Here is a 57,671-nt window from a genome sequence, read left to right as displayed (position 1 = left end):
CTGCCGGACAGGACGCGCGGCAACCGGCGCATCACGAATACGCAGACGGGGAAAGGCGTCGTTTTCACCACGCGGGTGAGAAAGCGCCCCACCGCCTCACGGCGCAGGAGGGCAAGCGCGGCAGACCCGCATTTCCCGGCAAACCGCGAAGCCGTGCCCCGCGAACGCAGCCCCAGGGAAGCGCCGATGCGCTCGCGCACCTCCGGCGGCAGGAGCGAGACCTTGCCCAGCAGGGGAAAGACCAGGCTGAATATATCCACCCCCAAACCCAGCAGGTCCCTCTGCGAGGTCAAGACCGCCTTGGGATATCCCGTGGTGCCTCCCGTGAAGAGCATCCAGCCCACGTCATCGCTGCCCAGTTCCTTCCACGCGAGCCCCGGCTTCGTGGCCGGGCGTCCCTCGAGAAGACTTTCGTAGGAGAGGAATCCGTCCGCACCGTCCGTAACCCCTGTGCCCGCAACGATGAGGTTCCTGAAGGTAGCTTCTCCGCGCAGGGCACGGAAACGCTCCACCAGGTCTTCATCCAGGATCACCGTGTCGATGTCGCCCTTGCGCACCACGTGCAGGATCTCCTTCTCCGTGTAGCGATAGGAGATGTTCGCGGGGACGGCCGCGATCTTCCACGCCGCGTACATGCCCTCCACGAAATGGTTGCCGTTGTACAGGGCCAGCCCTACCTTCCCCTCCCTTCTCACCCCGAGATCCAGTAGGGCATGTGCCAGGCGGTTGATCCTCGCATCGAGTTCCCGGTAGGTAAGGCGCACGTCCCCGCAGGTGAGAGCCGGCGCGTCCGGAAACCTGCGCACGCAGTTCTCGAACAGGTCCACCATGGTCACGGGATCATCTCCCTCCCTTCGACCGGCGACATCGTGACCGGCATGGCCTCCTTTCGCTGCCGCGACGGTCGTGTCCCCGTCACGGGCATGGGCGGAAAGGCCTCCTTGCCCTGCGACACTTTCAAGTAATACATGCTCCGCATCATCACGTGGATATGGTAAGAACGGGGCCCCCGACGCGTCAAATCCCCGTGACGTCGACCCCGGCGGCAGGCCTGTCGCCCGCGTGGCAGTCCCGCGCCTCCCGGGAAGGAAGCGGCCCGTGCGGCGCCGACCGCGCGCCGGGCTATGTCGGGATGACTGCCGGCAGTTCCGGGGACCAGGTGCGCGGCGAGGCCATCAGGTGGCAGTAGGCAGGATGCCCCTTGGTTCTGCGGACGTGGCTTCCCTCGCCCTAATCCATTTCTCCAGCAGGTAGGGCTTGAGCCACTCGAACTCCTCCGCCTGCCTCTGCACCAGGTACTCCGCCTCCATGGTGGTCATGTTCCTGGTGCGGAGGGCGAAATCCGCCGTGCGCGCGCAGTAGAGGGGCACCAGCGCCTCGACGATCTCCCTCCTGGAAAAGCGGCACTCGAAGTTGTAGGCCACCGCGAAATCGTACACCAGCTTCGCCCACAGGCTCTCCGGAAAGGTAAAATCTTCCTCTTTCCTCGCCCGGGCCGCAAAGGAAACCTCCAGCCGGTTGGAGGGCTCCATGACCACCTCCCAGATCTCCCCGTAACGCTCGCAGCCTGTGATGAAGTGGTCGATGAGGTTTTCCACGTTGATCCCCATGCTCGCCGGCTCCTCGTAGCGCACGTTCCCGAAGATGCGCGTGGCGGTGGAACCCCGCACCCGCATCCATTTCACCTCGTGCTCGCCCATGAGGTAGAAGATGGTTGAGGCCACCTGGACGAACATGGAGCCCAGGTCGCTTCCCGGGTCCTTGACGTTGTGTATCTTCACCCCCATGGCCGACTGGCAGATGCGGAACCCCTCGGTGATGGCGGTGGTGGTCATCCAGATGTCGATGCCGAACTTCGCGATGTCGGATCTCCAGACGTCCATGTGCGAGTAGATGAGGGCGAGCGAACCCGTGAAACCGAAATCCCCGCCTATGGGCTGCCTGATGCGCCTGCCGTAAAGCGCCTGCGTGAGGGGAAAAGCGAGGTTGTTGGTGATGGTCCCGTCGTACTTGTGACGGATGTAGTAAGGGGCGACGAAGCCGTAGCTGTTCTTCCACACCGGCTCGCCCAACAGGCGTATCCACTCCGGGGTGATGCTGCGCAGGTCCGAGTCCACCACGATGCAGATGCGCGCCCGCAACCTGGTGGCCACCTCGAAGATGGCGTGGAAGGCGGAGCCCTTGCCGGGCAAGCCGCGGTAGGGGGTCACGATCTTCTCCACCTGCGGGGGCACGGGCGTCTGCAGCACCACCTCCACCGTGTCGTCCGTGGAGCCCCCGTCGGAATTGACCAGCACCGGCTTCAGGTCGGGAAAGTACCTGACCATGCCCTCGGCGGCGGTGCGCACCACGTGGGCTATGGTGTCCGCGTTGCGGAAGCTGGGGATGCCCACGAGGATATCCGCCCGCCCTATCTCGCGGCAGCGCCTCACGACCGACGGGTCGAGCACGGTTCCGCCCTGCGCCATCGCCATCACCGCGTCCGCTCGAAGAGGTCCTGCACGTAACGCTGCAGCCCTTCCTCCCGCGCGAGGAGGCGCATGAGTTCCTCCCAGCGACGCCGCCAGGCCATGTACTCGCGGAAGGGGTTGCGGAAAAGCGAGGGCAGTGCGCGGGCGCGGGCGATGTTGGCCATGCACTCCTCGAAACCCTCCCTCTCGCCGCGGGAGAGATAATGCAGGCCCATGAGCACGCAGGTGCGGAAGATCATCTCCTCCAGGTCGTCGCGCAGGAACCTCCCCGGGTAGGGGTCGAGCTCCTCCACCCTCACGTGGCGCAGCCCTTCCGCCGCCTCCTGGGTGCGCAGTTTTTCCCTGCTGTACACGAAGCGGTCCAGGTCCTCGCGAAAACGCCTCCACAGGGGGGCCGTCTTGGGGGGCGGTAGGTGGCGTATCCAGAGGGTGTTGTCCAGGAAGAAGTCATATCCCATGAACCTCGCGTTGACCAGGTAGTCTATGTCCTCCCCACGCGTCACGCAGGGGTCGAAGGCGACCTTTCTGAACAGCTCGCGGTGTATGCACATGTTGCCCCCGAAAACCCAGGGCGTCGGCTTCAGCCTATCTCCCACCCCGATGATGGTAAAGGCCCGGTTCATGCACTCCACCGCGGGCCATTCCGCGAACACCCAGTCATCCTGGCGCGGCAACAGGTATCCCCCGTCGGCATTGACGTAGTATCCGGCCAGGCCGCCGACGAAGCGGCCCCGCCATTCCCGCCCGAGGACCTCGGCCACCTTATCCAGGTAATGCGGGTCCTCGTAGACCTCGTCGTCGTCGAAGAGCACCGCGCCCTCCGCCCCGTCCAGGCAGGCCGCCACCAGGCAGAAATTGCGGATGTTCGCGTAGCCGCGCAGGGATAGCATGTCGGCGTATGCGCCGTTTCCGCCGCGCTGCAGGATGTCCTTCATCTCCCTCTCGTGGGAATGGGTGAGCAGGGCCACCGGGAAGTGCTCCCTGAAGGGAGCCACCATCTCCCGCAGGCGCCCTTCCACCTCCTCCTCCAGGTCGGGATGGGTCGCCACCCCCAGTACCAGCACCCGGAAACGCGGGTAACGTAGGATACGGATGCTCTCCAGGGCACGGGTCAGCGTTCCCTCCGCATCCAGCGGCGTGGGATGGTCGTACACCGCGTCCTCGTGATTGAAGGGCTCGCCCCGCCTCCTTCCCCAGTAGGAGGGGATCACCAGCGTGAAGTGCATGTCACCTCCCTGTTGTGCGCCTGCATTCAAGACCTCGCTCAAGCCGGCCTTCCCCGGGAATCCCTATCTCCTTCGCCCGCGCGGGTGCCCGCACCGTACGCGCGACAACGTGCCAGCACCTCGGGGTTGATGACGTTCTGCGCCCTTCCCCGGTAGAAGGAAACGACGTTCTCCACGGCGATGGCCGTCATGCGGTCCTTCGCCTCCCGCGTGTTGAAGGCGATATGCGGCGTCATCACCACGTTTTCCAGCCCCACGAGCTCGCTGAGGTCGGGGTGGGGTTCATTGGGATAATTATCCAGGCCGGCTCCCCACAGCCTTCCCTCCCGCAGGGCCTTCGCCAGGGCCTTCAGGTCAAGGACCTCGCCGCGGCTGGTGTTCACCAGTATGGCTCCGGGCCGCAGCAGGGAAAGCTCCCTCTCCCCGATGAGGTTGTGCGTCTCGGGGGTATAGGCCACGTGCAGGCTGACGACGTCGCACTGCGAGAGGAGCGCGTCCAGCCCGCGATAAGCGGCCACGTCCTCCATCTCCGGCTGCCTCCTCGTATCGTAGTAAAGGACTTCCATGCCCAGTGATCGGCAGAGGCGGGCCATCTCCTTACCGACCGCGCCCAGCCCCACCAGCCCGATGCGCCGCCCCGCCAGCTGAACGCCCTCGCGCTGCGCAGAGGTCCAGCTCCCCCTGCGCAGATCGCGGTCGCCGCGCACGATGTGGCGGGCGACCGCCAGCATCAACCCCAGGGCGTGTTCGGCCACGGAACGGTTTCCGTAATCGGGGGTGTTGGTGACCACGATCCCCAGCGCGCTGGCGGCGGCGATGTCCACGAAGTTGGCGGCCCCCACCCCGATATAGGAAACTATTTCCAGGCGGGGACAGGACGAGAGCACCGCGGCGTTCAGGTTGGACCAGTCCAGGAACACGGCATGGGCGTCGCCTATGCGCTCGAGGAGAAGATGGCTTTCCTCCAGGCGGTTCTTGTAATAACGGTAGGAACCGAACTCGCGCAGCGGCTCCAGCACCTCGCGGTAGGCGCTCTCTCCCTGGATGAATTCCAGCCCGTCGAGAAAGACGAAGACCCTCGCGGCCCCCGGGCCCCTTCCCGCTTCCTCTCCCAGCAGCGGCATGGGTCGCAATCACCCTTTCCCCGCTATGTCGCGGAGGGCGGCCTCCAGCCTGTCGTTCTGGGCCTCGTCCCCGATGGTGATGCGCACGTGGCCGGGAACCCCCAGGGCCTCACCCGCCCGCACGATCACGCCGCGGCGCAGGAGCTCCCCGAAGAGGTCGCCGCGGTCTCCCTCCTTCACCAGGATGAAGTTGGCCTGGGTGGGAACGTAGGCGAAACCGGTCTCCGCGAGCACCCCGTAAAGGCGGCGCTTCCCGAGCTCGTTCAGCTCGCGCGAGCGCCGCAGGTGCTCCTCGTCCTCCAGGGCTGCCAGGGCTGCCGCCTGCCCCAGGCGGTTCACGTTGAAGGGCAGTTTCACTTTCTCCAGCGCCTCCCTCACCGCGGGGTGGCAGATGGCGTAGCCCACGCGCAGGCCGGCCAGCCCGTAGATCTTTGAGAAGGTGCGGGTGATGACCATGCCCGCGCGGCGCTCGAACCAGCGCAGGGAGTCCGGGTGCCCGGGATCGGTGACGTACTCCAGGTAGGCCTCGTCCAGCACCAGGAGGACGTTCCCGGGCAGGCCCTCGACCATCTCATCCAGCTCCTCCCCCGTCACCGTGGTCCCCGTGGGATTGAGGGGAGAACAGAGGACCACCAGCTTGCTACGCCTCCCCACCGCCGCGAGCATGGCCGGTATGTCCTGGCGGTAATCCTTCAGGGGGACCCTTTTGACCTCCGCGCCCATGGTGCGCGCGGCGAGCTCGTAGGAGGAGAACGTCGGGTCCCCCACCACCACCTCGTCCCCCTTCTCCAGGAAGGCGTAGGCCAGCAGGTCGAAGGCCTCGTCCGCCCCGTGGGTAACCAGCAGGCATTCCCCGGGCACCCCCAGGCGTTGCGACAGCGCTTCCCGCAAGCGGTGACAGTCCGGGTCGGGATAAAGATGCGCGGTAGGGAGCGCCTCCGCCATGGCCCGCAGCGCCAGGGGCGAGGGGCCCAGGGGGTTCTCGTTGGAGGCCATCTTCACGCAGTCCGCGATGCCCATCTCCCGGGCCACTTCCTCCGGCGACTTTCCCGGGCTGTACACCGGGAGGTCCCTGACCTCCTCCCTCAGCAGCTTCTCGACGTCGAATTCCATGGGTGCAGGTGTACGTATCCCTCCCTCTTGTAATAGGCGACGTTTATCACCGTCGTGTCGCCCAGGCGCAACTCGCGCTGGGCCGGCTGGTGCACGTGCCCGTGGTAGTGAAAGGCGGGGCGGTTCTCCTCCAGGTAGTGCAGCAGCGTTTCGCTCCCCTCCACCGGCCTCCCCGCCACCACGTCGAAGACCGCCTCGTCCACGCGGGGCGGGATGTGGGTGCAGAGAACGTCGACCCTCCCCAGCGCGCGCAGCCTTTCCCCGAACGACGCGTCGTCCATCTCCGCCGGCATCCTGAACGGCGAGTACACTGCGCCGCAGACGAAACCGAAGAGCTGCCCGTCGATATCCCTCTTCCCCTCGGCAAGCTCCACGTTGCCCAGGTCCCGTATCGCCTCCGCGAGCAGGAAAGGGATATCCCCGTTCCCGTAAATAACGTAGACCTTCGCCTCCATCCCCTTCAGGGCCGCCGCGAAGTCACCGTACTGCTCGCCGGAGCGCGACAGCAGCTCCTGGTAATACTTTCCTTGTGGCGAAATGAGCTCGTCTCTCAGTGCCACCGCCGCCGGGGGCCCCGACTTGGCCGCCGCGAGCAGTTTCTCGATCAGCCTCTCCCGCCCCACCACGTCCGGGAGGATGCCGCTGATGTCCGCCCAGTCGATGAGGTCCAGGATGTCACCCAGCACGATGAGCACGTCCCCGGGCTCAACGGCCTCCGCCAGGTCCGAGAAACGGCCGTGCAGGTCCGAGACCAGCCTCACCGCCAACTCAGTCCCCTCCCTGGGGCCGGGATCCCCTGTAAACGGCTATCTCCCCGCGGGGAAGGGAACGGGAAGCGCGCATCGCCTCCACGGCGCAGGGATAGAGCTTTTCCGGCTGGCTCACCTCGTCGGGGAAGGAGGCCAGTCCCCAGGAAAGCTCCGGGTGCAGGTCCCCGGCGAAGAGGGCGTCGAGCTCGCGCTGGAAATAGCGGCTCAGGCGTTCCGCCATGACCTTGCCTCCCCTCCAGCCGGTTTCCGGCAGGAGGGCGGCGAAACTCCCCTCGCCAAGCCTGGCTACCACGTCGCAATCCCTGGTCATGCGGGAAAGGCAGTGCCCGATATACTTCAGCGCCCTTTCGATCGTCTCCCTGCCCTCTTTTTCCAACAAATGGTAATAGTTCCCGAGTTCCAAGAGAACCAGCGTGATGTCGCGCTTGTAGCGCACGGAGCGGCGAAGCTCCTCTATCATGCGGCCCTGGAAATAGCTCTGGTTGTACAGTCCGGTGAGCGGGTCCCGCAGCGGGTTCTCCATTATCTCCTTGGAGCTCTGGTAATGGTAAGCGGAGGCGGCCGCCTGCAGCAGGAGGTCGCAGGAGTTGTTCACCCTCTTCTCGAGGTGAAAATCGACGACGCGCTTCATCTCCACCGACTCGTGGAAGAGGTTCCAGAACTCGTTGCGCATGATCACGTGTTCCTGGACCAGTAGCTCCATGGAGAAACCCTGCTGCCTCCGCAGGCGTCCCAGCTCCTCCGCCTCGCGGTAGGCATCGCCGCCCGGCTGAAAGCGGGACGACGCCTCGGCATCCTCCGCCACCTCGAGGAGTGCCGAAGCCAGCCGGCGCAGGCGCTCGCCCGGCTCGCCGTCCACCAGCTGCACGTGGGCGGGCACCGGCAGGCGCTGGATCTCCTCCCGCCACCTGTCGAGCAGCTCGGCCACCTTGTCCTGCAGTGCCGCCATCGCCTCTCCCCTTCGCTTCCCCTTGCCGGTCCCCTTGTCAGATTATCTTGCTTATGGGCAGCTCGATTATGTCCTCCGCACCCCTCTTCACCAGCTCGGGGATGAGGAGGTTTATACCCCTTTTTTCCACCACGCTCTCCACCGCGTAATAGTCCTGGCCGAAGAGGCGAGAGAGGGTGGGAGCCTTCAGCGAGGGAAGCACCTCCACCACGGCATCGAGGTTCTTCTCGCTTACGTTGAACTTGATGAGCACCTTGCCGCGGGCGTTGAGGGCTCCCAGGATGAGCAGCCTTATCTCCTCCATGAGGCGCCTCTTCTCCCCGTCGGCGTAGCTCTCCCCATTCGCGATGAGGCGCGTGGTCGACTCGAGGACCGTGTCTATGATGCGCAATCCGTGCTTGCGCAGGGTCCCGCCCGTCTCGGTGAGCTCCACCACCGCGTCCGCCATCTCGGGCACCTTGGCCTCCGTCGCCCCGTAGGAGAGGTAGATCACGGCCTCCTTGCCCAGGCGGCGGAAATATTCCTCCACCAGGTTGGGATACTCCGTGGACACCCTCACCCCGTCGGGGAGGTCCTGCGGGCTCCGGTAGGGGGAGTCGCCGGCCACCGCCAGCACCACCCTCACCACGGTGCCCACCGCCGTCTTCGTGTAGGGCAGGTCCGCGAGCTCCACCACCTTGGCCCCCGACTCGCGTATCCAGTCGTACCCGGTTATCCCCAGGTCGAAGAAGCCATCCTCGACGTACTTGGGTATCTCCTGCGGGCGCAGGATGCGCACCTGTTCGATGCGGGGATCATCGATGCTAGCATGGTACTCCCGGTCCCCGCTGCGTCGCACGGCGAGGTCGGCATCCTTGAGGATATCCAGGGTGGTCGCCTCCAGGCTGCCCTTGGGTATGACCAACTTGAGCATGTCCTCACTCTCCTCCGCGAAGCCTCAGAGCTCCGTCTCCTCCTTCTCCACCAGTTCCCTCCCGTAAAGGTCGGTGATGCGATAGGTGTCGTCCTCGCTGGTGAAGCCGATGTCGATCTCCAGTACCCTTCCCCTCTTCCCCAGGGAACGTATCTTGTGCCTCTTCTCGGCCGGGATCATGAATTCCTCCCCCTCGCGGGGGAAGAAGGTCTCCCCTTCTATGGTGACCTCGAGCCCGTCGTCCAGGATTATCCACATGTCATCGCGCAGCTTGTGGTAATGAAGACTGGTCTCCTGGTCCGGCTCCACGGTGATGATCTTCACCGTGCAGGGCTGGTTCAAGGCGAATGCCTTGATGTTCCCCCAGGGTTTCTCCAGAAACACCTCCATCACCTCCAGGCCCTCGCGACACGCCGTCCCTTTCGCCTTCCCCGCGGCCTCGCTTTCCGGCGGAGGGACGCTTCCCCGACGGACGCTCGCGCCTGCCGAAGCGCCTCGCACGGGTACATCACCAATATTACCAGCGAATCCCGCGTCAAGGCCAATGCCGCGCCGAACTCGTGCCGCGTGCTCGCCGCGTGCTTCTCATGCGCGTCTCCCCGGCACATGACGGGCTCTGTTGCCTGATTTTTCCACAAGCCATCCTACCAGTCGGGGCTCCCACCCCGTCAGCTCCGCGTGTCCCGCTCCGGCTATCTCCCAGAACTCGACCTTGTTTCCCAGCCTGTTCAGCATCACCTCGAGGTCCGAGCGGGAGTAGAAGACCTCCCTTTCCCCGTGCACGACGAGCAGCGGCAGGGGCGGGAAATCCTCCGCCACGTCTAGCGGCAAGAGCCCTCCCTCGGGCACGGGCGCGAAGCGCGCCCCCAGAAGGCGCAGGAAGAGAGACCAAGCCGGCAGGAGGCGACGGTAAGGGGAGATGTCCGGCAAGGCGGGAGGGGCGCCCACCGCCGCCACCGCATCCAGGCCGGGACGGAGGGCCGCGTGGACGATGGACACCATGCCTCCCAGGGAGAAGCCCACCGCCCCCAACCACGCATAACCCCGCCCGCGCACGTGTTCCACCACGGCCTCCATGTCCTGGAGGGGCCCTGCCAACCCCAGGCGCAGGCGGCCGCCGCTCTCGCCGTGTCCGCGGAAATCGAAGGTATAGACGTCGAAGTGCGCCGCGAGCATCTCCGCCAGGTCCACGAGCGGGGCGTAACGCTGCCCCGTCACCGCTGCGTGGGCGACGATGAGCGCCCCGGCTTTCCCCCCTCCTATCCTGCGCACGGCGAGCTCGGTACCGTCGCGCGCGCGGAGGTTGAAACGCTCCCAGGGAAGCGAGGGATCGCGCCGCGGCATCACCCTCTCCCTCCAGGCGCGAAAGCGTGCCCAGGCGGCAACCAGCAGTCCGCCGGTTAGGAGAGTAACCGTGAGACTAACCACCTTCGTCGTCCCCTTTTTCCCCTTCATGCTCACTTTGTCTCTTCTTGTCTTTTCTTCCTCCATGCGTTTCTTATCTCTTTCCGCCGTGCCTCCCGTCATGTCGTACTTTTCTCCCGTCGCCAAGAACCCTTGCTTAAACGGTTTGTTTTGCTCGATACGTGTCATGTATTTCTTCCTGATACGTATCATGGAGTATACATGTCCTTCATCCGTTTTCACCATGTAGGTATGCACATCAGATTGTTCCCCGCCTGAACCACCCACCAAGGCCGGGACCGGGGGTAAGGCGAGCGACATCGCAAGCGCCCTCCGGATTTCCACCCAACCGAGGCCGGGAACGACCGGGTCGGTCGCAGCGAGCCTTTACTGAACTACCCACCAGGCCGGGACCGGGGGTAAGGCGAGCGACATCGCAAGCGGCCACCGGACGAGGAAAATAGGTGATAAATCCTTGCATGGATGGAGCCCCTGCATGAAGAGGGCAAACCATCGCGAGGCCGCGCGTCGCGGAGCGAGCCTTATCCCCCGGCCACCCAACTCCTTACCCTGAGGCCCCGGGCCGGAAGAAGGAACTATAATCACCCGACAAGGGCCGGGAACGACCGGGTCGGTCGCAGCGAGCCTGCGAGCGAGACCGTTATCCGGCGGCTCGGCCGCCGGAAGAAGAAACTATAATCGCCCCACCAAGCCGGGACCGGGGGTAAGGCGAGCGACATCGCAAGCGGCCTCTGGAAGAGGAAAGTAGGTGGATAAATCCTTGCATGGATGGAGCCCCTGCATGAAGAGGGTGAACCATCGCGAGGCCGCGCGTCGCGGAGCGAGCCTTATTCCCCGGCCCGGCCTCTCCATACCACACACGAAGAAGCCAGCGAAAGCGTCACCCATGAACTCGAGAATCCGCCAGCTGCGTTATGAAGCCGACGATCTCGTCAAGGTCGCTACCGGGCCCGAAGACGCCGCTGATGCCCATGCTCAGCAACTCGTCGGCCTCGTGGGGCGGCAGTATGCCTCCCACGACCAAGGGTATGTGCTTCGTCGCCTCGTTCTCCTGTAGTGCATGGTAAATCTTGGGAATTATGGTCATGAGCCCGCCGGAGAAGATGCTGATGCCCACCACGTCCACGTCCTCCTGTATGGACATCTCCACCACCTCCTGCGGGGTGATACGCAGGCCTCCGTAAACAACCTCCATGCCGGCATCACGCAAGGCCTTGCCCACGAGCTGTATGCCGCGGTTGTGGCCGTCGAGTCCCGCCTTGGCCAGAAGTACCCTCGTAGGCCGCTTCCTCACCATCGTTCACCTCCGCTCCCTGACCTGGTCCCGCGCCGCCTTCTTCCCTCCGCCGACATCTCCCTCCCCTCACGGCGACGGACGGAAAGCGGCGGGCACTACGATAAAACCGGCCTGCATCGCCTCCGACCCCATCCATGGCGCCGGTGCCGCGCCTCCCCGCCTCCCGATACCTCAACATATGAAAGCGTCTTTACTCTCCTTCCCCGCTCCCACGGCTTCCTTCAAGGCGTTGCCGATCTCCTCTATCGTTGCGTAGGCCTTCGCGACCTCTATGCAGGCGGGGACGACATTGCGGTGGGCCGCCGCATCCTCCTTCAGCCGCTCCAGCGCCGCGCGCAGGGCCCGCTCGTCCCGCCCCTCCTTGACCTCCCTCAGCATCCTCACCTGGTGGGCCTCGTGCGCGGGATCGATACGCAATATCTCAAGGGGCACCTCCTCGTCGCCCTCCTCCGTGAAGGCATTGACGCCCACGACGGTTATCTCGCCCTCCTTCATCTTGCGATGGTACTCGTTGGAGGAACGCACGATCTCCCTCTGTACCCATCCCGCCTCCAGGGCCGCCACCATGCCTCCCATCTCGTCTATCCTGCGCAGGATCTCGTGCGCTTCTTCCTCTATCTCGTCGGTCAGCTTCTCCACGAAGTACGAACCGGCGAGGGGGTCCACGGTGTTCGCCACCCCGCTCTCGTAGGCGATGATCTGCTGCGTGCGCAGCGCGGTGCGGGCAGCGTACTCGGAGGGCAACGCGTAGCATTCGTCCATTGAGTTGGTGTGCAGCGAGTTGGTGCCTCCCAGCACCGCGGCCAGGGCCTGGATGGTGGTGCGGATGACGTTGTTTATGGGCTGCTGGGCGGTGAGGGAACTCCCCGCCGTCTGCACGTGAAAACGCAACAGCCACGAGAGCGGGTTGCGCGCACCGAAGCGTTCCTTCATGATGCGCGCCCAGAGGCGCCTCGCCGCGCGCAGCTTGCATATCTCCTCGAAGAAATCGTTGTGGCAGTTGAACATGAAGGAGAAGCGCGGCGCGAAATCGTCCACGTCCATGCCCCTCCCCACCAGTTCCTCGCCGTATGCGACGGCGCTGCCGATGGCGAAGGCGATCTCCTGCGCCGCGGTGCTTCCCGCTTCCCTTATCTGGTAACCCACGAAGCTTATGGGGTTCCAGCGGGGCACGTGCTTGCGGCAGTACTCCACCACGTCGGAGGAGATGCGGAAGCCGTCGCGCAGGCCCAGCACGGACATGTTCACGGTGTAATACTGGCTGAGGACGTCGTTCTGCAGCGTTCCCCGCAGCGCGTCGAAGGGGACGCCTCTCTTTTCCGCCAGCGCCAGGTACATGGCGAGGATGAAGGGGCCGGAGTGGATGATGGAGGTGGAAACCTGGCGCATGTCGATGCCGTCCATGATGACCTCCACGTCCCGCAGCGTGTCGCAGGGAACCCCGTCCCGCCCCACCTCGCCCTCACACAGCGGATTGTCCGAGTCCAGGCAGTTGGTGGTGGGGTTGTCGAAGATGATGTTGAGCCCCGTCTGGCCCTGTTCGATTAGGTACTTCAGGCGCCTGTTGGTCTCCTCGGGGGTCGCCAGGCCGGTGATGAGTCGGCGGGTCCATAGTTTTGCGCGGTAGCCGGTGGGGAAAACCCCGCGCGTGAAGGGGTACCATCCCGGGAAACTGATATCCTGCACGTAATCCTTGTCGGCGATGTCCTCCGGTGTGTAGACCCGCTTCACGGAATGACCCGACTGGGTGTGGAATTCCTCCCTGCGCTCCGGCCATCTCTCCATGATGGGTCGCAGTACGGTGAGTTCCCATTCCTCACGGGTTCTGGCGATGGATGCAAGCTGCTCGTCCTTGAACATGGCAAAAGCCCCCTCCCTGCTGATTTACTCCCCTGCTGATCACGGACAGCCTGAGGTTATTTTATTCGCAGTGTACAAATAATGTCAAGTTTAATTTTAGTAAGTGTGAACATATCTAAGTCCTTTTTCGTGCATCTTCCTTATCCTGCGTTTTCGCGAAGGGGCCGTCGGCGGTCGCGCCGGTTGTCCCAGCGGTCGGAGCCTCAGTTCCGTTGGGACATCTCGTAGGACCATGTCCAACCGATGGACCATACCCGAGGGAGGGCTAGCGCCGCGGGACAAACCCTCATGCCGCGAAGGTCGATGCCCCCGTAGAGGATGCCCCGCCTTGCCTGGAAGGCGCCGTTTCATGACGCGGGTTCGCGACACCACCACGGACCACGTGCCCGCGTTCCGCACGCGCCCGCGTGCCGGCCGGCGAGGGCACCGCGGATCGGCGCCCGCCCACGGGGGCCTTCCTCCATGCGGGATCACCTCGCGGCCGCAACGTGTCCTCATCGCCACACCCTGCATGGTATGATGGGGCCGTAAAGGCGCCCCGCTCGCCGGTCGAACGCCCGCGCCGGCACACCCGGGCGCCGACCCGGCCCCTTTCCTGCACGGGAGATACCCATGGCGAAACGACGATTGCGCGGCAGCGGCATGGCCCGCGGGGACGAAAACCGCCGGGCGGCCTCAGCATCCAAGCGCGTTGCCTGGACCGCGGTGCTGGAATCCGAGGGCAGGGAGAGGGAGGAAGCGCTGCGCGCCCTGGTGTCCGGCATGAGCCTGCGCAAGAAGACGCGCCAGATGTCGGGGCACATGAAACCGTGGGAGATGTTGATCTCGCTCGCCAGGTACAACTACCGCCCCTTTCGCAGCGGGGCGGACCGCCGCCTGGGAATCCCCCCCATCCGTTTCACCGACGGGCCGCGAGGGGTGTCCCTCGACCATTCCACCTGCTTTCCCGTCTCCATGGCCCGCGGCGCCACGTGGGACGTCGCGCTCGAGGAGCGCATAGGGGAGGCCATGGGGGTGGAGGCGCGCTCCCAGGAAGCCGATTTCCTCGGCGCGGTATGCATCAACCTGTTGCGCCATCCGGGATGGGGACGCGCCCAGGAGACCTACGGCGAGGACCCTTACCTCCTGGGGGAGATGGGTGCCGCAATGGTGCGTGGACTGCAGAAACACGTCATGGCGTGCGTCAAGCACTTCGCCTGTAACAGCATCGAGTGCTCCCGTTTCCGCGTGGACGTGCGCGTGGACGAACGCGCCCTGCGCGAGGTCTACCTCCCCCACTTCAAGCGCTGCGTGGACGAGGGCGCGGCCGCCGTCATGAGCGCCTACAACCGGGTGAACGGCGCATACTGCGCGCACAACTCGCACCTGCTGCGCGATATCCTCAAGGGGGAATGGGGCTTCCGGGGACTGGTGATGTCCGACTTCGTCCTGGGGACCCGCGACACGGTGAAGGCGGCCCTGGGAGGCCTTGACATCGAGATGCCGCACACTTTCCACTTCGGCAGGAGGCTGCGCAGGGCGGTGCGGGACGGCAGGGTGCCGATGTCGGTGGTGGACGAGGCGGTGACCAGGATACTGCGCCAGAAGGCCCGCTTCGCAGAAACCGGCACCCGGAGCGATTACGGTCGGCGGAAGGTGGCATGCCGGGAACATGTCGCGCTGGCCCTGGAAGCCGCACGCAAATCCGTCGTACTGCTGAAGAACGAGGGCGGCGCGCTCCCCCTGCGGAGCGGAGAGATAAGGAGCCTGGCGGTCATCGGGCGGCTGGCGGACCTGGCCAACCTGGGCGACCACGGCTCCAGCCGCGTGCGTCCCCCTTACGCGGTGACGGTGCTGGAGGGGCTGCGCGAGCGCGCGGGCGATGAGGTGCGCATAGACTACCGGGACGGCGGCGACCTGGAGGAGGCCAGCCGCGCGGCGCGCAACGCCGACGCCTGCGTGGTGGTTGTGGGCCTCACCGCACGGGACGAGGGGGAGTACATGCCCTGGCCGGTAAAGGCGGGAGGAGACCGGGAGGACCTCTCTCTGCGGCCCCGGGACGTACGTCTCCTGGAAGTAGTTGCCAAAGCAAGTCCCCGCTGCATCGTGGTCCTGGAAGGGGGCTCCGCGGTGCTCACCTCCGGCTGGCGGGACGAGGTGGAAGCCGTCCTGGTGGCATGGTACCCGGGGATGGAGGGCGGCAATGCCGTGGCGGACATCATCTTCGGGGAGGTCAATCCCTGCGGCAAGCTACCGGTGACCTTCCCGGAGGACAACGAGCAGCTGCCCCCCTTCGACAAGAAGGCGCGGAGTCTGGAATACGGCTATTACCACGGCTACCGCCTCTTCGACAAGCAGGGCATGCGCCCCGCCTTCCCCTTCGGCTTCGGCCTCAGCTACACCACCTACGAATACCGGGACCTGCGCCTGAGCGCTGAGGAGATGTCGCCCGAGGGCTCCCTCCGCGTGGAGGCGGAGGTCGCGAACACGGGGGGCATGGCCGGCGAGGAGGTGGTCCAGCTCTACGTCGCATACCCCTCCTCCCGCGTGGAGCGACCAGTGAAAGAGCTCAAGGGCTTCGCACGCGTGCGCCTCGCGCCGGGCGAATCCCGCTCCGTGCCCTTCCTTCTGAGGGCGTGCGACCTGGCGTACTACGACGCGGAAAAGGGCCGCTGGGAGGTGGAGGAGACGACCTACCGCCTCTTCGCGGGTTCGTCCTCCCGCCCCGAAGACCTGCACTTGCAGGCCTCCTTCCGCATAAAGAACCACTAAATCCCATCCACCACGCCACCCCTTGCCGGGTGCGCGTGTTGCCTTTCGCGCACCCTTGACCTTACCATGGGGCGAAGAAGCGCCGCGTTGACGGCGTGCCGGGGAAAACGAGGGTGCCCGCATGAAGGAGAGCGAGTACGAGACCCTTCGCAACGTGGAGGACATCCACTGGTGGTACCTGGGGCACCGCCGCCTCTACGGGCTCCTCCTCGACCGCTACTGCCCGTCGCAGGCGCGGGAACGCGTGCTGGACGCCGGCTGCGGCACCGGGGGGTTCACGCAGTGGTTGCGTGAAAGGTACCGGCCCCGGCGCCTGGCGGCGCTCGACTTGAGCGACGAGGCCCTGCGGCGCTGCCGGGAACGAGGCCTCGAGGAGCTTCACCGTGCCCCGGTGGAAGTTCTTCCCTTCGCCGGCGGCTCCTTCGACCTGGTGCTCTCCCTCAACGTCATCTACCACCGCGAGGTGCGGGACGACCTGGCGGCGTTGCGGGAGATGGCGCGCGTCCTGGCCCCGGGAGGATACCTGCTGCTCAACCTGCCCGCCCTGGAGTTTTTGCGCGGCGGCCATGACCTGGCGGTGGGCGGCGTGCGCCGTTACCGTCGTTCCCAGATCATGGAAATGCTGCCCCGTGCCGGCCTGGAGCCGGTGAAGGTCACCTATTTCGTCTTCACCCTGCTCCCCCCCATAGCCGCGGTGCGCATCATGAGCAGGAAGGCCGCCGTGGAGGATGCCGCCTCCGACCTCCGGCTCCTCCCCGGCCCCCTCAACCGGGCACTCACCGGCATACTAGCCCTGGAGGCGCGGGTGGCCGCCGGCCCCGGCCTTCCCCTGGGAAGCTCCCTCACCGCCCTCGCCCGCCGCCCCGCTTCACCCGGTCCGGAAAGGGGTTCCCGTGGCTGACATGAGGAGGCCGGGAGTGGCCGGAGACGGCGGGAGCATGGCGGCCGTGTCGGGAGGCACGCATGCGCCTTGCGCCGATGTCCCGACGGATGGCACGCGGTTACACGATGCGAGGTGCGCCGCATGTTGCATGGCAATATATTCCATATAATTCGCGCAAGGCATACGGTGTTCTTTCTTCTGGCGATCATGATCGCCGTGGCCACGGGCTGCGGCGGTTCCCGTCCCGCATGCCCTCCCGGGGACGAGATAAGCGCAGCGGGCGCCGGGGTCGGTCATACCTACTACGTCTCCCCCTCCGGTTCCGATTCCGGCCCCGGGACCAGGGAGGCGCCCTGGGCCACGCCCGGGTACGCATCCAGGCGGCTCTCTCCCGGCGACACCCTGGTCATCATGGGAGGCCGCTACGCCCTGCGAGAATACGACGCGGACATCATCATGCCTCCCCCCGGAACACCGGAAGCCTGGATCACCATTAGGGGCGAGGACGGGAAGCGTCCCGTCCTCGCCGGAAGCGACGACCTTCTCGCCGCCGTGGACATCTCGGGCGCCGCTTACCTGCGCCTGGAAAACCTGGAGATCACCAGCGACGGAGGAGCTCCCTTCAGGACGGGGATCACGGGAGCGGCCGGGCCGGTGAGACACGTGATCATCGCAGGCCTTTATATCCATCACCTGGACGAGATGGGCATGGACCTCGCGGACGTGGAGGACCTCCAGGTGCTCGATTGCATCATAACCCACTGCGGCTTCGGCGGCATGGGCGGGCCCGTCGGCGAGTCGGGCTGGAGAGACGTTCTCGTGCGTGGATGCGAGCTCTCCTATTCCGGCCACTATTACCGTGGCGGGCCGGGGCCGGGCCCTTACGACAGGCCCGACGGCTTCGGCATCGAGCCCTCGGGGGGGCCGGTGGAGATCGCATACACCCGCGCGGAACACAACCTGGGGGACGGCCTGGACAGCAAGGCGCGGAACACCTACATACACCACTGCGTGGTGGCCAATAACACCTGCGATGGGGTCAAGCTATGGGGCGACGGGAGCATGGTCACCAACACCCTGATATACGGCACCGGTGACGGGGTGGGAGGCCCTTCGCCCTGGGCCGGGCTGGTGATCGAAGCAGAGGGCGGCGGCGCGGCTCGCTTCGAGGTGATCAACGTGACCATCCACGACAACCCGGAGCGGGAGGCCTACCCCCTATACGCGCAGTACGAGGGGTCTGCCCCCGTGCACCTGGTCCTGCGCAACACCATCGTCGCCGGCGGACACGGCCCCGCTTACTTCGGGGATGACGTCAGCCTGCTCGCCGACCACAACCTCTTTTACCGCCCCGGAAAGGAGATACAGGTGCACGCCAACGGCCGGGATTACACCGCGGCGGATCTACAGGCCGGGGAGCTGGGCGAGGGGAACCTCAGCGGCGACCCGCTTTTCGCCGCTCCCGCCTGGGGAGTATCGGGCGATTATCGCCTGCGGGACGGCAGCCAGGCGCTTGACGCCGGCTCATCCTTTGACGCGCCCTCCGACGATCTCGACTGCAATCCACGCCCCCGCGGCGGCACCTGGGACATCGGCGCCTTCGAGCGTTAACGGGAAGGGCCGCCCAGCGGGAAAGCATGCGTGGCAAGGCGGCGTTTCCCAACAGGTAGGCAGGTATAATGTAACGTGACCGGGAGGTGCGACGTAGCAGAAGGGAGCGGGCCATGATCGAGGGGAGCAACGCCATCATCACCGGCTCCTCGCGGGGCATCGGGAGGGCTATCGCACTGGAACTGGCGGATCGCGGGGCCAACGTGGTCGTCTGCTGCCAGAGCCGCGTGGACGCCGCCCACGAGGTGCGCGAACTGGCGGAGGCGAAGGGGGTGCGCGCCCTGGTGGTGCAGAGCGACCTGGCCACGGAGGAGGGAGCGCGCACGGTGGTGGAGAGATGCGTGCAGGAGCTGGGCGGGGTGGACATCCTGGTGAACAACGCCGGCATGACCCACCTCGCTCCCATCCAGGCGATGGAGGACAAGGACCTGGAGAGGGTCCTGCACGTCAACCTCTTCAGCTACTTCTACACGAGCAAGTACGCGGTGGAGGACATGATCCGCCGCAAGGCGCCGGGGTGCGTGGTGAACATCTCATCCATCGTCTCCATGATCGGCATGGCGGGTGGCACGGCGTACGCCGCCTCCAAGGGTGGGGTCACCGGCTTCACGGTATGCCTGGCACGGGAGGTGGCCCGTTACGGGATCCGGGTGAACGCCATCGCTCCCGGATACGTAGAGACGGAGATGATCGGCTGGATGCCCGAGGACTACAAGGCCAAGATCATCCCCCGCATCCCCATGCGGCGCTTCGGGCGCTGCGAGGAGGTAGCCAAGGCGGTCTGTTTCCTGGTGGAGGACGCCACCTACATGACCGGCCAGACCCTGATCCTCGACGGAGGCATCATGATCGATTGAGACATTTCCCCGTAACGCTGGGAGCTTCGCGGCCCGCTGAGCATTGCCCCGAAGATCTCTGCAACCAGCCATGGGCGACGACGTGCGCGGAAAGGCGGGGAAGTACTACCATGAAGCCGGGAGGTGTGCGCCATGAGCGACGAGGCGAGGACCCTGAGGGTGGCGGCGGTACAGATGGCCTCGGAGAACGGGGCGGTGGAGAAGAACCTGGCACGTGCCACCGTCCTGGCGGAGGAGGCCGCCGCCAGTGAAGCGCTGGTGGTGGTGTTCCCGGAGTTCATGCCCACCGGGTACGTCTACAGCAAGGAGATCTGGGATGCGGCGGAACCCGCGGATGGCCCCACCATGCGCTGGCTGCGGGAAACCTCCCGACGCCTGGGGATATGGCTGGGGACCAGTTACCTGGAGGCCGAGGGAGATGATTTCTACAACAGCTTCGTCCTCGTGGACCCGCAGGGCACCACGGCGGGCAGGGTGCGCAAGCAGACCCCCGCCTTCGCCGAGGCCTTCTTCACGCGGGGAGAGGCGGGGCCTCACGTCATAGAAACGGGTATCGGGAGGATCGGGGTGGGCATCTGCTACGAGAACCTTTTGGCCTACACCCCGCGCCTCATGTGCTCGCAAGCGGCGGAAATCCTCCTCATGCCCCATTCCGCACCCTCGCCCATGCCCAACCTCTTCTTCCCCGCCGGGGCGGTCCGGGCATACAACCATAACCTGAAGAACCTCGCACCTTATTACGCGGCGATGCTCGGCATCCCGGTTATCTTCGTCAACAAGTGCGGCCCCTGGACCTCGCCGGTACCCGGCCTCCCCTTCCTGACCCAGAAATCCAGCTTCCCCGGCTACACCTGCATCGTGGATGGGGACGGCACCGTCAGGGCCCAGCTGGACGACCGCGAAGGGGTGATCGTGGAGGAAGTGACGCTGGACCCCGCGCGCCGGGTGGAGGCGGTGCTTTCCCTCCGCGGCAGGTGGGCCTTGAAAGTCCCCCGGGCCATGAACCAGTTCCGTTTCATCGAGGCGGCGGGGAAGGGTTTCTACCTGCTGAGCCGGGAACGCCGCCGCCGCGCCCGGCAGGTGAGCGGCCGCCACGGGACTTGAGGGGCCCCCGCAAGCCGTCAACGAAGAGCCCGCTGGGGCGAAGCCGCCTTTGGCGCCCGCCCGCTGTCTACATACATCCATATATGTCAAGGTCAACCGGGCAGTCATAAGCAGTGGGGTCGTAACGGAGAAATCGCTCCCCGGGAAAGACCGCTCCCCGGGAAAGACCGCAACCCGGGAAAGACGCCGCGGAGGGCAAGGCCTGCCAGCTGCCATAACTTGCCAATCGCCATGGCCTCGAGCCCTCGGAGGGTCCTGTGGGTCACCGCCTGCTTGAGGACAGCCCGGCCATCGACGCCGGGACCTCACCGGGATCCCCTGCAGGCGACCTCGACGGCACGACCAGGCCATACCGCGCGGCCTGCGATAGCGGGGCCCGCGAGCGGTCGCCGGGCGGTTCCACCCACGGTCCGTCGCGGGCCTTTCACTCCGCCGAGACGTGTGCCGGGGAAAGATCCCACGAATACCTGTGCCTGGAAAAACCTGGGGGCGCCACCCATGTCGCGGCGATCTTCGGCGGGGTGTCCTCAGTTGTGGATGTCCTCCACGAAGGCGAAGTTGATGCCCTCGGCGCGCAGCGTCCTGATCATCTCCCCCACCACCGAAGGCGTGTTGGGGCGGTGGAAGTGACAGATGCCTATGGCTGTACCCTCCTGGCGCGCGATCCTCGCCAGGCGGCGCATGGCCTCCCTGATGGCGTCGGGCTCGTTGTGGTGGTCTATGAAGACCTGGTTGCGGCGTCGGGGAAGACCGAGCTCCTGGGCGGCCCTGGTGACCTGACTGCAAGTGGAGCTGTCGCTGTCCACCACGAAGAGCCCGCGTTCTTTCGCCCACCGGCACATGTAGCTCATGAGCCGGTAATCGTTGCATCCCCTGCCGCCCTGATGGTTGTTGATGCCCGTCGCATGTGGCACCGTGGCCAGGTCGTCGTCGAGAGTGGCGAAGACGGCGTCGCGGCTCATGCCCACCGATAGCTGGCCGATGCCGGAGAAGGAGTTGGGCGGGTCGTTCTCCGTGGGTATGTGCATCATGATGCGGAACCCGGCGGCGTAAAGGCGTTCCGCCGTGGAGGCGGATGCATGACAGTGCGGCAACACCGCAAAGGTCACCGGGGCGTCCACGGCCAGCCAGCGCTCGAGGTTGGCGACATCGCTCCCGGTATCGTCCACCACGATGGCGACGGTGGGCGTTTGGGGATGCGAGGCCTTTTCCTTCCTGGACGGTAGCGTATCCACGTTTCTACTCTGGGGCCCGCCGCCGTCCTTATCGCCGAGCAAGGCGATGCCGTCTCCCGGGCTCCCGCCGTCGGCGGGATGCGCCTTCCCTGCCGCCCCGTCCCCCTCGGATTCCCTCCCGAAAAACAGGTTCTTCCCAAGACCCCATGGCGAAAAAACGATAAACGCCGTCAGCAGCGCCAAGCAGGTCACTACGAAAAGCGTTCTCCTGAGCCTCCTCCGCCGCAGCATGCGCCTGCGGCGGGCCAGAACCTTCCGCATGTCCACGCGGAATTCGTTGTCGTACATGGGCGCCTCCCTCTCCGCGGATGCCCAGCGCATGCTCGGCTACCCTTAGCTCTGTTTATACGGGACATGGGTTCCTTCGCGAATAAGCGCCTCCACGCCCGCTACGCCCGTCCAGGCGCAGGGGCCTTTCCTCGACGGGTTTCACAACCAGGGGCGGGACCTTATTGAGAAGCCGCAACGAACGGGCGCCTCCCGGGGGCCGCCAGGCGCCCTCAGGATCAGACCTTCTCGATGTCGGAGGGGATGGGCTCGCCCTTGAACTCGAGCCCCGTCCAGGGCGGCTCGCCCGTCTTCAGGCACTCCCAGCCCCCGAGCATGTTGTTCATGATCAGTACCGCCTCGAAGGGGGGATTTCCGGGTGCGGTGACCTTGAGAACTTCCCAATTGGAATCCTGTGAGCTTCGCTTGACCATCGTGACCGTCCACTGCTCGGAGCCCGCCGTGGACTGCCCCTGCGCCTTGAGGTAATCGATGATGGCCTGTTTCTGCTCCGTGAACTTTTCCTCGTCGCTGCCGATCCTGAAGATGGCCTCGTTGCTCTTTCCGGCGTCATTCTTGACCGTCACCCCGTAAGTGTTCTTGCCGAGGTTGGGGGGCACGACGATGGTGATGGAGGTGTCGGACCACTTGACCACCTGGGCCGTGCCGGTGCCGAAGAGCACCTTGCCGTTCCCCTGCGCGGCGCCGAACCTCTCGCCCTTGATCACCACCTCGTCTCCCGACTTGCCGCTACCGGGCTCCAGGGAGGTTATCTTCGGGGCCTGGGAGGCCCTTCCGGTGACCTTGAACTCCACCTCGTTGCTGGCGCCCTTCTCCGTCTCCACCTTTACCCCGTACGCGGCTTCTGCCATGTCCACGGGGATCTTCACCGTTATGACGGTGTCCGACCACGCAACCACCTCTACCTGCTTTCCGCTGAAGAAGACCACCCCGGTTCCCTGTGAGGATCCGAACCCTCCTCCCTTGATGACCACCTCGCTACCCGGCGATCCGCTCTCCGGCTCCAGGGACTTGATCTCCGGCTTCGCTGCGGCCTTGCCGCATCCCAACGGCACCGCAGCAACCGCCAGGAACACCGCCATTAAAACCACCGAGCTCAAAGCCTCTCTTCTCATCCCTTTCCTCCCTTCCTCCAGCATGCGAACCCGCGCCGCTGCACAACCCGTTTCGTCCTGTATCGGCTCTTATCCGCGTCGACATTACCATCGCTTGTATCCCAGGTTCGCATCCGCGGCCGTCCTTCACGAACATCCACTTCCCCGCACTCCATAAAAAGGCCCCTTGCGGGGGCCTTGAGCTTGGTAGCGCATGCGGGATTCGAACCCGCGATCTCCGCCTTGAGAGGGCGGCGTCCTAGGCCAACTAGACTAATGCGCCACGCATTCCATATTCGGTTCTGGCTGGGGGAGAAGGATTCGAACCCTCACAACGAGATCCAGAGTCTCGCGTCCTACCGTTAGACGATCCCCCAAGGGAATTCCGTGGGTTATGATAGCATAACCTCGCCATACGCTCAACGAATCACACCGGTTTCGATCCCCTGTTTGAACGTTCCGCTTACCTCTTTGAGGCTCTTGCGGAATTGCGCCCCGCGCTCACTCTTGCCCCCTTGTGGGAACGTCATCAGGACTATATAATTCCGCCTTGGGTGAGGAAAAGTAGGAAAAGTCGCCAAGAAAGTCCTGTTTTTCATGGAGAAAAACTGAAATATGAAGCTCGAGGCCACCTCCATCTGGTTCGGGGTCATCGTCCTTTTCGGAGGCCTGGGCCTCTTTCTTTTCGGCATGTACCTCATGAGCGAGGGGCTGCAGCTGGCGGCGGGGGACCGGCTTCGCCGCATGCTGGAAGGGTTGACCAGGAACCGCTTCCGGGGAACGCTCGTGGGGGCGGGGGTCACCGCCCTCATCCAGAGCTCCTCGGCCACCACCGTCATGCTGGTGGGCCTGGTCAACGCCGGGCTCATGAAGTTCTCCCAGTCCGTGGCGGTCATCTTCGGGGCCAACATCGGCACCACCGTCACCGGCCAGATCGTGGCCTTCAACGTGAAGACCCTTTCCTTCCCCTGCATCGGCCTGGGCTTCACCCTCTACCTGCTCTCCAATAGGAAGGTATGGAAATACACCGGGCAGGTGCTGCTGGGCTTCGGTATACTCTTTTTGGGCATCGAGCTCATGAAGGGGGGGCTGGCTCCCCTGAGCACATCGGGGACCTTCGAGAGCTGGCTGGTCAGATACGGGGGTAACTGGTTCCTGGGGCTTCTCCTGGGCGTCATCATCACCAGCTTGGTGCAGAGCTCCTCGGCCACAACGGGTATGGTCATAGCCATGGGCGCCGCCGGGGTACTCTCCATAAACGGGGCCGATCCCCTGCGCATCGCCATCCCCATCATCCTCGGCTGCAACATCGGCACCTGCATCACCGCCCTCATCGCCAGCCTGGGCGCCAGCCTGCCCGCCAAGAGGGTGGCCGTGGCGCATTACCTGTTCAACATCTCCGGCACCCTGCTCTTCCTTCCCTTCCTCTCCCTTCTACCGAAGGTCACCCTGAACATATCCGATTTCTTCGGGGCCAGACCGGACGATATCGCCCGCCAGATCGCCTGGTTCCACACCTTCTTCAACCTCACCATGACCGTGGTCTGGCTTCCCTTCATCAACCAGTTCATCTGGCTCGTGAAGAAGATCAAGCGGGGCGAGGAACCCATCGCGGAAAGGGACCCCCTCTTCCTCGATCCCCGCATATTCCACAACCCGGCCCTGGCGCTGGAGATGGCGCGCAAGGAGATCACGCGCATGGGGCGCATCACCCTGGAAATGCTGCACACCTCCATGGGTTACCTGAAAAAGATGGAACGGGGCGGCAAGAAGCAGCTCATGGAGATGGAATCCATCGTGGACGGCCTGGCCCACTCCATAATCGAGTACCTGTCCAAGCTGTCCCAGGAACCCCTCGCCGACGAGCAATCAGAGCGCCTGGTGGGCTACATGCACGCGGTCAACGACATCGAGCGCATCGGGGACCATGCGGAGAACATCATGTACCTGGCCATGAACAAGTCGGAGGACGGCCTCTCCTTCACGGAAACGGCGGTCCAGGAGATGGAGGAGATCTCGGGAACCGTCATCGACATGTACCAGGGCATCATCGACGCCTTCGAGAAGGAGAGCCCCGAGGAGGCTCTCCACTACCAGTCCTTCGAGCACCTGGTGGACGAGATGGCCAGCCGCTTCCGCCGCAACCATCTCCAGCGCCTGAACCGCGGGGAATGCGACGGCGCCGCCGGGGTGGTTTTCCTGGACACCCTGAGCAACCTGGAGCGCATCGGGGACCTGTCCAACAACGTGGGGCACGTGACCACCGGCGCCCTGGAAAAGCTGTAAGCCTTTCTGAAAGTGCTCCCGCGCAAGGCACCGCGCACGTCCTCACGGTGAGAACCCGCTCTGCGACTCCACCTGGCGTGCCGGCGCCGTGCTGATCCTCCTCAGAATCCGGTGTTGCAAAATGGGTATAATTCAAGTAAGGCCCGCAGAATAAAGGAAACGCCATGCATTACGAAGAGGGGTTCTACAAGCAACTCCTGGACAACCTCTACGACGGCGTCTATTTCCTGGACGCCGAGAGGAGCATAACCTACTGGAACCACGGCGCGGAGAGGATCACCGGCTACAAGGCCGAGGAAGTGGTGGGCTGCTACTGCCGCGAGAACATCCTGGAGCACGTGGATGAAAACGGCAATCGCCTGTGCGACAGCGACCTCTTCCCCGCCGTCAGGACCTTGAAGGACGGCCTCGACAGGGAGAAGGTGCTTTACCTGCGCCACAAGGACTGCCACCGCGTCCCGGTGCAGATAAAGGTGTCTCCCATCCAGGATCCGGGCGGCAGGGTGATCGGCGCGGTGGAGATCTTCGGCGACGCGACCTCGCACCTGGACAACTTGCAGACCATCGAGGAACTGAAAAAGGTAGCCCTCCTGGACCCCCTTACCGGCATCGGAAACCGCCGCTACGGCGAGATGAACCTGCGTTTTCGCAAAGGCGAGATGGAAAGATCCGGGTGGTCGTTCGGGGTCCTTTACATGGACCTGGACGACTTCAAGTCGGTCAACGACACCCACGGGCACGAGGTGGGCGACAGGGTGCTGAAGATGAGCGGCTACCATGAGCAATAACCTGCGTTCCTTCGACACGGTGAGCAGGTGGGGCGGGGAAGAATTCGCGGCACTGGTGGTGAACGTCGACCGGGAAAGGCTCTTCCGGGTCGGCGAGAAGCTGCGCCGACTGGTGGAACAGTCCGGTTTGCGCCTGGGGGACCGCCTTATTAAAGTGACCATGACGGTGGGCGGCACCCTGGCCGGGGAGGCGGATTCGCCCGAGGAGCTGTTATCCAGGGCTGACGCGCTCATGTACCAGGGCAAGGAGATGGGCAAGAACTGCGTGTTGGTATCCTGACCCCTGGGCGAGCGAGGGGAAGAGGCACGCCGAGGCTCCCGTACCCGGGGTCACCGCACAAGGGGAAGCAGTTCGCACGGCCCTGGCGCCCGCTCAAAAGGATAAAGCAAGGGGGTGCGGAATGCCCGCTACACATGCGGCGACGAGGCCCGTGTTGGTCATAAGCAGGTGTCTCGGTTTCGATAACTGCCGCTGGAACGGGGAGATCATCCGGGACGAGTTCGTGGAGCTCCTGGCCGAGCACGTGGATTTCATGACCGCGTGCCCGGAAGTGGAGATAGGCCTGGGCGTGCCCCGCGATCCCATCCACGTCGAAGCGGGGAAAGACGGGCGCCGCCTGGTACAGCCTGCCACCGGCAGGGATGTCACCCGGGAGATGCTCTCTTTCTGCTCTTCCTTCCTCTCTTCCCTGGGCGAGGTGGACGGCTTCCTCCTCAAGGCCCGTTCCCCCTCGTGCGGCATCGGCGACGTCAAGGTCTTCCCCTACGGCGGAGGAAGCTCGGGGGCCATCGACAAGGGTCCCGGCTTCTTCGGGGAAGAGGTGCTGCGAAGATTCCCCCTGCTTCCCGCGGAAAGCGAGGGCAGGCTGAAGAATTTCCGCCTGCGGGAGCATTTCCTGACCCGCGTCTTCGCGCACGCACGTTTTCGTGCGGCAGCGGCAAAGGGGTCGGCGGGAGCGCTGGTCGATTTCCACGCCCGCAACAAGTTCCTGCTCATGGCCTATAACCAGGCCGCGTTGAAGGAGCTGGGAAGGCTGGTGGCCAATCCCGACCGCAAGGAGGCCGGGACACTTTTCGCGCTCTACCGTGAGCGCTTCCTCAAGGCCTTGGCCAGACCCCCGCGCCGCACCTCCGACATCAACGTGCTCATGCATGCCCTGGGTTATTTTTCCAATATGCTCACGGCCGGGGAAAAAGCCCACTTCCTGGAAGCTCTCCAGAAATACCGGGAAGGGAGGGTACCGTTGAGCGCCCCGCTTTTCGTCGTCGGCTCCTGGATCGCGCGCTTCGGGGAAGACTACCTCGCGGGGCAGACCTATTTCCACCCCTACCCCGAGGAGCTGGCCCTGATAGCCGATTCCGGCAAGGGCAGGGACCTTTAAGCGCTCGCGGGACATGAACGGGGTCGGGCACGGTTCCGCTCGAGGAGGAAGACGGCTTTGATCCAGCGCGAACGAATAAAGTCTCTCAAGGCGGGCACGCCGGCGCCGGGGCGTTACGTCCTCTACTGGATGCAGGCTTCCCAGCGCGCCGAGTACAACCATGCCCTGGAATACGCCGTGGAGATGGCGGACCAACTCCATCTCCCGCTGGTCGTCTTCTTCGGGATCACCGGCAGGTACCCGGGAGCCAACCGGCGCCATTACCCCTTCATGCTCGAAGGCCTGGGGGAGGTGAGTGCGTCCCTGCAGGAGCGGGGCATAAAGTTCGTGGTGCGCGCGACTTCCCCGGAAAAGGGTGCCCTGGACCTGGCCGGCGAGGCGGCCCTACTGGTCATGGACCGCGGCTACCTTCGCCACCAGAGGGAATGGCGCAGGAAAGTCTCCGGGCGCGCCCCGTGCCCCGTCGTCCAGGTGGAAAGCGACGTGGTGGTCCCGGTGGAGACCGCCTCTTCCAAGGAGGAATACTCGGCGGCCACCTTCCGGCGCAAGATCTCCAAGGTCCTCCATCATTTCCTGGTACCCCTCGCACAGCGGGAACCGAAACGCCGGGGCGACGGCCTGGAGATCGAGGGACTGGACCTGTCCGATCCGGCCGGCCTCATGAAGGACCTGAGGCCCTTGCGGGCACCGTCTCCCGTGGATTCCCCCATCGGTGGTACCAGCGAGGCCAAGGCCAGGCTGCGTTTCTTCATCCGGGAAAAACTGGACCGTTACCACCTTCTTTCCAGCCATCCCGAGCTGGATTATACCTCCGGCCTCAGCCCCTACCTTCATTTCGGACAGGTCTCCCCCCTGCAGGTGGCCCTGGAGGTCAGGAATGCCGGGGGTCCCGGCGCGGAAGCCTTCCTGGAACAGCTCATCGTGCGCCGCGAGCTCAGCGTCAACTTTGTCTTTTACAATACCGCCTACGATTCCCTGGAAGCCCTTCCCGCCTGGGCCCTGCAGACCCTGCGGGAGCACGCCGGCGACCGCAGGGATTATCTCTATACCCTGGATGAACTGGAGGAAGCACGCACCCACGATCCCTTCTGGAACGCCGCCCAGAAGGAAATGCTTGGCACGGGAAGCATGCACAATCACATGCGCATGTACTGGGGGAAGAAGATCCTGGAATGGACGCGGTCGCCGGGGGAAGCCCTGCGCATCGCCCTTTACCTCAACGACCGCTACCAGCTGGACGGGAGGGACCCCAACGGTTACGCGGGCGTCCTGTGGTGTTTCGGGAAGCACGACCGGCCCTTCGCCGAGAGGCGGATAACCGGGAAGGTGCGCTGGATGAGCCCTGACGGGCTGCGCCGCAAGTTCGACATGGAAGCCTATCTCGACAGGACGGAACGGGCCTACCGGAAAACGTTCGCGGACGGATCCTGACCCCGAGGTGTTAAGGGTTCAGTAGCCGCGGGTCATCACGAAGTACATGACCCGCTCCGCCATCACCGGCTGGTCGGAATGGACCGCCATGGCGAAGGCCGCGCGCTCCAGGCCCGGGAGGTCGTCCACGCGCACCGTTACGCGGCGGTGTGGACCCACGTAGGCAACGAAGGCGGGCACGGCGCCGTCCTCGCGGTAGAACTCAAGGCCCACGCTCGCGCCCGCGTCTCCCGGGTTGGAGAGTACCAGGTAGGTGTCGAAGGCCTGGTCCGTGTACCCCTCGGCGAAATACCAGTCCCTGGAAGCAAGGCCCGAGCCCAGCGTGGCGTGTCCGCCCCGGTGGCTGTCCAGGTCGTAATACATGGACCTCTCCGCCACCACCGGCAGATCGGAGAAAACGCTGCACGCCACGTCCTTTCCCCCCAACCCCTCCTGGGCGTTCACGGGGATGGTGAGGCGGGAGCGGCCTCCGACCCAGTAATCCCGGGGCAGGTTGGCGTCCGGGAGCTGGTAATCGACGTGTATAAAGGTGCCTTCGTCATTGGGGTTCCCCACCGTCAGGTAGTCCTCGAAAAACGGCCGCGTGCATCCCTCCGCGAAATACCAGGTGGTGGAGGACTGCGTGGCGCCGACGGAAGCATGGCCCCCGCCAATATAGCCCTTGTTGAAATACATGGCCCGCTCGGCCACGATGGGCTCGCCCGCGTGGACGTGCATGGAAAAGGCGGCATCTCCCAGCTCCGGGAGGGCGTCCACGGGGATGGTCAGGCGCGAGTGCGGCGCCAGGACATATGGTAGATCGACCGTTCCCCCGCCCTCGAGGAGGAAATGCACCCAGGCCTCGGTGGCCGTATCGCCCGGGTTGGAGAGGAGCAGGTATGTGTCGAACCTCGAGGCGGTGTATCCCTCCGCGAAATACCAGTCCCGGGAGAGCTGCGCGGCCCCGATGGTGGCGGTGCCGTCGTCCCGCGACCCCGCGGCGAAGTACACGGCACGCTCGGCCACGATGGGCTCCCCCGCATGGACGTGAGCGGAAAAGGAGACGGCATCCATACCGGGGACCTGGTCCACGGGGATGGTCAGGCGCGAGTGCGGTGCCAGGCTCACGTTCTGTTCCACCACCGAACCGTCCTCCCGGTGGTAGGCGACACTGGCCACGGTCCCGCTTCCTCCTGGATTGGAGAGCAGCAGGTAGGTGTCGTACCCTTCCGAGGTGTAACCCTCGGCGAAATACCAGTCCCGGGAGAGCTGTGCTGCCCCGATGGTGGCGTGACACCCCGATATGACCCTTCTGGCCAGCGAAGCGTAGGTGATGTGGAGGGGAGTCCCGTCGGGAGCCCAGTAAAAGGGCCAGTAGGCCTCGAGGGGATGCAGGCGGATGCAACCATGGGAGGCGGGCGCCCCCAGGCCTGTCTCATAGCCGCGTAGACCGCGTGGCCAGGCGTGCATGCCGTGCGCGGAGGTAAAGGACATCCAGTAATCGCAGACCGCTCCACCCAGGCCGCCGTGGCTGCGGTAATGCCCGAGGATGCGGAAGTTCCCCGTGGGAGTGGCGTTGCTGAGCCCGGTGGAACAACGCATGACGTTGACCAGCTGGTCACCCTCGAAAAAGTAGATGCGCTGGTCGCTGAGGGAGCAGGTCATGCTCTTCGCCCCACCCGCCGTCCGTACGCCGGGAGCGAGGGAGGCATCCACCCTGCGGGAAAGGGGACCCTCCCGCATCTCTCCGTCCACGCTGGCTACAGCATAATGATATCTTTTTCCCGGTTCCACGGCGTCGTCGAGGAAGACGGGGTACTCCCGCATGGAATCGGCGGCCCTGCCGCCCACGGGGACCAGCATGCCGCCCGCACCTTCCGCGCGATAGACCAGGTAGCCGAAGGCTCCGGGGACTGGCTGCCAGGTAAGGGCGACGCGCCTCCCCACGTCCTCAGGCCTCTGCAGCACGGAGAGGCCCCCGGGGGGAGGCAGGCTACCTCCCTTCCCCACGGTAACCCCGGGTTCCTCGGCCCCGGCGGGAACGGCCGTCGCCAGCATGAGAACCATCATCCCAGTGATCAGGAGAACGCCCTTTTTCATCGCGCGTAAGCCCTCCTCGCATCATCACCGCCGTCGTATGGGAGCATATGGCGATCTTCTGCCGATTGGCATGCAGGAATGGCAAAGCAAGACCCATTCACCGCGAAGCATACCACCCGCCCGAAGCCGTACATGTTGCCGTACATATTATTGCTCCCGCCACGAAGCCGTCCCAATACTACCCCATGTCTCGACGTGGGCGGAGCGACCCTTTAAGCATCCACCGGCTGCGGGGCTTCCCGGACTCCACGACCTGCGGCGCCATTACCGCTACGGCGGCCAGGCTCCGCGCTCGACCGTGCGCCCGTAAATCCGAAAACGACCTGCGCCCGGACCTCTCCGTGGACGAGGTGTTGCCGGACATTTGACGCGTGTCAGTAAATGAGTACCGGGATCCCTATCTCGACCCTCTCGAAAAGATCCTCCGAATCCCTGATGTACATGCGTATGCACCCGTGAGAGGCCGAAGACCCGATGGACCATGAGCTGTAGGTCCCGTGGATGAAGACACCGGGCGCGCTGGTTCCTATGGCCCTCGTTCCCAGTGGATTTCCCGGACCAGGGGGGATATAGGGAGGCATGGTGGCCGCCCAGGAGGTCCCGGGATTCACCCAGGAGGGGTTCTTCTGCTTGGATATCACCTTATAGGTGCCGCTGGGGGTGGGCCAGGAGGGCATGCCCACCGCCACGGGGTACTGCTTTTCCACCTCCATGTTGTTGTAGAGGGTCAGGCGGTGATTGGTCTTGTCCACCACGATCACCTTGCCCACCTGTTCGTCGGTCACCGGCGGAACGGTGACCTCTATGCTGAGTGCGACCGTGCGCTCCGTGGAGTAGAGCCCGGAGACTATGGCTTCCCTCGCCTGGTCCATGTCCAGGTCCCAGCCCACCTGGGACCTCTGGAAGACGAGTCTCTTCCCTTCCAGGCGGATCTCCGCGCTGATCGCCGGCCGGTCGATGGTGGACTCCAGTTCGGAAAGGAAGGCTTCCAGCTTGCGGCTGTCATAGCGGACGACCAACCCCACGTCCCGGTCCAGTCCCCGGAACGCCACGCGGTTCGCCCACCGTTCGTAGAAAGGTATCTGCTTTCCGGCGGCGATGGCCCGATCCACCGTGGCCTCCAGGTCCACGTAGGCATCTATCTGGAAGAGGGGCAGTGGCCAGGAGTTGCCGTCGAACTCGAGTACCAGGTCGCGGTTGAGCGCCTCCAGGTCAAGCCTGCTTCTCAATCTCTCCAGCGCCTCCTCGCGGCTCAGGCCTCCTATGTTTATCCCCTGCACGTATACGCCCTTGAAGACATGTCCGGCGAAGGCCACGTCCAGGCCGAAGAGGGCCATCCCCGCAACGACGACGAGGGCACACAGGAACGCAACGGCCGCCAATACCATGTGCCGTATAACGCTCGCCGCGTTGAGACGGAAGATCATCTATCCCTCCACCTGCCCCTTGCTGAAGCTCTCCCTCTTCCCGGTCTTTCTCATCTTCCCATCCATCCCACCTTCGCCCGCATTCCCCGCTAAACCTTTCACCGCGGGGCTTATCCTCTCCTCCATCCGTAACCAGATATTAGCACGAGCAACCGCTTCGGCTCCTGCGCCTCCCCTACAGGCACTGAAGGGGTCGGGACCACTCCGTCCCGTCGGCAAACATACCCGATCGAAAGGCGCCTGAGGAAACGCCGGGGGCGGAGCAAGAGCCCCGCCCCACCACGTAAAAAAGACCGCGCGCCGGTCACGCGATCAAGCGAAGGCCTCGGGTATCTCCTTGAGCTGGGAATAGGAGAAGACCGGGCCGTCCTTGCACACGTAGAGATGGCCCACGTTGCAGCGCCCGCATTTCCCGATGCCGCATTTCATGCGGTTCTCGAGGGTGGTGTAGACCTGGTCGGGGGTGAAGCCCAGCTTCTCCAGGTTCTGGAGGACGAACTTGATCATGATGGGTGGCCCGCAGGTGACGGCGATGGCGTTCTCCGGGGAGGGAGAGACCTCCATGAGCAGGGTGGGCACGAAGCCCACGAAGTGGGGCCATCCCTCCTCCTCCACGTCCACCGCCAGGTGGCAGCAGGCGTCCCCGCACGAGTTGAGGTCCTCGAACTCCGTCTTGAAGCAGTGGTCCGCGGAAGTACGCGCGCCGTAGATGACGGTGAGCTCACCGAAATCGTCGCGGTTGTCGCGGATCCACTGGATCACGGGGCGCAGGGGCGCCTGGCCGATGCCGCCGCCGATGGTGATGATGTTCTTCCCCTTCCACTCCTCCAGCGGGAAGTTGTTCCCCAGTGGTCCGCGCACGAAGAAGGAATCCCCCGCCTCCAGCTCGTGCAGGGCGGTGGTGTTCTTGCCCATCTTCATGATGCTGAAGCGGAGGTAACCCTTCTCCGTGGGCGAGGAGGAGATGCAGAACATGGACTCCCCCACCCCGGGGATGCCCACCATGGCGCACTGGCCCGGCAGGTGGCTCCAGTTATCCCACACCTTCTCGTCGGCGAAGGTGACCTTGAAGGTCTTGATGCAGCGGTCGCCCGGCGTCTCGTACCAGGCCTCCAGTATCTTTACCTCGTAGGGTATGTACGGGTTCTTCATGAGGCATCCACCACCTGTTCCAGGATCTCGAGGATGTCGATGTTCACCGGGCAAAGGTTGATGCAGCGCCCGCAGCCCACGCAGGCGATGACCTCGAACCGCTTCGGGTAGTAGGAGTACTTGTGGCTGATGCGGTTTCTCGTCCTCTCACGCCGTGTCGGGCGGGGATTGTGCCCGGAGGCATGGAGGGTGTACTCGCTGAACATGCAGGAGTCCCACATGCGCGCGCGGCGGCCCTCCCCCGTCTCCTCCACCTCGTCCTGGATGTCGAAGCAGTGGCAGGTGGGGCAGAGGAAGGTGCAGATGCCGCAGCCGAGGCACGCGGCGGAGACCTTCTTCCACAGCTCGTGCTCCCACAGGGTGGGCAGCTTCTCCGGGATGCCCTCGGTGTTGATGGAACGGGCGATCTTGCCCTCCGCCGCCGCCGCCATCTCCTCCACCTTCTTCTCGTCGCCGGCGGGAGCGTCCTCCAGGTGGGCGGAAAGGGTCCCCAGGAGGTTTTCGCCCTTCTCCGTCAAGGGCTGCACCAGGTAATGGTCTCCCATGTCGGTGAGGAGGACGTCCAGGCCTTCTTTCCCGAAGGGGCTGCCCCCCAGCGAGGTGCAGAAACAGTTCACCGATGGGGGCTCCACGCAGGCCATGCCCACCAGGGTGGTGAGCTCCCTGCGCTTGAGGTAATAGGGGTCGTCGAAGTCCCAGCTGAAGAGCCGGTCCACGATGGCCATGGCCCGGGCGTCACAGGGACGGAGGCCGAAGATGACCGTGGTCCCCTCCTCCTCCACGTCCTTCTCCTTGAGTTCCGGGCTGCCCCGCAGGAAGCGGAAGAGGGTCTCCGTCTGCGGGAAGACGGCCTTCTTGGGGGGGACGGTGGAGTTGCCGTACTCGAGGTAAGCCTCTTCCGGGTCGCTGATCTGCTTGAAGATCACCACCTCGTCCGACCTGGCCGGGGCGATGAGGCGGAACTTGGTGAGCTCCTGGAGGGCTTCCTTTACCTTGTCCTTGCTCAGTTTCTTCACTGCCATGGCACTCACCCTTTACAGTATGAAGTCCTCGCGGTCGTCGACCTTGAAGGTGGCCAGGAGCGGCGGCGCCTCCGCGTTCGTTCCCGGCTCGTAGTCGTAGAGCTCCTCCACGTCCTTGTAGAACTTGCGGTTGAGCTCCATGAGGGGGATCTCCACCGGGCATACCCGCTGGCATTCGCCGCACTGTATGCAGCGTCCGGCCAGGTGGTAGGCGCGCGCGATGTGGTAGGCGGTGTTCTCGCTCACGTCCACGCTGCGGCGCATCCACTGGGGGTTGAGCCGGTCCAGCACGCAGTCCTCGCAGTAGCACATGGGACAGACGTTACGGCAGGAGTAGCAACGGATGCAGCGGGAGAACTTCTCCTCCCAGTAAGCCCACTTCTCCTCCGCGGAACGCTTCTCCAGCTCCGCTATGTCGGAGTAATCGTCGTCCGCGAAGCGGGCCACCTCCTCGTCCAGGAGCTGGTCATAGACCAGGGGGGTGGGGTAACGGCAGCGCGTGCACTTGTCCGCCAGGAGCTCCTCCTTCGCGACCTCTTCCTTCTTTCCGTCGTGGGTGAGGATGAAGCTGTCCCCTTCCAGGGCGATCTCTCCCTTCGCCAGGACGCCTGGGAACCTCTTCTCCACCTTGTCCATGTCCACCACGCCGCTGCAGGGAATGCCCAGCACCAGGATGCGCTCCCGCTCGTAGGCCTTCTCCTCCATCTGCTGCACCAGGGCGCGCGAGTCGCAACCCTTGACCATCACCGCCACCTTGCGTAGGTCCGGCTCCTGCCCGCGCGGCACCGGGAGCTTTTCCTCCAGCGTGATGTAGGTGGCCAGGTTATTCACGCAGGCGGGCGTGAAGATCAGCTGGTCGACCTCCTCGGGGGAGGTGACGAAGGCGGGGCGGGCACGGAAGCCGTAGGTACCCTGGCGATAGCCTATGAGCTGCCTCACGTCCTCCCGGGAGATGACCTCCCTGGCTATCTCTCTGAGTCTGGTTACATCTACCAATTTAACTGCCTCCGTTGGAACTTATCCATGGGCCCCACGGCCTTGACGCCGTTGACCACCTCCTCGATGACTTCCTTCCACTTGGCGCCCTCGGAAGCCGACACCCAGCTCATGCGCACCCGCTCGGGCTCTATTCCCAGGTACTCCAGGAAGTTGCGCATGAGGTTGAAGCGGCGCCGGGCGTAGTAGTTGCCCTGCATGTAGTGGCAGTCGCCGGGGTGGCATCCGGAGACGAGTACCCCGTCCGCCCCCTGCTGCAGGGCGTTCATCACGAAAAGCGGGTTGACGCGGCCGGAGCACATCACCCGGATGACGCGCACGTTGGGCGGGTACTGTATGCGGGAGGTCCCGGCCAGGTCCGCCCCGGCGTAGGAACACCAGTTGCAGAGGAAGGCTACTATGTTGGGCTCGAAATCGGTTTTCTCCGCCATGGCTCACTTCACCCCCAGGGCCTGGATCTGCGGGAGTATCTGTAGGTCCTTGAACGAACGCTGCTGTATGGAGCCCGAGAGGCAGGCGGCCGCGCAGGCGCCACAGCCCTTGCACAGGGCCTCGTTCACCCGCGCCACCTTCACCGGCCAGCCCATGCGGTTTATCTCCACCAGCTCGATGGCGGTGTAGGGGCAGACCTGCACGCAGAACCCGCAACCGCGGCAGGTCTCCTCGTTCACCACCGAGGTCTGGGCCTCCACCTTCACCTTGCCCGAGGCCATGGGGATCATGGCCGCCGAGGCCGCGCCCTTGGCCTGGGCCACGGCGTCGGGGATGTCCTTGGGCCCCTGGCAGACGCCCGCCAGGTAGATGCCGTCGGAGGCTGTGTCCACCGGGCGCAGCTTGGGGTGGGCCTCCAGGTAGAAGAGGTCCGATGACTGCGAGAGCTTGAGCAGGTCGATGATCTCCCGGTTGTCGGAGCGCGGCACCAGGCCCACGGAGAGGACCACCATGTCCGTCTCGTGCTCCAGGGGCGTGGCGGTCAGCGTGTCTTCCGCCCGCACCACCAGCTTGTCGCCCTTCTTGTAGATCTCCGAGGGGTTGCCGCGGATGTAGCGCACGCCCTCGCGGCGCACGCGGTCGTAGAACTCCTCGAAGCCCTTGCCGAAGGCGCGCACGTCCATGTAGAAGATGGTCACCTCGCAGTCGGGGAGCTTGTCCTTCACCAGATGGGCGAGCTTCGCGGTGTACATGCAGCAGACGCGGGAGCAGTACTCGTTGCCCACGCTCTTGTCGCGCGAGCCCACGCACTGGATGAAGGTGACGCTCTCCGGGGAGCGCGGCGCTTCCGCTTCCTCGCCCTCCTTCTTCTTTTTCTTCTTGCCCCGCTCGAGCATGACGATCTTGCCGCCGGTGGGCCCGGAGGCGTTCACCAGGCGCTCGAACTCGAGGGCGGTGAGCACGTTGTCGTAGACCCCGTACGCGTACTCCGGCTTCTTACGGGCGTCGAAGACGTCGTAGCCCGTGGCCACGATGATGGTGCCCACCTTGAACTCCACTATCTCGTCCTCGAGCTCGAAGTTGATGGCACCCGCCTTACAGGCCTCCTGGCACTTGGGGGACTCCCCGCACTTCCCCTTGGTGAGGAAGAGGCAGTTCTCCTTGTCGATGGTGTACTTGGCGGGAACCGCCTGGGGGAAGGGGAGGTAGATAGCCCCCCGCATGCCGATGCCCTCGTCGAACTCGTTGGGGAAGCGGCCCGCCATGCGGCAGGCCTCGGCGCAGTCGCCGCATCCCGTGCACTTGTCCATGTCCACGAAGCGGGACTTCTTGCGCACCTTGATGTCGAAGTTGCCGATGTAGCCGGAGATCTCCTCCACCTGGGAATAGGTCATGAGCTCGATGTTGGGGTGGTTGGCCACGTCCACCATCTTGGGGGTGAGGATGCAGGCCGAGCAGTCCAGGGTGGGGAAGGTCTTGTCCAGCTGGGCCATGTGGCCGCCCACGGAGGGTGATTTCTCCACCAGGTAGACCTTGAAACCGGCATCGGCGATGTCCAGGGCGGCCTGGATGCCTGCTATCCCCGCCCCTATGACGAGGCACGAGGGCTCCACGTCCACCTCTTTCACGTCCAGCGCCTCCAGCCGGCGGGCCTTGACCACCGCCGCCTCCACGATGCGCTTGGCCTTCTCGGTGGCGGCGATGTGGTCCTCGTGCACCCAGGAGCACTGTTCCCGGATGTTGGCCATCTCCAGGAAGTAGGGGTTGAGGTCCGCGGAGAGGAGCGTCTTGCGGAAGGTGGGCTCGTGCATGCGCGGCGAGCACGAGGCCACCACCACGCGGTTCAACCCCAGCTTCTCGATGTCGTCGGTGATCAACGCCTGCCCCGGGTCGGAACACATGTAGGAGTAGTTGCGGGCGACGGCCACGTCCGGGAGGGTGGAGGCGAAGCGCACCACCTCCTCCACGTCCACGACGCCGGCGATGTTGGTCCCGCAGTGGCAGACGTAGACTCCGATCTTCGGTTTACCGTTCATCTGTCTTACATCCTCCTCGTGCCTTCGGCATTATCTACGACAACCGGTCCTCTGATCTCATTATGGGCACCGGAGGATCCGGGGCTCAATGACAACCCTTAAGCGCCCTTCATCTCCTTGAGCTTTTCCGTGAGCTTGGGGACCACCTTGAAGAGGTCGTCCACGATGCCGTAATCGGCGATGCCGAAGATGGGGGCGTCGGGGTCCTTGTTGATGGCCACGATGACCTCCGAGCCCTTCATCCCCGTGACGTGCTGGAAAGCCCCGGAGATGCCCACGGCCAGGTAGAGCTTGGGCTTCACCGTCTTGCCCGAGATGCCCACCTGGCGGTCCGCCGGCAGCCAGCCGGCGTCCACCACGGCACGGGAGGCGGCGAGATCGGCGCCCAGCACCTGCGCCAGCTCCTCCACTATGGGCAGGTTCTTGTCCTCGCGGATGCCGCGGCCCACGCCCACCAGGAGGGTGGACTGGGTGATGTCCACCTCGCCCACCTCGGGCTCAACGTACTCGAGGAACCTGCGGTAGGTGATCTCCTCCTTGACCGGGTTGTCCACCTTGACGATCTCTCCCGACTTCGTGGCGTCCCCGGCCTGGAAGGTGGCCTCGCGCACGGTCAGGATATAAAGATCCGCGTCCTTCATGGACATGTGGGCGTCCAGCTTGCCGCCGTAGAACTGGCGGGTGGGCTTCGGCTTGTCGCCGTCCATCTCCAGCGCGGTGACGTCGGTCACCAGGGGAGCGCCCAGCTCCACCGCCAGGGCCGGCGCGAGGTCGATGCCCTGCCCGGTGTTGCCGATGAGCACCAGTCCCGGCCCGTGCTCCTTGATGAGGGCGGAGAGGGCCTTCTGGTAGGCCTCGGCGTTGTAGTTCTCGAACATGGCGTCGTTAACGTAGAGGACCTTGTCGGCGTAGCCGGCCACCTTCTCGGCGAAGGCGTCCACGTCCTTGCCCAGGAGCACGGCGACCACCGTGCCGCCCAGGTTCGCGGCGCCGCAGAGCATCTCTATGGACACGTCCCGCATCTCGCCGCGACGATGCTCGATGAGAACGAAGATGTCTTTCATCTATACCAGCCCCTTCTCCTTCAGGATCGCGGCGAGCTTCGCCGCGGTCTCGTCCGGATCGCCCTGCAGTATCTCGGCCATCTCGCCGACCACCGGCGGCGTGAACTTCTCCAGCACCGCCCAGGAACCGGCCTCGCCCACCTCCGAGGCATCCAGCCCCAGGTCGGCGGCGCTCTTTATGGCGATCTCCTTCTTGGCCGCCTGCTTGATGCCCTTGAAGGAAGCGTAGCGGGGCTCGTTGATGCCGGTCTGGATGCCGAGCACGCAGGGGAGCTCTATCTCCAGGACCTCCAGCAGACCACCCTCGAGCTCGCGGCCCACCTTGGCCTTCTTGCCGTCCTCGAGTATCTCCACCTTCTTGACGTAGGTGGCGTGGGGCACCCCGAGGAGCTCGCCCAGGGCCGCGGGCACCACGGCATACCCGTCATCGTCGGCCAGCGCGCCCGTGAAGACGATGTCGTACTCCAGGCCCTTGATGGCCGCCGCCAGCGCCTTGGCCACGGCGAAACCGTCGCCGCCCGCGAAGGCGTCGTCCTCCAGGCGCATGGCCTCGTCACCGCCCTTGGCCAGGGCCATGCGGATCTGCTCGTCGCTCTCCTTGCCGCCCAGGCTGATGACGGTCACCGTGCCCCCGAGCTTCTCCTTGATCTGTATGGCCTCCTCCACGGCGTAGTTGTCGCACTCGTTGATGCCGAAGGAAAGCCGGCTCTTTTCGATATCCTTTCCGGAGGCATCGATGTGGACCTCGGACTCCGCGGTGTCCGGGACCCTCTTCACGCATACCACCATGTTCATACGCTCTTCACCTCTTCCCTCTTTGATCTACTTCCTGCAGGCCAGGGGAAACGGACATCTATCTACAACGCCTCGGCCAGGAGCTCGAGGATGTCCGCCACCCGCATCTCCTCCTCCACGCCCTTCACCTTGGTGGCGTCCTCCAGGGTGAGGAGGCAGAATGGGCAGGCGACGGCGATGACCTCCGCTCCCATCTCCTTGGCGTCCGCGACCCTTATCTCGGCCAGCCGTTCTTCCTTGGACTCGCTCTCCACCCACATCTTGCCGCCGCCCCCCTCGCAGCACAGGCTGCGCTCCCGGCAGCGGTCGAACTCGCGGAAATCGACGCCCGGGATGCGGGTGATGATGTAGCGCGGCTCGTCGTAGATGTCGTTCTGCTTGCCCAGGAAACAGGGGTCGTGGTAGGTGACCACCTTGGATAGCTCCCCTTTGAGCTGGAGCTTCCCGTCCTCGAGGAGCTGGGCCACCAACTCCGTGTAATGGAGGACCGGGTGCTTGAGGCCGTGATACTCCTTCTTCAGGGTGTTGTAGCAGTGGGGGCTGATGGCCACGATGCGGTTGACGTTGAAGGAGTTGAGGAGCTCCACGTTCTCCTCGTCGCACATCTCGAAGAGGCCTTCCTCTCCGAGGCGCCGCACCTCGCTGCCGCAGCAGCTCTCGTCCTCGCCGATGAGCCCGAAGTCGACTCCTGCGGCATCCAGCACCTTCACCAGGGCCTGGGCGACCTTCATCACCCGCGGGTCGTAGGCGTCGGTGCAGCAGATGAAGAGGAGGACGTCGGTGGTCTCCTCCGCCTCGGGCTCCAGGATCTTGACCTCGAGGTCCTTGGCCCAGTCCATGCGCTTTGCCCGCGGCGAGCCCCAGGGGTTCCCGTCCTTGAAGATGGACTCCAGGGCGTCGCGCACCGTGGGCTGGACCCTGCCCTCCTCGATCTGCAGGCTGCGCAGGCCGATGAGCACCTCGAGGGGCTCCAGGCCCTTGGGGCAGCGGGCGGCGCAGGTGTAGCAGGTGGTGCAGTCCCATATCTCCGGCTTTTCGGAGAGCTCCTCCAGGCGCTCCTCGTTCTGGGTGTCGTACATGAAGCACCTCACCCGCAGGGGCGTCCGGAGGGCGACGGGACAACCTCCCGTGCAGCGACCGCACTGTATGCATCCGAGGAGGTCGTACTTGGCGATGAAATCGGTTTCTTCAGCGCACATGATTTACCCCGCTCCGTTTCCTTTTTCGTCCTGTATCGCTTTCCTTACTATATCTGCAATGCCGGTTTCCGCCCGTGGGATTACAGGGCTTCCGGCAAGGGCCATCCTATTATATTAGATAGTTTTCGGCGTTTTCAACCTGCTTCGGGTAGCGTTCCGCCATCCTCCGGCGGTGCCCCTAAACCGCCCCGTGATCCGGGCGGCAGGGCGGTACGGCGGCGCGAGGCCAGGACCGGCCGTGCAAGTGAGAATTGGCGCTCACCGGCATGCGGCAAAGGGACGGCGTCCCTTCTCACAGGTTTTTCTCGAGAAAGGAGACTATCTCGCCCAGGGCGGTACCGGGAGTGAATATCTCGGCTACCCCCTGCCGTTTCAACTCCTCCGCGTCCTCCTCCGGGATGATGCCGCCCCCGAAGACCATGATGTTCTCTCCGCCCATCTCCCGCAGGAGCCGCATGACGCGGGGGAAGAGGGTCATGTGCGCGCCGGACAGCACGGAGAGTCCCACGGCGTCCACGTCCTCCTGGATGGCTGCCTCGGCGATCTGCTCCGGCGTCTGGTGCAACCCGGTGTAGATGACCTCGTAACCGGCGTCGGCCAGGCCGCGCGCCACCACCTTGGCCCCCCGGTCATGGCCGTCCAGCCCTGGCTTGGCGATGAGTATCCGCTTTCCCCTCTCCAAAGTAACCTCCCGGGATGATCCCTATCTCAATAAAGCGCGGTCTCGCGGTACTCCCCGAAGACCTCGCGCAGGGCGCCGATGATCTCCCCTTCCGTGCAGTAGGCGCGGGCGCAGGCTATGATGAGGGGCATGAGGTTGGCGTCGCCCCGCGCCCCTTCCCTCAACTCTTCCAGGGCCTTCTCCACCTCCGCCGCCGAGCGCGAGGCGCGCAGCTCGGCCAGGCGCTCCCGCTGCCTGCGTTCCACCGCGGGGTCTATCTTAAGGATCTCTATATCCAGGGACTCGTTCTCATGCTGGTAGCGGTTCACCCCCACCACCACCCTCTCCCCACGCTCGACCTCCAGCTGGTAGCGGTAGGCGGCGTCAGCTATCTCCCGCTGGAAGAAACCGTTCTCGATGGCGACCAGCACCCCGCCCTGCTCCTCGATGCGCCGGAAATACTCTTCCGCTTCCTCCTCCATGCGGTTCGTGAGCGCCTCCACGAAGTAGGAGCCCGCGAGCGGGTCTATGACCTCGGTCACCCCCGATTCGTGCGCGATGATCTGCTGCGTGCGCAGGGCGATCTCCACCGCCTTTTCCGTGGGCAGAGCCAGCGTCTCGTCCATGGAATTGGTGTGCAGGCTCTGCGTCCCGCCCAGCACGGCGGATAGCGCCTCGAGGGCGGTGCGCACGATGTTGTTCTCCGGCTGCTGGGCCGTGAGCGAGCATCCCGCGGTCTGGGTGTGGAAGCGCAGCATCCAGGAGCGAGGGTCCCTGGCCCCGTATCTCTCCCGCATATGGCGGGCCCAGATGCGGCGCGCGGCGCGGAACTTGGCGATCTCCTCGAAGAAGTCCATGTGCGAGTTGAAGAAGAAGGAGAGGCGCGGCGCGAACTCGTCCACGTCCAGCCCCGCCGCGATGCCCGCCTCCACGTAGGCGAAGCCGTCGGCCAGGGTGAAGGCCAGCTCCTGCACCGCGGTGGAGCCCGCCTCTCGTATGTGGTAGCCGCTTATGCTGATGGTGTTCCAGCGCGGCACCTCGCGGGAACAGAACGCGAGTATGTCGGTGATGATGCGCATGGAGGGGCGCGGCGGGAAGATCCAGGACTTCTGAGCGATGTATTCCTTTAGGATGTCGTTCTGTATGGTGCCCCCCAGCTCACGGATGGAAGCCCCCTGTTTTTCGCCCACGCAGAGGTAGAAGGCCAGGAGCACCGCCGCAGGCCCGTTGATGGTCATGGAGGTGGTGATGTCGCGCAGGGGGATGCCGTCGAAGAGGACTTCCATATCCTGGAGGGAATCGATGGCCACCCCGCAGCGACCCACCTCCCCCTCGGAGAGGGGATCGTCGGAATCGCGGCCCATGATGGTGGGCATGTCGAAGGCCACCGATAGCCCCGTCTGTCCCCTTTCCAGCAGGAACTTGTATCGGCGGTTGGTGTCCTCCGCCGTGCCGAATCCCGAGAACTGGCGCATGGTCCACAGGCGGCCCCGGTACATGGTGGGGTGGATGCCACGGGTAAAGGGATAACGTCCGGGGTAACCCAGGTCACGCCCGTAATCGAGCCCGGCCACGTCCTCGGGGGTGTACAGCGGCTCCAGCTCCTCACCGGAGATGGTTGTGAACCTCGCCTTCCTCAGGGGCGAGGGCAGGTACTCCTTCTCCCGCCACTCCTTCTTGTCCATTCTCGCTCCTTGTCGACTCTTCCCCGCCTCGTTTCACGCCCGACCCTCACATCCGCCTGCGCCCGCCCGCGCGCAGTACCCCCGCGGGGATCCCGTGCATCCCCCGGTCCCGCCGCGCAACAACCGTGCTCCGCGCGGGAGCGGCCCTCCGCGCCCTAATATAGAACACGAAACGGCATGGAAATATAAGGAAACGGGGCGCGGGGCGTCGGTGCCTGCCGTCAGTACTCGATCCCCTTTCTCATCTGCACGCCCTGCCGGTAGTGGTGCTTCACCTCCCGCACCTCGCTCACCAGGTCGGCCATCTCCAGCAGCTCGCGCGGCGCGTAACGCCCGGTGCACACCACTTCCATGTCGCGGGGGCATGAGCGCAGGAACGCAAGCACCTCCTCGAGGGGCAGCAACCCGTAATCTACGGCCACGTTTATCTCGTCCAGGATGAGCATCTGGTGTTTCCCCTCGCTCACCACCCTCTTGGCCAGCTCGAGACCTTCCCTCGCCATGCGCACGTCGATCTCCTCGGGCGCGCCTTTCTTCACGAACTCGTCGCGGCCGGACATGACGATGGTAAGGTCGGGGAGGCAGCGCTCGCAGGCGAGCAACTCTCCGTAGGTCCGTCCCTTCATGAACTGTATCATGTAGACCTTCATGCCGTGGCCGAGCGCCCGCAGGGCCTGGCCGAGCGCCGCCGTGGTCTTTCCCTTGCCGTCCCCGGTGTAGACCTGGATCATCACCGCAACCTCGCTCCGCAATTGGGGCAGAAGAGCGCCTCGGCATCCTCCACCGCCGTGTTGCAGCCCGGGCAGGTCAAGGGCACGGCCCCCGCCGGGACAACCGCCTCCGTTCCACCGGCGGCAACGGCTTCCCCGGAGGGCCTTTCTTCCGTTCCAGGCTCTACCGCTTCCGGCCCCGTCCCTTCCCCGCCGGCGGCCGCCCCTTCTTCCGGAGCAGCCGCTCCCGCCTTCACCCTGCTGCCGCAGTTGCCGCAGAACAGGGCGTCCTCGTCGAGGGCGGCACCGCACACGGCGCAGGCCTTCCCTCCCGGGACCACCGCTCCGGCGGGCGCAGGAGGAGGAGGCGGAGGTTGCGGCGATGGCTGTGGTGAAGGCGGCTGGATGCCCGGGGCCGCCGGCGCAGGCGCCCCGTACGGCCCGGGTGCCGCACCGGGTGGCAGCGGTCCTGCCTGGGGCAATACCTGTGGCGGCACGGCAACCTGCGGCGGCATGCCGGGGGCCGCCGGGGCCGCCGCGCCCAAGGGAGTGCCGCACGAGGGGCAGAAGGCCGCCCCCCGCACCACGCCCGCACCGCAACGGGGGCATCTCGGCTGCTGCGCGGCCTCCTTGGCGGCCCGCATCCTCTCCATGTATTCCTCCCACTGGTTTATCTGCACCATGATGTCCTTGAGGGTGCGGTACGCATCGAGCATGGGACCCTCGCCGAGGGCGCCCTGCTCTCCCGCCTGGAAAGCCAGCTCCCCCAGGTAATAGAGGTACTGGTCCTTCCTTTCCCGCAGTTGCTTGAGATATTTTTTCACCTGGCCCGGATTCAGCTGTTGCATTTCTCCTCCTTGCCTTCCCGTTTCCACCCGGAATGCCGCCGGGAACGCCGAGCCCGGTGCGGCCCAGGCGGCAAGACCCCTTTCCCGTAACCTAGATCCCTTTCCCGTAACCTCTATTCTTACATCAACGGGCAAATCTTTTCCAGGCACGGCCGGGTACTGCGCCTGAGCCTCCACCGCCGTCCCGGGAGTGGAAAAACCCGGCCACCGCGGGCGGCCGGAAGAGCGCGGGGCCGCAGAGTAGCGAGTATAAAGTTAACAATCAACACACCCTTGATTGATTTTCCCCTCCGGTGTGTATTATTGTTGGAATTGACGCTTGTCGGGATGGATTGCAGGGTTCCCTTTCCGGCAAAGGGAAGAGTTTCGGTCGTTCGGCTTTCTTCGGGTCCAAACAGGAGGTGTTGCCATGTCACTCGCGGATAAGTGTATCATCACCGCGGCGTTGGCCGGGGCTGCGACCATGAAATCCCAGAACCCGGCCGTACCCTACACGGTGGAGGAATTCGTGGAGGAGGCCTACAAGTGCTACAACGCCGGGGCCGCGATCGTCCACATCCACGCCCGCGACCCGGAAACCGGGCTCCCGACCTCAAGCATCGACATCCTGCGGGAGATCGTCAAGGGCATCACCGAGAAATGCCCCATCGTCATCAATCTTTCCTCGGCCATCGGCATAGGCGCCACCCCGGAGGAGCGCATAAACGTGGTCAAGCAGCTCAAGCCGGAGATGGCCTCCCTGAACACCAACTCCATGAACTTCGCCCTGGGCGACTGGAAGCAGCACATCGTCCTGGGGGAGACGGTGTTTACCAACACCTTCCAGATGCTGGTGGACTTCGCGAAGACCATGAGGGAATGCGGCACCAAGCCGGAGCTCGAGGTCTACGACCTCGGCGGCCTCTACAACACCCTCTTCGTACGCCACCAGGGCATCTTCGTGGAGCCGCTCCACTACCAGTTCGTGTGGGGCGTGCTGGGCGGGTGCTGGCTGGATCTGGCCAACTTCAAGCGCTTCATGGATCTCATCCCCGAGGATGCCACCTGGAGCACCTGCGGCGTGGGTCCCGCCCAGTTCCGCGGCGCCTTCATCGCGGCCGTGGAGGGCGGGCATATCCGCGTGGGCCTCGAGGACAACATCACCGTGCGCAAGGGCGTGCTGGCCCAGGGCTCCTGGGAGCAGGTGGAAAAAGCTGTTAAGATCGTGGAGCTGGCCGACCGCGAGCCGGCCACCCCCGACGAGACCAGGCAGATACTGGGCCTCAAGGGCGGCCCCGAGATCTAGGCGTTTCGCCGCACGGACTGCAGGGCGCCCCCCGCGGGGCGCCTTTCTCTCGTGTCGTCCTCCCGGGCGGAACATGCGGTTTAGGATTCCGGGAAAACCTCGCCGCTTCTCGTTCTTCATCGGCAGGAACAGCATTGAGGCCGCAAGGGACCCCGGGACCGGCAGGCGACATGCACGCGACCCCATGCCACGGTGATTGGCATGGCACTGGCTTCCGCAAGGTCGGAAATTTCCGATGCCATGGCCTCTATGCCGTTGTATCCATGCCGTAGTCCCGCCCGGTTATGGCCGAGGCGCATAGGATGCCGCTGGAACAGGCACAGTCCATGGCCACGCCGTAGCCCCGCGCCGTGTCCCCGGCGAGATAGAGCCCCTCCACGCCAGGAACGACGACGTCCGGCTTGAGGCTGCCCGCCTGCGTGACGCTCTTCGCAACCCCCTCCAGGCGGGTGCACACCGTGTAGAGCTCCCATTCCACGCAGTCCTTGAAGCCCGGGTACACCTCCTCGAGGAAGTCTGGAACCGCCCGCACCACCTTCATGACCGTCTCCCTGTTCTTAGCTTCGGCCTCGGTCAGCGGCAGGTACGCGGCGAAGAGGTGTCTGCCGGCCGGCGCGCATGCGGGATCGATATACGACTGGATGTTCCACGCCATGTACACATCCCAGTCGAAGCCCTGGGAACGCGGCACCACGCAGGGCGTCTTCATGAGGCGTCTCGCGTGCTCCTCCGGAACGGGCAGCTCACGGAGCCCGATATACGGATTGACGCTTCCGTAACCGTAAAGGGACGTGATCCTGCGCACGAACGCATCGGGAAGGGCCCTTTCGTCGAGGTAACGGACGAGCTCCTGCACCGGCGGGTTGAAGACGAGGCGCCGGCAGGAAACGCGCTCCTCGCCTCCCCCGTCCCGCATCACCACGCCCCGCACGCGCCTTCCCTCCAGCTCCACCGATATCACCCTGGTGGAGAGGCGCAGCTCGCCGCCGAAATCGCGGAACCTCGCCGCCACCGCCTCTGGCCAGTTCATGACTCCCCCCTCGACGAACCCCCCCACGTACACGTCCCCGCCCCTGAGGATGGCGGGGGCGATTACCCGGGCGGCATAGCGCAGGATGTCCCCGATGGATATCTCGTGCGGGTTGTTGATGGTGGTGATAAGGGTTCCGACGCAGCGAAAGTAGTCGTAGAGCGCCTTGCTGCGGTGAAAGCCGATCTTTTCCAGGTGCCCGTTGAGGGAAACCCGGTCCAGTTCCTCGAATTCCTGCGGGGTCATGGAGAGGAAATCGCCAAAGAATTCCAGGTAGTGCGCGCCCAGGCGGTCAAGCTCCGCCTGCAACTTCTCGTCCACCTCAGTGCTGCGGCTGAGGGGAGGCTCGCGGTAGAACTCCCCGTCCAGCCAGGACCCGGTGAGAAAGGGCTTGATGAGCACGGGGTGCTCGCCGTATCCCCCGATGAGATCGCGCAACAACGCGAAGTACCCCTCCCCCGCCAGGCTCACCCCGTGGTAACCGAGGTCCAGCGTGAAACCTTCCAGGGTGCCGCTCGCGGCCATTTCTTCCAGCGACGGAACGGCATGGGCGAGCCAGCAGTACTGGCCGGCGAGAAGCCTGCGGTACCAACCGGGCCCCTTCTCGCGCAGCTCCTCCCCCCGCAGGGAGAGGGCACGGCCGCCCACGCGGTCCTCCGCCTCCACCAGCAGGGTCTTCAAGCCTTCCTTGGCCAGCAGGGACGCCGCCGCAAGTCCTCCAACCCCCGCACCCACCACCACCGCTTCGTATTCCTCCATCTCCCCTTTCCCCCTTGCTTTCCCTGCTCTTCAGCCTCTCTTCCCCGTCAGCTCGCCTACCTCGTTATCTCGTTATATCTTACGATATTTTTTCTCTCACCGTTTCCGTTCATAAACACCAACCACCATCACTCAGCTACCTCATATCCTTTTTCCGCCTCTTTCCATTCTGCCTGAATTGTTGCCCAGCTTACCCGGGGAACGACCGGGTCGGTCGCAGCGAGCCTTTACTGAACCACCCACAAAGGCCGGGTCCGGGGGTCGGGCGAGGGACATCGCAAGCGGCCTCCGGATTCCCACTCAACCAGCCCGGGGAACTACAGGGTCGGTCGCAGCGAGCCTGCGAGCGAGACCGTTACCCTGAGGCCCCGGGCCGGAAGAAGAACTGATATGTAACCACCGAGGCCGGGAACGACCGGGTCGGTCGCAGCGAGCCTTTGCTGAACCACCCACCCAAGCCGGGTCCGGGGGTCGGGCGAGGGACATCGCAAGCGGCCTCCCGATTCCCACCCACCAAGGCCGGGAACTACAGGGTCGGTCGCAGCGAGGACGCCTTTCCCAAGGCCTCGGATTTACGAGAAAGGAACGCGGCGCCGAGCGAGACCGTTACCCTGAGGCCCCGGGCTGGAAGAAGAACTGATATGTAACCACCGAGGCCGGGAACGACCGTATCGGTCGCAGCGAGCCTTTACTGAACCACCCACCAAGGCCGGGTCCGGGGGTCGGGCGAGGGACATCGCAAGCGGCCTCCGGATTCCCACCCAACCAGCCCGGGGAACTACAGGGTCGGTCGCAGCGAGGACGCCTTTCCCAAGGCCTCGGATCTACGGGAAAGGAACGCGGCGCCGAGCGAGACCGTTACCCTGAGGCCCCGGGCCGGAAGAAGAACTGATATGTAACCACCGAGGCCGGGAACGACCGGGTCGGTCGCAGCGAGCCTTTACTGAACCACCCACCAAGGCCGGGTCCGGGGGTCGGGCGAGGGACATCGCAAGCGGCCTCCGGATTCCCACTCAACCAGCCCGGGGAACTACAGGGTCGGTCGCAGCGAGGACGCCTTTCCCAAGGCCTCGGATTTACGAGAAAGGAACGCGGCGCCGAGCGAGACCGTTACCCGGCGGCCCGGCCGCCTCAAGCAATCCCCATCCACCCCCATCGGGCACAAGACAGGCCTTGGCCCCCGTGCCCTTCACGAGCGCGTGGGAATCTCTTCCAGGGCCTGCGGATTATCCACCGAGGAGAGGTCTCCAAGCTCCTCCCCAAGGTACTTGGCCTTGATGAGGCGGCGCACGATCTTGGCGGAACGGGTCTTGGGCAGGGAGCCCACGAAGTGCACCTCGTCGGGACGCCCAACCTTTCCCAGGTATTCCGCCACCTTATCCTTGATGCTCTCCGCCAGTTCTTGAGAGGGCTGGAATCCCGGTTGCAGCAACACGAAACACACCACCGCCTCGCCCTTGATCTCGTGGGGAACGCCTATGACCGCGGCCTCGGAAACCGCCTCGTGCTCGATGAGGGCAGCCTCGATCTCCGCCGGCCCCGTACGGCGCCCGGAAACCTTTATGGTGTCGTCCGAGCGTCCGTGGAGGAACCAGAAGCCGTCCTCGTCCACCGAGGCCCAGTCCCCGTGGTACCAGACGTCCTGCCAGCGGGACCAGTAGGTCTCCAGGTAACGCTCGGGGTCCTTCCAGAACCCCCGGGTCATGGAGGGGGCGGGCTTCAGGGCTACCAGGTGACCCTTCTCGCCCCGCACCGGCTTTCCGTCGTCGTCGAAGACGTCGATGCACATGCCCAACCCCGGCCCCCGCAGGGTGATGGGCTTGAGGTCGGTGATGGGGAGGGGGGAGAGGAAACAGCCCACGATCTCGGTGCCGCCGGAGATGTTGATGATGGGGAGCCTTCCCTTTCCCACCTTCTCGAAATACCACATCCAGGATTCCGGATCCCAGGGTTCACCCGTGGAGCCCAGTATGCGCAGGCTGGAGAGGTCATGCTTCTCCACCCACCCCTCGCCGAAGCGCATGAGCATGCGGATGGCGGTGGGAGAGATCCCGAATGTGGTCACGGCATGCCTCTCCACCAGGTCCCACAGGCGATCCGGCTCCGGGTAGTCGGGCACCCCCTCGAAAATGACGAAGGTGCCTCCGAAGTTCATCACCCCGATGATCATCCAGGGTCCCATCATCCAGCCGATGTCGGTGAGCCAGAAGAAAACGTCGTCCTGCTTGACGTCGAAATAATAGCCCAGCTCCTTGCACATCTGGGCCAGGCAGCCGGCGTGGGTATGCACCGAGCCCTTGGGGCGTCCCGTGGTCCCCGAGGTGTAGATGATCATGGCGTAGTCCTCCGAATCCATCTCCTCCGTCGGGCAGTCCTCAGGAAGACACCACGTCAGCTGGTCCATCCATATGTCCCGCGTGGCATGCCAGGGGACGTCGATCCCCGCCCTGCGGTAAACCACCATGTGTCTCACGGAAGGCACCTGTTCCACCGCCTCGTCCGCGTTCTCCTTGATGGGGAAGACCTTCCCCCTCCGCAGGGAAGCGTCGGCGGTGATGAGCACCTTGGCCTCGGCGTCCCGCAGGCGGGCGGCAACCGGCTTGGGCCCGAAACCGGAGAAGATGGGGATGGCTATGGCCCCGATCTTCAGGCAGGCCAGTAGGGAGAAGACGATCTGGGGGGACATGGGCATGTAGATGCCCACCGTGTCCCCCTTCCCCACCTTGAGGTTGCGCAGGGCGCAGGCCATGCGGCACACCTCGCGGTGCACGTCGCCGTAGGTGTAACGCCTGATGGCCCCGTCATCTCCCTCCCAGATGAAGGCCAGCTTGCTCTTCACCGGCGTGTCCAGGTGCTTGTCCAGGCAGTTGAGGACGATGTTGGTCCTCCCCCCCAGGTACCATTTCGCCCACTGGATACCCCGCGAGGTGTCGAGCACCTTCTCGTAAGGCTGGTACCAGCGGATGTCCAGATCCTCCATGATGGCGTCCCAGAACCACTCCAGCTCGTCGCAGGACCTGCGCACCAGCTCATGGTAGTCGGGGATGCCGTGCTTGCGCATGAACCGTGTGATGTTGGCCTTCTCCAGGTAATCTCCGTAGGGTTTCCAGACGATCTCGCTCATCCCTCTCCTCCCTTGATCGCTAAATCAATATTGACCGTATTCCGGAGACGGTGCGTGAGGTATGTTGCGTGAGGTGCTTAGAAGCTGCCTTGCTTCGGATATGCTTCGTCATTAATATCGCCGTAGAAAAAATGTGAAGCAAAGAGACTTCCATGTCAAGACTCGCCGGGATATGGAACGCGACCAACGCATGCCGCATAATATAAGCAATTCCGTGTTTCATCCACGCACGAACCCGTCAGGCCGGGTCCGGGGGTCGGGCGAGCGACATCGCAAGCGGCCTCCGGATTCCCACCCAACCAGCCCGGGGAACTACAGGGTCGGTCGCAGCGAGCCTTTGCTGAACCACCCACCAAGGCCGGGTCCGGGGGTCGGGCGAGCGACATCGCAAGCGGCCTCCCTATTCCCACCCAACCAGCCCGGGGAACTACAGGGTCGGTCGCAGCGAGGACGCCTTTCCCAAGGCCTCGGATCTACGGGAAAGGAACGCGGCGCCGAGCGAGACCGTTACCCTGAGGCCCCGGGCCGGAAGAAGTACATATACGTAACCACCAAGGCCGGGAACGACCGGGTCGGTCGCAGCGAGCCTGCGAGCGAGACCGTTACCCGGCGGCCCGGCCGTCGGAAGAAGGACCCATGCGCACCCGCCAGGCGCAGGATGAGCCTCGACCCCCCTGCCCGGATCCCGTCCTGGCCCCGACCGCAAGCGCAACAATAATGTCAAGTGCCACTTAACAGATTGCCACATCTCCGGGTTAATGCTATCCTACATATCGACCTGCCGCGGTAGTGATCTGCAGGAACGAGAGGGAGGGAAAAGAGATGTTCGAAGTCATCGCCGAGGGCGAAGGACCCCTCTTCATGGACCCCGACGCCGACAAGGCCCGCGAATTCTTCCGCAGCAAGAACCGGGCCATGGTGAGCAAGGTGATGACCGTCAGCGAAGCGGTGGGAAAGTTCGTCCACGACGGAGATTACCTGGCCATCGGCGGCTTCGGGGCCAACCGCATTCCCACCGCGGTATGCCACGAGATCGTGCGGCAACGAAAGAAGGGCCTCATCTTCGCCGGGCACACCTCCACGCATGACTTCCAGATACTGGCAGCAGGCGAGGTGTTCGACCGTTGCGACATCGCCTACATCATCGGCCTGGAGGCGAGGGGGCTGTCCCCCAACGCGCGGCGCTACATGGAGAGCGGCAAGGTGCAGTGCTGCGAGTGGACCAACTACGCCATGGCCTGCAGGCTAAAGGCGGCGGCCATGGGGGTCTCCTTCCTTCCCGCGCGCAACGTCATGGGAACGGACACCTTCCGGCGCAGCGCCGCCAAGGTCGTCAGATGCCCCTTCACCGGTGAACGGTACGTCCTCTTCCCAGCCCTGTGGCCGGATGTCTCCGCCATCCACGTCCACGAGGCGGACGTCTACGGGAACTGCCGTATCAAGGGCATCTCCATCGCCGACCTGGAGCTGGCAAGGGCTTCCAAGCGGCTTATCATCACCACCGAACGCCTGATACCGAACGAGGATATCCGTTCCGACCCCACGTCCACCGTCATTCCCTACTACCTGGTGGACGCGGTATGCGAGGTCCCCTTCGGCAGCTACCCCGGCAACATGCCCTACGAGTACTTCTCGGACGAGGACCACCTGCGCATGTGGCTCACCGTAGAGAAAGACCCCGACGAGTTCCGGAAATTCCTCGACAAGTACATATACAGGACCCGCGACTTCAACCAGTACCTGGAGCTGTGCGGCGGCATTGAGCGCATCAACCAGCTCCGGGCCGTCGAAAACCTCATCGACCTCGGCGGGAAGGGGTGAGCATGATGGCCGACTACAACACCCTGGAGATGATGATCTGCGCGGCCGCCCGTAACCTGGAGGACGGCAAGGCGGTGGCCGTGGGCACGGGCGCGCCCTGCGCGGCTTCCATGCTGGCCCAGAAGGCGCACGCCCCCAACCTGGTGATCATCTTCGAGGCCGGGGGGGTGGCGCCGTTGCTTCCCACCATGCCCATCTCCGTGGGCGACTCGCGCACCTTCCACAAGGCGGTCATGGCCAGCGGCATGTGCGAGGTCATGGAGACCATCCAGCGCGGCATGGTTGATTACTGCTTCCTGGGCGGGGCCCAGATCGACATGTACGGCAACCTCAACTCCACGGTCATCGGGGACTGGGAGAAGCCCAGGGTCAGGTTCCCCGGCTCCGGCGGCGCCAACGACTTCGGCTCGCTGGCCTGGAGGATCATGGTCATCACCCCCCAGGACGCCCGCCGCTTCGTGGAGCGGGTGGACTTCATCACCACCCCGGGGTACCTGGATGGCCCGGGCGCCCGCGAGCGGGCGGGATTACCGGCCGGCACCGGTCCCTACAAGGTGATCACCGACATGGCGGTCATGGGATACGACCCCGAGAGCAAGCGCATGCGCGTGGAGTCCATCCACAAGGGGTTCACCTTCGAGGACGTGCAGGAGAAAACGGGGTTCGAGCTCCTCAAGGCCCCCGAGGTGGTGGAGACGCCGGAGCCCACCGCGGAGGAGCTGCGCATCCTGCGCGAGGAGGTCGACCCCAACCGCTACATCATCGGCCGGTAAAAATAACCCGCTTTCCGGGTGGGGATGATTTCCCGGGCAAGCGCTTCCGGGAGATCGGGCGGGACGCACGGCCTGCTCGTCGCACGTCCTCCGGGCATGCCCCCACCGCGGAGACGCAACGCGCCCACGGGCATGAGGCTGAGGGATGCGCGGGCAGGTCCGCGTGCGAGAAAGAGTGAGGCCGCATCCGCAACACCCGCCGCCGTACGCCGCCGCCCTTCGCCGCCCCGGGATGCCCGCCCGCTTGCGCGGGTGAACACGAGGAGCGATTCCATTCGATCTCTCAACCGCTGCCTTGCGTCATTGTGACCCTTGCCGCGAAGTGCTATGTTTGAGCTGGTTCCTCTCATCGACCCGCGTGATGGAAAGAGCCGCGGAGGGTTGCCGTCGGCCCCTGTTTTCGTCAACATCCCTCCCCCTGGCAAGCGAGGTTGATATCGCGAGATTTAGCCTCACATGGAAAGGAAAGATCTCATCCCCGAACTGAAGGACCTGGCTCCCGGGGCACACCTCTGCCACCTCTACGGCGACGAGGAGGAGGGGCGCGAGGTGCTGCGCACCTTTCTCCGCGAAGGGCTGCTGCGCGGAGAGAAGGTCTTATGCGTGGCCGGAGAGGATGATCGCACGGAGGCCGCCCGCGGGCTTTCCCGCATGGGCGTGAACGTCGCTGAGCACCTGACCGCCGGCAGCCTATCCTTTTTCTCACCCGCGGAAGCGTATCTCCCGGACGGCTACTTCGACCCGCGGGCCACCCTTCGCTTCTTGTCCCGGCAGGCGCGGGCGGCCGCCGCCGGGGGATGGCCCTCCCTGCGCATCGCCGGGAAGATGTCCTGGGCCCTGGACAACCCTCACGACTGGAAGAAAATGGTGCAATGCGAGGCGGAGATAAACCGCCTTCCCGAGGCGTGCCGCTGCGTCATCATGTGCCAGTACGACGCGACCGCCTTCGACCCCTCCTTCCTGGTGGACCTCCTCCACACCCACCCCCTCGTGGTGGTGGGTGGCGAGCTCTTCGACAACGTCTATTACGTCCCCCCGGGGGAATTCCTGGGGAACATGGTCCCGCAGTCCGTCCTCCGCCACCACCTCGTGCACCTTGAGGAGCGCAAGCGGGCGGTGGCCGAGATCCAGGCGGCGCGGGAGTACGCGGAGGCCATCGTGGAGACGATACGCGAGCCGCTGCTGGTGCTCGACGCCGGGCTGCGGGTGATCACCGCCAACCGTTCCTTCTACCGCACCTTCCAGGTAAACGCGGAGGAGACGGAGGGAAGGCTGCTCTACGAGCTTGGGGACCGGCAGTGGGACATCCCGGAGCTGAGGATGCTGCTGGAGGAGATCGTTCCCCTCAACTCCCACTTCGACGGCTACGAGGTGGAGCACGACTTCCCGCGCATAGGGCGGCGCAGCATGCTCCTCAATGCCCGGCGCGTCTACCGCGAGGGTAACCGCACCGACATGATACTCCTGGCCATCGAGGACGTCACCGCGCGCAGATCGGCGGAGGAAAGGGTGCAGAAGCTCAACCGCATGTTCCTGGGGCTGGGCGCCGATTTCCTGGCCAACATGGAGACGGTGCTATATGCCTGCCAAGACATCATGGAGTGCGACCTTGCCGCCTACGCGAGGCTGGATAAAGGAAGGCTCTCCCTCCTCAACACCACTCCTGGTGAGGGGGGGTTCCTCCTCTGCGAGGAACCCTCACGTTTCCTCGGATGGCCTCTCCTGAGCGGAGATCACGCCGGTCTCCTGGAAACAACGAGCTCGGGCAGCGGGGAATCCTGGCGGGACGACCCCCTGGCGGAGCGCCACGGCTTCCTCTCCTTCCTGGGATACCCCGTTCTGCTGCAGGACCGTGTCATCGGGGTATTATCCATATATTACCATAAAGAGCGGCACCGCCGGGGAGAAGACGACCACGGGATCCTGGCCGTCCTGGCGCGCACGCTTTCCATCGAGGAGGAGCGCCTGGCTCGCGAGCAGGGCCTGAAGGACTTCATCGACGTCGCCTCCCACGAGCTGCGCCATCCCGTAACCCTGGTCAAGGGCTACGCGCTCAGCCTGAGGGAGCGCTGGGAAGAGCTGCCGGAAGGCGAGGCAAGGGAGATGCTCGCCGCCGTGGACGAGGGAGTGGACCGCCTAACCCGCCTGGTGGAGGGATTGCTCGACGTCTCCAGCATAGAGCGCGGGCGATTCCGGCTGGAGCTGCAGGAGGCGGAGCTGCCGTCCCTAGTGCGAAGGGCGCTGGACGAAACGGTAAAGACGCGCGGCCGGCTCAAGCTGCGGCTGCGGGGGAAGACGGGCACCTGCCTTCTTGACCCCACGCGTTTCCTGGAGGTCATGGTCATCCTGCTTGAAAACGCCCGCAAGTTCTCTACACCGTGCTCGCCCGTGGAGGTCGAGGTGGAAAGGAAAGAGGACCACTACCTCATCTCCGTCCTTGACCGCGGCCCCGGCATCCCGGAAGAGGACAGGGAACGCGTCTTCGAGCGTTTTCACCAGGTGGAGAAGGCGCCTTTCCATTCCAAGCCCGGCCTGGGCATGGGGCTCTACGTCGCCCGCGAGATCGTGGAGCGTCACCATGGAAAGATCTGGTATGAGCCGCGGGACGGCGGCGGCTCCGTCTTCCGTTTCACCATCCCCGCATCCCCGGACATTAACGTTGCCTGACCCCCTCTATGCGCAGCGCCGGGAGAGGCCGTTGCCCCGAGGCCCCGGGCCGGAAGAAGGAAGGATACGCAACCGACCCAGGCCGGGAACGACCGGGTCGGTCGCAGCGAGCCTGCGAGCGAGACCGTTACCCGGCGGCCCGGCCGCCGCAAGAAAGACGGATACGCACCCGCTGAGGCCGGGAACGACCGGGTCGGTCGCAGCGAGCCTGCGAGCGAGACCGTTACCCGGCGGCCCGGCCGCCGCAAGAAGGAACGATACGCAAATACCAGGGATAAAATGAGGCCCGATCACTATGCCGAGGTGTTGGCTCCGGTCATGCCCGGGACGCTTCGGAGCCGTCGCCGAGCACCACCAGGGCATCCACCACCACCGGGCGGGGACCGTCGAGGATAACCGGGTTCATATCGATCTCCCTCACCGCGTCGTAGCGCATGCCGATGTCCCCTACGGCGATGAGGATCTGCGCCAGGAGATCGCGGTCCGCGGGCTCCTTTCCCCGGAAGGGCCCCAGGATGGCCTTGGCCTTGATCTCCTCCATCATCTGGAGGGCGTCGTACTTCTCGATGGGGGCCACGCGGAAGGAGGTGTCCTTGAGGACCTCGGTGAAGATGCCGCCCAGGCCGAACATGACGCAGGGCCCGAACTGGGGGTCCCTGACCAGGCCCACCACCAGCTCCCTCTCCCCCTTTATCATCTCCTGGACCAGCACCCCGTCGTAATGGTCGCCGCCCAGGTTCTCCACGATCTCCGCATAGGCTCTCTTTACCTCGTCCGGCCCGTCCAGGCCCACCTGCACCAGGTTGCGCTCTGTTTTGTGGGTTATATCCGGACCGCAGGCCTTGAGCACCACCGGGTACCCCAGCTCCTCCGCCGCTGCGACGGCCTCGTCCTCGCCGAGGACCAGTTTTTCCCTGGTAACGGGGATATCGTGCTCCTTCAGAAAGAGTTTCGCCTGGTATTCCGAGAGAGCTTTCTGTCCCCTGGCCACCGCCTCGTCTATTATTCCCATGATCTCCTCCGTCCGGGTCCCTTCTGTTTCCCTGCGTTTCGTAGTGAAATATTATCCCATCGCCGCCGGGCGGGCAACTCGCTGTGCTGGTTCACTACATGGTGAACACTCCATCCCTATCCTTGCTCTCCTCCATCCACGCCTTCAGGAACTCCATGGGGGTGAGATAACCCAGGCTCTGGTGTGGTCTCACGTAATTGTACACGTAATTCCATCTGCAAAGGATCTCGTTGAGC

General features: G+C 64.6%; 44 protein-coding genes, 2 tRNA genes and 1 pseudogene (1 of these 47 running past the window's edge). 13 read left to right on the top strand and 34 right to left on the bottom strand.

Annotated elements, in window-relative coordinates:
• From H5T73_10425 to H5T73_10370, 12 genes are all read right to left on the bottom strand, one after another.
• A protein-coding gene (locus H5T73_10425) for an AMP-binding protein (GenBank protein MBC7248174.1) crosses the window boundary here: on the bottom strand, positions 1-836 show its 5' portion. The gene continues 985 nt to the left of window position 1, outside the view; the window shows 836 of its 1,821 coding nt (coding positions 1-836); it begins with the start codon at positions 834-836; its stop codon lies off the left edge, out of view.
• Positions 837-1,175: 339 nt separating this feature from the next.
• Complete coding sequence (locus H5T73_10420; protein ID MBC7248173.1) at positions 1,176-2,468, bottom strand: glycosyl transferase family 2; 1,293 nt, start codon at positions 2,466-2,468, stop codon at positions 1,176-1,178.
• Positions 2,469-2,473: 5 nt separating this feature from the next.
• Positions 2,474-3,697 carry a hypothetical protein gene (locus tag H5T73_10415; protein MBC7248172.1) on the bottom strand — a complete coding sequence of 408 codons (1,224 nt, stop codon included), beginning with the start codon at positions 3,695-3,697 and terminating at the stop codon, positions 2,474-2,476.
• Between the two features lie 38 nt (positions 3,698-3,735).
• Entirely contained in the window at positions 3,736-4,821 is a 1,086-nt protein-coding gene (locus H5T73_10410; protein MBC7248171.1) for a glycerate dehydrogenase, read from the bottom strand.
• A gap of 9 nt (positions 4,822-4,830) precedes the next feature.
• On the bottom strand, positions 4,831-5,934 hold the full coding sequence (locus H5T73_10405) for a histidinol-phosphate transaminase (GenBank protein MBC7248170.1): 1,104 nt from the start codon (positions 5,932-5,934) through the stop codon (positions 4,831-4,833).
• The gene (locus tag H5T73_10400; protein ID MBC7248169.1) at positions 5,907-6,701 is read right to left on the bottom strand and encodes a metallophosphoesterase; all 795 of its coding nucleotides are present in this window, start codon (positions 6,699-6,701) and stop codon (positions 5,907-5,909) included. The genes H5T73_10405 and H5T73_10400 overlap by 28 nt, the downstream gene beginning before the upstream one ends.
• 1 nt (position 6,702) lies before the next feature.
• Positions 6,703-7,653, bottom strand: coding sequence for a diguanylate cyclase (locus H5T73_10395; GenBank protein ID MBC7248168.1), 951 nt, complete (start codon positions 7,651-7,653; stop codon positions 6,703-6,705).
• 37 nt (positions 7,654-7,690) lie between these two features.
• Positions 7,691-8,566 carry an ATP phosphoribosyltransferase gene (locus H5T73_10390; protein MBC7248167.1) on the bottom strand — a complete coding sequence of 292 codons (876 nt, stop codon included), beginning with the start codon at positions 8,564-8,566 and terminating at the stop codon, positions 7,691-7,693.
• Positions 8,567-8,590: 24 nt separating this feature from the next.
• Complete coding sequence (locus tag H5T73_10385; protein ID MBC7248166.1) at positions 8,591-8,956, bottom strand: mannose-6-phosphate isomerase; 366 nt, start codon at positions 8,954-8,956, stop codon at positions 8,591-8,593.
• A 195-nt stretch (positions 8,957-9,151) separates the two neighbouring features.
• Complete coding sequence (locus tag H5T73_10380) at positions 9,152-10,117, bottom strand: alpha/beta hydrolase (GenBank protein ID MBC7248165.1); 966 nt, start codon at positions 10,115-10,117, stop codon at positions 9,152-9,154.
• A 754-nt stretch (positions 10,118-10,871) separates the two neighbouring features.
• Positions 10,872-11,288 carry a cobalamin B12-binding domain-containing protein gene (locus tag H5T73_10375; protein MBC7248164.1) on the bottom strand — a complete coding sequence of 139 codons (417 nt, stop codon included), beginning with the start codon at positions 11,286-11,288 and terminating at the stop codon, positions 10,872-10,874.
• A gap of 171 nt (positions 11,289-11,459) precedes the next feature.
• Positions 11,460-13,148 carry a methylmalonyl-CoA mutase gene (locus tag H5T73_10370; GenBank protein MBC7248163.1) on the bottom strand — a complete coding sequence of 563 codons (1,689 nt, stop codon included), beginning with the start codon at positions 13,146-13,148 and terminating at the stop codon, positions 11,460-11,462.
• Between the two features lie 612 nt (positions 13,149-13,760).
• Between H5T73_10370 and H5T73_10365 the strand changes: the two genes are divergently transcribed.
• The 5 genes from H5T73_10365 to H5T73_10345 all read left to right on the top strand — a co-directional run bounded on the left by H5T73_10365 (position 13,761) and on the right by H5T73_10345 (position 20,354).
• Positions 13,761-15,899 carry a glycoside hydrolase family 3 C-terminal domain-containing protein gene (locus H5T73_10365; protein MBC7248162.1) on the top strand — a complete coding sequence of 713 codons (2,139 nt, stop codon included), beginning with the start codon at positions 13,761-13,763 and terminating at the stop codon, positions 15,897-15,899.
• Between the two features lie 121 nt (positions 15,900-16,020).
• The gene (locus tag H5T73_10360) at positions 16,021-16,800 is read left to right on the top strand and encodes a class I SAM-dependent methyltransferase (GenBank protein MBC7248161.1); all 780 of its coding nucleotides are present in this window, start codon (positions 16,021-16,023) and stop codon (positions 16,798-16,800) included.
• Positions 16,801-16,968: 168 nt separating this feature from the next.
• Positions 16,969-18,393, top strand: coding sequence for a right-handed parallel beta-helix repeat-containing protein (locus tag H5T73_10355; protein MBC7248160.1), 1,425 nt, complete (start codon positions 16,969-16,971; stop codon positions 18,391-18,393).
• Positions 18,394-18,506: 113 nt separating this feature from the next.
• On the top strand, positions 18,507-19,250 hold the full coding sequence (locus H5T73_10350) for a 3-oxoacyl-ACP reductase FabG (protein MBC7248159.1): 744 nt from the start codon (positions 18,507-18,509) through the stop codon (positions 19,248-19,250).
• Positions 19,251-19,382: 132 nt separating this feature from the next.
• Positions 19,383-20,354 carry a carbon-nitrogen hydrolase family protein gene (locus tag H5T73_10345; GenBank protein ID MBC7248158.1) on the top strand — a complete coding sequence of 324 codons (972 nt, stop codon included), beginning with the start codon at positions 19,383-19,385 and terminating at the stop codon, positions 20,352-20,354.
• Positions 20,355-20,881: 527 nt separating this feature from the next.
• Here the strand turns inward: H5T73_10345 and H5T73_10340 are convergent.
• From H5T73_10340 to H5T73_10325, 4 genes are all read right to left on the bottom strand, one after another.
• Positions 20,882-21,910 carry a divergent polysaccharide deacetylase family protein gene (locus tag H5T73_10340; GenBank protein MBC7248157.1) on the bottom strand — a complete coding sequence of 343 codons (1,029 nt, stop codon included), beginning with the start codon at positions 21,908-21,910 and terminating at the stop codon, positions 20,882-20,884.
• A gap of 185 nt (positions 21,911-22,095) precedes the next feature.
• Positions 22,096-22,992, bottom strand: coding sequence for an IPT/TIG domain-containing protein (locus tag H5T73_10335; GenBank protein MBC7248156.1), 897 nt, complete (start codon positions 22,990-22,992; stop codon positions 22,096-22,098).
• Positions 22,993-23,176: 184 nt separating this feature from the next.
• Positions 23,177-23,254 (bottom strand) — tRNA-Glu (locus tag H5T73_10330).
• A gap of 20 nt (positions 23,255-23,274) precedes the next feature.
• A tRNA-Gln gene (locus tag H5T73_10325) sits at positions 23,275-23,348 on the bottom strand.
• A 238-nt stretch (positions 23,349-23,586) separates the two neighbouring features.
• On the opposite strand from H5T73_10325, the gene H5T73_10320 reads away from it, so the two are divergent.
• The 4 genes and pseudogenes from H5T73_10320 (at position 23,587) to H5T73_10305 (ending at position 28,858) form a co-directional block, all read left to right on the top strand.
• Positions 23,587-25,257, top strand: coding sequence for a Na/Pi cotransporter family protein (locus tag H5T73_10320; GenBank protein ID MBC7248155.1), 1,671 nt, complete (start codon positions 23,587-23,589; stop codon positions 25,255-25,257).
• A gap of 164 nt (positions 25,258-25,421) precedes the next feature.
• A pseudogene (locus H5T73_10315) lies at positions 25,422-26,325 on the top strand (GGDEF domain-containing protein).
• Positions 26,326-26,446: 121 nt separating this feature from the next.
• Positions 26,447-27,427 carry a DUF523 and DUF1722 domain-containing protein gene (locus H5T73_10310; protein ID MBC7248154.1) on the top strand — a complete coding sequence of 327 codons (981 nt, stop codon included), beginning with the start codon at positions 26,447-26,449 and terminating at the stop codon, positions 27,425-27,427.
• Between the two features lie 57 nt (positions 27,428-27,484).
• Positions 27,485-28,858, top strand: coding sequence for a deoxyribodipyrimidine photo-lyase (locus H5T73_10305; protein ID MBC7248153.1), 1,374 nt, complete (start codon positions 27,485-27,487; stop codon positions 28,856-28,858).
• A gap of 18 nt (positions 28,859-28,876) precedes the next feature.
• Here H5T73_10305 and H5T73_10300 read toward each other — a convergent pair whose 3' ends face one another.
• The 14 genes from H5T73_10300 to H5T73_10235 form a co-directional block, all read right to left on the bottom strand.
• Positions 28,877-30,937, bottom strand: a complete 2,061-nt coding sequence (locus tag H5T73_10300) for a L,D-transpeptidase family protein (protein ID MBC7248152.1) — start codon at positions 30,935-30,937, stop codon at positions 28,877-28,879.
• Between the two features lie 374 nt (positions 30,938-31,311).
• Entirely contained in the window at positions 31,312-32,364 is a 1,053-nt protein-coding gene (locus tag H5T73_10295; GenBank protein MBC7248151.1) for a L,D-transpeptidase/peptidoglycan binding protein, read from the bottom strand.
• A gap of 312 nt (positions 32,365-32,676) precedes the next feature.
• Positions 32,677-33,369 carry an FAD/NAD(P)-binding protein gene (locus H5T73_10290; protein ID MBC7248150.1) on the bottom strand — a complete coding sequence of 231 codons (693 nt, stop codon included), beginning with the start codon at positions 33,367-33,369 and terminating at the stop codon, positions 32,677-32,679.
• A gap of 143 nt (positions 33,370-33,512) precedes the next feature.
• Positions 33,513-34,538, bottom strand: coding sequence for a 4Fe-4S dicluster domain-containing protein (locus tag H5T73_10285; protein MBC7248149.1), 1,026 nt, complete (start codon positions 34,536-34,538; stop codon positions 33,513-33,515).
• A gap of 12 nt (positions 34,539-34,550) precedes the next feature.
• On the bottom strand, positions 34,551-35,534 hold the full coding sequence (locus H5T73_10280; GenBank protein ID MBC7248148.1) for a 4Fe-4S dicluster domain-containing protein: 984 nt from the start codon (positions 35,532-35,534) through the stop codon (positions 34,551-34,553).
• On the bottom strand, positions 35,528-35,965 hold the full coding sequence (locus tag H5T73_10275) for a hydrogenase iron-sulfur subunit (protein MBC7248147.1): 438 nt from the start codon (positions 35,963-35,965) through the stop codon (positions 35,528-35,530). Before H5T73_10275 ends, H5T73_10280 begins: the two co-directional genes overlap by 7 nt.
• A 3-nt stretch (positions 35,966-35,968) precedes the next feature.
• The gene (locus H5T73_10270; GenBank protein MBC7248146.1) at positions 35,969-38,002 is read right to left on the bottom strand and encodes a CoB--CoM heterodisulfide reductase iron-sulfur subunit A family protein; all 2,034 of its coding nucleotides are present in this window, start codon (positions 38,000-38,002) and stop codon (positions 35,969-35,971) included.
• 98 nt (positions 38,003-38,100) lie between these two features.
• The gene (locus tag H5T73_10265) at positions 38,101-39,066 is read right to left on the bottom strand and encodes an electron transfer flavoprotein subunit alpha/FixB family protein (GenBank protein MBC7248145.1); all 966 of its coding nucleotides are present in this window, start codon (positions 39,064-39,066) and stop codon (positions 38,101-38,103) included.
• The gene (locus tag H5T73_10260; protein MBC7248144.1) at positions 39,067-39,861 is read right to left on the bottom strand and encodes an electron transfer flavoprotein subunit beta/FixA family protein; all 795 of its coding nucleotides are present in this window, start codon (positions 39,859-39,861) and stop codon (positions 39,067-39,069) included. It lies immediately after the preceding gene.
• A gap of 62 nt (positions 39,862-39,923) precedes the next feature.
• Entirely contained in the window at positions 39,924-41,060 is a 1,137-nt protein-coding gene (locus tag H5T73_10255; protein MBC7248143.1) for a (Fe-S)-binding protein, read from the bottom strand.
• A gap of 292 nt (positions 41,061-41,352) precedes the next feature.
• Positions 41,353-41,742, bottom strand: coding sequence for a cobalamin B12-binding domain-containing protein (locus H5T73_10250; GenBank protein ID MBC7248142.1), 390 nt, complete (start codon positions 41,740-41,742; stop codon positions 41,353-41,355).
• 26 nt (positions 41,743-41,768) lie between these two features.
• Positions 41,769-43,406 (bottom strand): methylmalonyl-CoA mutase family protein, encoded by a 1,638-nt coding sequence (locus tag H5T73_10245; GenBank protein MBC7248141.1) that lies wholly within the window; start codon positions 43,404-43,406, stop codon positions 41,769-41,771.
• Positions 43,407-43,627: 221 nt separating this feature from the next.
• On the bottom strand, positions 43,628-44,137 hold the full coding sequence (gene cobO, locus H5T73_10240) for a cob(I)yrinic acid a,c-diamide adenosyltransferase (protein MBC7248140.1): 510 nt from the start codon (positions 44,135-44,137) through the stop codon (positions 43,628-43,630).
• Entirely contained in the window at positions 44,137-44,964 is an 828-nt protein-coding gene (locus H5T73_10235; protein MBC7248139.1) for a zinc ribbon domain-containing protein, read from the bottom strand. Before H5T73_10235 ends, cobO begins: the two co-directional genes overlap by 1 nt.
• Positions 44,965-45,373: 409 nt before the next feature.
• On the opposite strand from H5T73_10235, the gene H5T73_10230 reads away from it, so the two are divergent.
• Positions 45,374-46,249, top strand: coding sequence for a 3-keto-5-aminohexanoate cleavage protein (locus tag H5T73_10230; GenBank protein ID MBC7248138.1), 876 nt, complete (start codon positions 45,374-45,376; stop codon positions 46,247-46,249).
• Positions 46,250-46,496: 247 nt separating this feature from the next.
• Here the strand turns inward: H5T73_10230 and H5T73_10225 are convergent, their stop codons facing one another.
• A complete protein-coding gene (locus tag H5T73_10225; protein MBC7248137.1) occupies positions 46,497-48,038 on the bottom strand; it encodes an FAD-dependent oxidoreductase in 1,542 nt (513 codons plus the stop codon).
• 1,189 nt (positions 48,039-49,227) lie between these two features.
• On the bottom strand, positions 49,228-51,162 hold the full coding sequence (locus H5T73_10220) for an acetate--CoA ligase (protein ID MBC7248136.1): 1,935 nt from the start codon (positions 51,160-51,162) through the stop codon (positions 49,228-49,230).
• A gap of 822 nt (positions 51,163-51,984) precedes the next feature.
• Between H5T73_10220 and H5T73_10215 the strand changes: the two genes are divergently transcribed.
• The 3 genes from H5T73_10215 to H5T73_10205 all read left to right on the top strand — a co-directional run bounded on the left by H5T73_10215 (position 51,985) and on the right by H5T73_10205 (position 56,423).
• Complete coding sequence (locus H5T73_10215) at positions 51,985-52,983, top strand: CoA transferase subunit A (GenBank protein MBC7248135.1); 999 nt, start codon at positions 51,985-51,987, stop codon at positions 52,981-52,983.
• Positions 52,984-52,988: 5 nt separating this feature from the next.
• Complete coding sequence (locus H5T73_10210; GenBank protein MBC7248134.1) at positions 52,989-53,756, top strand: 3-oxoacid CoA-transferase; 768 nt, start codon at positions 52,989-52,991, stop codon at positions 53,754-53,756.
• 456 nt (positions 53,757-54,212) lie between these two features.
• A complete protein-coding gene (locus tag H5T73_10205; GenBank protein MBC7248133.1) occupies positions 54,213-56,423 on the top strand; it encodes an MEDS domain-containing protein in 2,211 nt (736 codons plus the stop codon).
• Positions 56,424-56,739: 316 nt separating this feature from the next.
• On the opposite strand, the gene H5T73_10200 is transcribed toward H5T73_10205, so the two are convergent.
• Positions 56,740-57,435 (bottom strand): acetate--CoA ligase family protein, encoded by a 696-nt coding sequence (locus H5T73_10200; GenBank protein ID MBC7248132.1) that lies wholly within the window; start codon positions 57,433-57,435, stop codon positions 56,740-56,742.
• Positions 57,436-57,529: 94 nt separating this feature from the next.
• On the bottom strand, positions 57,530-57,671 hold a 142-nt coding region (locus tag H5T73_10195; GenBank protein MBC7248131.1), incomplete at its 5' end, for a transposase.

This window comes from Actinomycetota bacterium (assembly GCA_014360655.1).
Classification (GTDB): domain Bacteria; phylum Actinomycetota; class Geothermincolia; order Geothermincolales; family RBG-13-55-18; genus JACIXC01.
Note: the sequence above shows the minus strand (reverse complement) of the source record. Positions and strands in the feature narration are given on the sequence as shown.

What these genes read in the sequence shown, in the direction of transcription:
- H5T73_10420 (MBC7248173.1), bottom strand. Translation starts at nt 2,468, where the DNA reads ATGGCGCAGGGCGGAACCGTGCTCGACCCGTCGGTCGTGAGGCGCTGC.
- H5T73_10415 (MBC7248172.1), bottom strand. Translation starts at nt 3,697, where the DNA reads ATGCACTTCACGCTGGTGATCCCCTCCTACTGGGGAAGGAGGCGGGGC.
- H5T73_10410 (MBC7248171.1), bottom strand. Translation starts at nt 4,821, where the DNA reads ATGCCGCTGCTGGGAGAGGAAGCGGGAAGGGGCCCGGGGGCCGCGAGG.
- H5T73_10405 (MBC7248170.1), bottom strand. Translation starts at nt 5,934, where the DNA reads ATGGAATTCGACGTCGAGAAGCTGCTGAGGGAGGAGGTCAGGGACCTC.
- H5T73_10395 (MBC7248168.1), bottom strand. Translation starts at nt 7,653, where the DNA reads ATGGCGGCACTGCAGGACAAGGTGGCCGAGCTGCTCGACAGGTGGCGG.
- H5T73_10390 (MBC7248167.1), bottom strand. Translation starts at nt 8,566, where the DNA reads ATGCTCAAGTTGGTCATACCCAAGGGCAGCCTGGAGGCGACCACCCTG.
- H5T73_10385 (MBC7248166.1), bottom strand. Translation starts at nt 8,956, where the DNA reads ATGGAGGTGTTTCTGGAGAAACCCTGGGGGAACATCAAGGCATTCGCC.
- H5T73_10375 (MBC7248164.1), bottom strand. Translation starts at nt 11,288, where the DNA reads ATGGTGAGGAAGCGGCCTACGAGGGTACTTCTGGCCAAGGCGGGACTC.
- H5T73_10370 (MBC7248163.1), bottom strand. Translation starts at nt 13,148, where the DNA reads ATGTTCAAGGACGAGCAGCTTGCATCCATCGCCAGAACCCGTGAGGAA.
- H5T73_10365 (MBC7248162.1), top strand. Translation starts at nt 13,761, where the DNA reads ATGGCGAAACGACGATTGCGCGGCAGCGGCATGGCCCGCGGGGACGAA.
- H5T73_10360 (MBC7248161.1), top strand. Translation starts at nt 16,021, where the DNA reads ATGAAGGAGAGCGAGTACGAGACCCTTCGCAACGTGGAGGACATCCAC.
- H5T73_10350 (MBC7248159.1), top strand. Translation starts at nt 18,507, where the DNA reads ATGATCGAGGGGAGCAACGCCATCATCACCGGCTCCTCGCGGGGCATC.
- H5T73_10345 (MBC7248158.1), top strand. Translation starts at nt 19,383, where the DNA reads ATGAGCGACGAGGCGAGGACCCTGAGGGTGGCGGCGGTACAGATGGCC.
- H5T73_10340 (MBC7248157.1), bottom strand. Translation starts at nt 21,910, where the DNA reads ATGCGCTGGGCATCCGCGGAGAGGGAGGCGCCCATGTACGACAACGAA.
- H5T73_10335 (MBC7248156.1), bottom strand. Translation starts at nt 22,992, where the DNA reads ATGAGAAGAGAGGCTTTGAGCTCGGTGGTTTTAATGGCGGTGTTCCTG.
- H5T73_10320 (MBC7248155.1), top strand. Translation starts at nt 23,587, where the DNA reads ATGAAGCTCGAGGCCACCTCCATCTGGTTCGGGGTCATCGTCCTTTTC.
- H5T73_10310 (MBC7248154.1), top strand. Translation starts at nt 26,447, where the DNA reads ATGCCCGCTACACATGCGGCGACGAGGCCCGTGTTGGTCATAAGCAGG.
- H5T73_10300 (MBC7248152.1), bottom strand. Translation starts at nt 30,937, where the DNA reads ATGAAAAAGGGCGTTCTCCTGATCACTGGGATGATGGTTCTCATGCTG.
- H5T73_10295 (MBC7248151.1), bottom strand. Translation starts at nt 32,364, where the DNA reads ATGATCTTCCGTCTCAACGCGGCGAGCGTTATACGGCACATGGTATTG.
- H5T73_10290 (MBC7248150.1), bottom strand. Translation starts at nt 33,369, where the DNA reads ATGGTGGGCATCCCCGGGGTGGGGGAGTCCATGTTCTGCATCTCCTCC.
- H5T73_10285 (MBC7248149.1), bottom strand. Translation starts at nt 34,538, where the DNA reads ATGGCAGTGAAGAAACTGAGCAAGGACAAGGTAAAGGAAGCCCTCCAG.
- H5T73_10275 (MBC7248147.1), bottom strand. Translation starts at nt 35,965, where the DNA reads ATGGCGGAGAAAACCGATTTCGAGCCCAACATAGTAGCCTTCCTCTGC.
- H5T73_10270 (MBC7248146.1), bottom strand. Translation starts at nt 38,002, where the DNA reads ATGAACGGTAAACCGAAGATCGGAGTCTACGTCTGCCACTGCGGGACC.
- H5T73_10265 (MBC7248145.1), bottom strand. Translation starts at nt 39,066, where the DNA reads ATGAAAGACATCTTCGTTCTCATCGAGCATCGTCGCGGCGAGATGCGG.
- H5T73_10260 (MBC7248144.1), bottom strand. Translation starts at nt 39,861, where the DNA reads ATGAACATGGTGGTATGCGTGAAGAGGGTCCCGGACACCGCGGAGTCC.
- H5T73_10255 (MBC7248143.1), bottom strand. Translation starts at nt 41,060, where the DNA reads ATGTGCGCTGAAGAAACCGATTTCATCGCCAAGTACGACCTCCTCGGA.
- H5T73_10245 (MBC7248141.1), bottom strand. Translation starts at nt 43,406, where the DNA reads ATGGACAAGAAGGAGTGGCGGGAGAAGGAGTACCTGCCCTCGCCCCTG.
- cobO (MBC7248140.1), bottom strand. Translation starts at nt 44,137, where the DNA reads ATGATCCAGGTCTACACCGGGGACGGCAAGGGAAAGACCACGGCGGCG.
- H5T73_10235 (MBC7248139.1), bottom strand. Translation starts at nt 44,964, where the DNA reads ATGCAACAGCTGAATCCGGGCCAGGTGAAAAAATATCTCAAGCAACTG.
- H5T73_10230 (MBC7248138.1), top strand. Translation starts at nt 45,374, where the DNA reads ATGTCACTCGCGGATAAGTGTATCATCACCGCGGCGTTGGCCGGGGCT.
- H5T73_10225 (MBC7248137.1), bottom strand. Translation starts at nt 48,038, where the DNA reads ATGGAGGAATACGAAGCGGTGGTGGTGGGTGCGGGGGTTGGAGGACTT.
- H5T73_10220 (MBC7248136.1), bottom strand. Translation starts at nt 51,162, where the DNA reads ATGAGCGAGATCGTCTGGAAACCCTACGGAGATTACCTGGAGAAGGCC.
- H5T73_10215 (MBC7248135.1), top strand. Translation starts at nt 51,985, where the DNA reads ATGTTCGAAGTCATCGCCGAGGGCGAAGGACCCCTCTTCATGGACCCC.
- H5T73_10210 (MBC7248134.1), top strand. Translation starts at nt 52,989, where the DNA reads ATGGCCGACTACAACACCCTGGAGATGATGATCTGCGCGGCCGCCCGT.
- H5T73_10205 (MBC7248133.1), top strand. Translation starts at nt 54,213, where the DNA reads ATGGAAAGGAAAGATCTCATCCCCGAACTGAAGGACCTGGCTCCCGGG.
- H5T73_10200 (MBC7248132.1), bottom strand. Translation starts at nt 57,435, where the DNA reads ATGGGAATAATAGACGAGGCGGTGGCCAGGGGACAGAAAGCTCTCTCG.